Source organism: Mastigocoleus testarum BC008 (assembly GCF_001456025.1).
In the GTDB taxonomy this organism is placed as follows: Bacteria; Cyanobacteriota; Cyanobacteriia; order Cyanobacteriales; family Nostocaceae; genus Mastigocoleus; species Mastigocoleus testarum.
Genome location: NZ_LMTZ01000161.1, coordinates 1 through 54,706, shown reverse-complemented (window position 1 = coordinate 54,706; position 54,706 = coordinate 1). Strand labels below are relative to the sequence as shown.

Annotated in this window: 44 protein-coding genes and 3 pseudogenes; 20 read left to right on the top strand and 27 right to left on the bottom strand. The window is 36.3% G+C overall.

The features are described from left to right. Positions 1–97 precede the first annotated feature (97 nt). The gene (locus BC008_RS43160; protein ID WP_058184759.1) at positions 98–571 is read left to right on the top strand and encodes a YbjN domain-containing protein; all 474 of its coding nucleotides are present in this window, start codon (positions 98–100) and stop codon (positions 569–571) included. A 108-nt stretch (positions 572–679) separates the two neighbouring features. Next, a complete protein-coding gene (locus BC008_RS43155; RefSeq protein WP_058184756.1) occupies positions 680–2,719 on the top strand; it encodes an NACHT domain-containing protein in 2,040 nt (679 codons plus the stop codon). 279 nt (positions 2,720–2,998) lie between these two features. On the opposite strand, the gene BC008_RS43150 is transcribed toward BC008_RS43155, so the two are convergent. Continuing rightward, positions 2,999–4,648: an IS1634 family transposase gene (locus BC008_RS43150; RefSeq protein ID WP_058184754.1), complete on the bottom strand. Its 1,650-nt coding sequence runs from the start codon at positions 4,646–4,648 to the stop codon at positions 2,999–3,001. A 278-nt stretch (positions 4,649–4,926) separates the two neighbouring features. Here BC008_RS43150 and BC008_RS43145 point away from each other — a divergent pair, with 278 nt between their 5' ends. Further along, the gene (locus tag BC008_RS43145) at positions 4,927–7,503 is read left to right on the top strand and encodes a hypothetical protein (protein WP_027845854.1); all 2,577 of its coding nucleotides are present in this window, start codon (positions 4,927–4,929) and stop codon (positions 7,501–7,503) included. Positions 7,504–7,666: 163 nt separating this feature from the next. Continuing rightward, on the top strand, positions 7,667–8,863 hold the full coding sequence (locus BC008_RS43140; protein WP_027845855.1) for a glycosyltransferase: 1,197 nt from the start codon (positions 7,667–7,669) through the stop codon (positions 8,861–8,863). Between the two features lie 614 nt (positions 8,864–9,477). Here the strand turns inward: BC008_RS43140 and BC008_RS43135 are convergent. Both BC008_RS43135 and BC008_RS43130 read right to left on the bottom strand, forming a co-directional pair. Beyond that, entirely contained in the window at positions 9,478–9,690 is a 213-nt protein-coding gene (locus tag BC008_RS43135; RefSeq protein ID WP_058184750.1) for a hypothetical protein, read from the bottom strand. Between the two features lie 144 nt (positions 9,691–9,834). After that, complete coding sequence (locus BC008_RS43130) at positions 9,835–10,041, bottom strand: hypothetical protein (RefSeq protein ID WP_027845856.1); 207 nt, start codon at positions 10,039–10,041, stop codon at positions 9,835–9,837. A 60-nt stretch (positions 10,042–10,101) separates the two neighbouring features. Here BC008_RS43130 and BC008_RS43125 point away from each other — a divergent pair, with 60 nt between their 5' ends. The 3 genes from BC008_RS43125 (at position 10,102) to BC008_RS43115 (ending at position 13,591) form a co-directional block, all read left to right on the top strand. After that, positions 10,102–11,169 (top strand): glycosyltransferase family 4 protein, encoded by a 1,068-nt coding sequence (locus BC008_RS43125; RefSeq protein ID WP_407657107.1) that lies wholly within the window; start codon positions 10,102–10,104, stop codon positions 11,167–11,169. Between the two features lie 456 nt (positions 11,170–11,625). Next, entirely contained in the window at positions 11,626–12,606 is a 981-nt protein-coding gene (locus tag BC008_RS43120; protein WP_027845858.1) for a S66 peptidase family protein, read from the top strand. Between the two features lie 82 nt (positions 12,607–12,688). After that, the gene (locus BC008_RS43115) at positions 12,689–13,591 is read left to right on the top strand and encodes a transposase family protein (RefSeq protein ID WP_058184748.1); all 903 of its coding nucleotides are present in this window, start codon (positions 12,689–12,691) and stop codon (positions 13,589–13,591) included. Between the two features lie 86 nt (positions 13,592–13,677). On the opposite strand, the gene BC008_RS43110 is transcribed toward BC008_RS43115, so the two are convergent. Together BC008_RS43110 and BC008_RS43105 are read right to left on the bottom strand one after the other, a co-directional pair. Next, complete coding sequence (locus tag BC008_RS43110; RefSeq protein ID WP_161938226.1) at positions 13,678–16,341, bottom strand: plasmid replication protein, CyRepA1 family; 2,664 nt, start codon at positions 16,339–16,341, stop codon at positions 13,678–13,680. A 1,152-nt stretch (positions 16,342–17,493) separates the two neighbouring features. Next, a complete protein-coding gene (locus BC008_RS43105; RefSeq protein ID WP_027846464.1) occupies positions 17,494–17,754 on the bottom strand; it encodes a hypothetical protein in 261 nt (86 codons plus the stop codon). A gap of 395 nt (positions 17,755–18,149) precedes the next feature. Here BC008_RS43105 and BC008_RS43100 point away from each other — a divergent pair, with 395 nt between their 5' ends. The 4 genes from BC008_RS43100 (at position 18,150) to BC008_RS43085 (ending at position 21,964) form a co-directional block, all read left to right on the top strand. Then, on the top strand, positions 18,150–18,557 hold the full coding sequence (locus BC008_RS43100) for a hypothetical protein (protein ID WP_027846463.1): 408 nt from the start codon (positions 18,150–18,152) through the stop codon (positions 18,555–18,557). A gap of 34 nt (positions 18,558–18,591) precedes the next feature. Further along, the gene (locus BC008_RS43095) at positions 18,592–18,978 is read left to right on the top strand and encodes a hypothetical protein (protein WP_027846462.1); all 387 of its coding nucleotides are present in this window, start codon (positions 18,592–18,594) and stop codon (positions 18,976–18,978) included. Between the two features lie 80 nt (positions 18,979–19,058). Next, complete coding sequence (locus BC008_RS43090; RefSeq protein ID WP_058184744.1) at positions 19,059–21,056, top strand: hypothetical protein; 1,998 nt, start codon at positions 19,059–19,061, stop codon at positions 21,054–21,056. Between the two features lie 230 nt (positions 21,057–21,286). Next, complete coding sequence (locus tag BC008_RS43085) at positions 21,287–21,964, top strand: ERF family protein (protein ID WP_058184742.1); 678 nt, start codon at positions 21,287–21,289, stop codon at positions 21,962–21,964. A gap of 5 nt (positions 21,965–21,969) precedes the next feature. On the opposite strand, the gene BC008_RS43080 is transcribed toward BC008_RS43085, so the two are convergent. The 4 genes and pseudogenes from BC008_RS43080 to BC008_RS43070 form a co-directional block, all read right to left on the bottom strand. After that, on the bottom strand, positions 21,970–22,710 hold the full coding sequence (locus BC008_RS43080; RefSeq protein ID WP_058184741.1) for a class I SAM-dependent methyltransferase: 741 nt from the start codon (positions 22,708–22,710) through the stop codon (positions 21,970–21,972). Positions 22,711–23,678: 968 nt separating this feature from the next. Beyond that, a complete protein-coding gene (locus tag BC008_RS43075) occupies positions 23,679–24,092 on the bottom strand; it encodes a hypothetical protein (protein WP_058184740.1) in 414 nt (137 codons plus the stop codon). A gap of 314 nt (positions 24,093–24,406) precedes the next feature. After that, positions 24,407–24,499 (bottom strand): annotated as a pseudogene (locus BC008_RS52960) (IS1 family transposase); the annotation flags it as partial. A gap of 216 nt (positions 24,500–24,715) precedes the next feature. Beyond that, on the bottom strand, positions 24,716–25,135 hold the full coding sequence (locus BC008_RS43070) for a hypothetical protein (RefSeq protein WP_027845985.1): 420 nt from the start codon (positions 25,133–25,135) through the stop codon (positions 24,716–24,718). A 268-nt stretch (positions 25,136–25,403) separates the two neighbouring features. On the opposite strand from BC008_RS43070, the gene BC008_RS50985 reads away from it, so the two are divergent. Beyond that, positions 25,404–25,583 carry a hypothetical protein gene (locus tag BC008_RS50985; RefSeq protein WP_201026235.1) on the top strand — a complete coding sequence of 60 codons (180 nt, stop codon included), beginning with the start codon at positions 25,404–25,406 and terminating at the stop codon, positions 25,581–25,583. Between the two features lie 149 nt (positions 25,584–25,732). Here the strand turns inward: BC008_RS50985 and BC008_RS50125 are convergent, their stop codons facing one another. From BC008_RS50125 to BC008_RS43055, 5 genes are all read right to left on the bottom strand, one after another. After that, complete coding sequence (locus tag BC008_RS50125) at positions 25,733–25,885, bottom strand: hypothetical protein (RefSeq protein WP_161938225.1); 153 nt, start codon at positions 25,883–25,885, stop codon at positions 25,733–25,735. Positions 25,886–26,003: 118 nt separating this feature from the next. After that, positions 26,004–29,660 carry a tetratricopeptide repeat protein gene (locus tag BC008_RS43065; protein ID WP_036267841.1) on the bottom strand — a complete coding sequence of 1,219 codons (3,657 nt, stop codon included), beginning with the start codon at positions 29,658–29,660 and terminating at the stop codon, positions 26,004–26,006. 361 nt (positions 29,661–30,021) lie between these two features. Continuing rightward, positions 30,022–30,234 (bottom strand): hypothetical protein, encoded by a 213-nt coding sequence (locus BC008_RS50980; protein WP_036267838.1) that lies wholly within the window; start codon positions 30,232–30,234, stop codon positions 30,022–30,024. A gap of 31 nt (positions 30,235–30,265) precedes the next feature. Then, positions 30,266–30,388 carry a hypothetical protein gene (locus tag BC008_RS52390; protein WP_268768293.1) on the bottom strand — a complete coding sequence of 41 codons (123 nt, stop codon included), beginning with the start codon at positions 30,386–30,388 and terminating at the stop codon, positions 30,266–30,268. A gap of 48 nt (positions 30,389–30,436) precedes the next feature. Further along, complete coding sequence (locus BC008_RS43055) at positions 30,437–33,253, bottom strand: tetratricopeptide repeat protein (RefSeq protein WP_235596021.1); 2,817 nt, start codon at positions 33,251–33,253, stop codon at positions 30,437–30,439. Between the two features lie 193 nt (positions 33,254–33,446). On the opposite strand from BC008_RS43055, the pseudogene BC008_RS52885 reads away from it, so the two are divergent. From BC008_RS52885 to BC008_RS43040, 4 genes and pseudogenes are all read left to right on the top strand, one after another. Next, positions 33,447–33,608, top strand: a pseudogene (locus BC008_RS52885) (hypothetical protein); the annotation flags it as partial. 618 nt (positions 33,609–34,226) lie between these two features. After that, complete coding sequence (locus tag BC008_RS43050; protein ID WP_027843513.1) at positions 34,227–34,586, top strand: hypothetical protein; 360 nt, start codon at positions 34,227–34,229, stop codon at positions 34,584–34,586. 332 nt (positions 34,587–34,918) lie between these two features. Then, entirely contained in the window at positions 34,919–36,202 is a 1,284-nt protein-coding gene (iscB, locus tag BC008_RS43045) for an RNA-guided endonuclease IscB (protein WP_027843512.1), read from the top strand. 91 nt (positions 36,203–36,293) lie between these two features. Continuing rightward, positions 36,294–36,671 (top strand): DUF6876 family protein, encoded by a 378-nt coding sequence (locus tag BC008_RS43040; protein WP_036265564.1) that lies wholly within the window; start codon positions 36,294–36,296, stop codon positions 36,669–36,671. Between the two features lie 39 nt (positions 36,672–36,710). Here BC008_RS43040 and BC008_RS43035 read toward each other — a convergent pair whose 3' ends face one another. Next, the gene (locus BC008_RS43035; RefSeq protein WP_027843510.1) at positions 36,711–36,920 is read right to left on the bottom strand and encodes a plasmid mobilization protein; all 210 of its coding nucleotides are present in this window, start codon (positions 36,918–36,920) and stop codon (positions 36,711–36,713) included. A 207-nt stretch (positions 36,921–37,127) separates the two neighbouring features. Here BC008_RS43035 and BC008_RS43030 point away from each other — a divergent pair, with 207 nt between their 5' ends. Together BC008_RS43030 and BC008_RS47910 are read left to right on the top strand one after the other, a co-directional pair. Further along, positions 37,128–37,421 (top strand): hypothetical protein, encoded by a 294-nt coding sequence (locus BC008_RS43030; protein ID WP_027843509.1) that lies wholly within the window; start codon positions 37,128–37,130, stop codon positions 37,419–37,421. A gap of 85 nt (positions 37,422–37,506) precedes the next feature. After that, positions 37,507–39,765, top strand: a complete 2,259-nt coding sequence (locus BC008_RS47910) for a DUF3560 domain-containing protein (RefSeq protein ID WP_058184738.1) — start codon at positions 37,507–37,509, stop codon at positions 39,763–39,765. Between the two features lie 354 nt (positions 39,766–40,119). Here BC008_RS47910 and BC008_RS43020 read toward each other — a convergent pair whose 3' ends face one another. Together BC008_RS43020 and BC008_RS43015 are read right to left on the bottom strand one after the other, a co-directional pair. Beyond that, a complete protein-coding gene (locus BC008_RS43020; protein WP_027843508.1) occupies positions 40,120–40,521 on the bottom strand; it encodes a hypothetical protein in 402 nt (133 codons plus the stop codon). Positions 40,522–40,529: 8 nt separating this feature from the next. Then, positions 40,530–41,642, bottom strand: a complete 1,113-nt coding sequence (locus BC008_RS43015; RefSeq protein WP_072207820.1) for a ParM/StbA family protein — start codon at positions 41,640–41,642, stop codon at positions 40,530–40,532. 653 nt (positions 41,643–42,295) lie between these two features. On the opposite strand from BC008_RS43015, the gene mobF reads away from it, so the two are divergent. Further along, complete coding sequence (mobF, locus tag BC008_RS43010) at positions 42,296–44,530, top strand: MobF family relaxase (protein ID WP_027843506.1); 2,235 nt, start codon at positions 42,296–42,298, stop codon at positions 44,528–44,530. Between the two features lie 519 nt (positions 44,531–45,049). On the opposite strand, the gene BC008_RS43005 is transcribed toward mobF, so the two are convergent. From BC008_RS43005 to BC008_RS42960, 10 genes are all read right to left on the bottom strand, one after another. Then, positions 45,050–46,249, bottom strand: a complete 1,200-nt coding sequence (locus BC008_RS43005) for an RNA-guided endonuclease InsQ/TnpB family protein (protein WP_027843505.1) — start codon at positions 46,247–46,249, stop codon at positions 45,050–45,052. A 343-nt stretch (positions 46,250–46,592) separates the two neighbouring features. Continuing rightward, positions 46,593–46,973, bottom strand: a complete 381-nt coding sequence (locus BC008_RS43000) for a hypothetical protein (RefSeq protein WP_027843504.1) — start codon at positions 46,971–46,973, stop codon at positions 46,593–46,595. Between the two features lie 108 nt (positions 46,974–47,081). Then, a complete protein-coding gene (locus BC008_RS42995) occupies positions 47,082–47,969 on the bottom strand; it encodes a PD-(D/E)XK nuclease family protein (RefSeq protein WP_058184737.1) in 888 nt (295 codons plus the stop codon). A gap of 62 nt (positions 47,970–48,031) precedes the next feature. Then, positions 48,032–48,232 (bottom strand): hypothetical protein, encoded by a 201-nt coding sequence (locus BC008_RS42990; RefSeq protein ID WP_036265553.1) that lies wholly within the window; start codon positions 48,230–48,232, stop codon positions 48,032–48,034. 403 nt (positions 48,233–48,635) lie between these two features. Then, entirely contained in the window at positions 48,636–49,403 is a 768-nt protein-coding gene (locus BC008_RS42985) for a hypothetical protein (protein ID WP_058184735.1), read from the bottom strand. Between the two features lie 45 nt (positions 49,404–49,448). After that, the gene (locus tag BC008_RS42980) at positions 49,449–49,787 is read right to left on the bottom strand and encodes a hypothetical protein (RefSeq protein ID WP_027843501.1); all 339 of its coding nucleotides are present in this window, start codon (positions 49,785–49,787) and stop codon (positions 49,449–49,451) included. Positions 49,788–49,825: 38 nt separating this feature from the next. Next, complete coding sequence (locus BC008_RS42975) at positions 49,826–51,544, bottom strand: GumC domain-containing protein (RefSeq protein ID WP_027843500.1); 1,719 nt, start codon at positions 51,542–51,544, stop codon at positions 49,826–49,828. A 2-nt stretch (positions 51,545–51,546) separates the two neighbouring features. Then, positions 51,547–51,960 (bottom strand): hypothetical protein, encoded by a 414-nt coding sequence (locus BC008_RS42970; protein ID WP_027843499.1) that lies wholly within the window; start codon positions 51,958–51,960, stop codon positions 51,547–51,549. A 34-nt stretch (positions 51,961–51,994) separates the two neighbouring features. After that, the gene (locus tag BC008_RS42965; RefSeq protein WP_027843498.1) at positions 51,995–53,302 is read right to left on the bottom strand and encodes a hypothetical protein; all 1,308 of its coding nucleotides are present in this window, start codon (positions 53,300–53,302) and stop codon (positions 51,995–51,997) included. Beyond that, a complete protein-coding gene (locus BC008_RS42960; protein WP_058184733.1) occupies positions 53,299–54,081 on the bottom strand; it encodes a type IV secretory system conjugative DNA transfer family protein in 783 nt (260 codons plus the stop codon). The genes BC008_RS42965 and BC008_RS42960 overlap by 4 nt, the downstream gene beginning before the upstream one ends. A 301-nt stretch (positions 54,082–54,382) precedes the next feature. Here BC008_RS42960 and BC008_RS50975 point away from each other — a divergent pair. Beyond that, positions 54,383–54,706, top strand: a pseudogene (locus tag BC008_RS50975) (hypothetical protein); the annotation flags it as partial.

Sequence of the window (54,706 nt, the reverse complement as noted above, 5' to 3'; positions counted from 1 at the left end):
TGATTATTACGTTAGTTCTGGCTCACAGTTAACACTGTCCAAAACCAGACGGCTAGCGTGTTGCAAATTTTCGGAAGAGTCTATTAGGAAAATATTAATGGAAAGTTTATATACATCAGTTATTAACTTCTTCGTACAAGATGATTGGAACTATACAGAAGTAGAAGAAGGTAGAGCTTTTAAAGTAGCAGTAGATTTGGACAATAGTAATTACAACTGCTACATAATTATTAATGAAGAAAAGAGAAATTTTAAATTTTATTCCATATCTCCAGTGAAAGTACCTGAAAATAAATACACCGAAATGGCGGAGTTCTTCACTCGGGCGAATTATGGAATGAATTTAGGTAATTTTGAAATGGATTTTAGAGATGGGGAAATTCGCTATAAAACCAGTATTTATCTGGCAGATAATGAATTAGATTTTCCCATTATCAAAAGAATGGTTTATGCAAATCTATCTACCATAGATGATTATTTTCCTGGAATGATTAGAGTTATTTTCGCCAAAGCTTTGCCAGAAGATGCAATATGTGAAGTGGAGGAATGTGAAAAGGAAACCGCTTCGTAATAATTTGGCGCTACGCGTAATTAGACTTATTTGTCACTTAAAGTACTTTCATCTTTTCTCTTATGTTAGATATCATCAAGAAATAGCTTCTAAATATACTGATATTTTATGCCTTTACCTGGTGGAGCAGCAGATAAAATTGGCAACCGATACGAAGGTCGGTGGACTGTATATTGCATGATTGATGTCATGGATGAGAAAGCTGATTCTATCCGCTTAGAAAAACCGGGTGAGGATTCTTTTGAGTTTTTTGTTCGTAAAAATGGTAACTTAGAGTGCCATCAAGTTAAGTGTCAAAAAAGTGGACGCGGGCGTTGGACGCTGAAAGCCTTGGAAGATGGGAAAGTTCAAGTTTTATCAGATTTTTGGAAGAGTCTTAGTAATCCTGATGTTTACTGTGTATTTGTTTCGACTCAAGATGCGGACGAGTTCCAAGAGTTAGCGAATCGTGCAAGAGATGCGACATCCTGGACAGAATTTGAAGATGATTATCTTAACAACACATTATCAGGTCATTTCGATACACTTCGTCAAAAGTGGGGAAATTGTTCTGATATCGACGCTTTTGAAGCTTTGAAGCGAGTTCGTGTTGAAACAGTAGGTGAAGTTTTTCTGGTTGATACTGTTGATAATCGACTAGCAACTTTAGTGGAGGGCGATCCAAAAACTATCCGGCTCGAACTCGCTGAATTAGTGCTGGAGAGGATTCATTGTGAATTGACGACACATGATATTTGGGATTATTTGCTACGAGAACGAAAGTACCGTCGTCGCGAATGGGGAAAAGATCCTCATGTGTTAGCTGTAGTTGATTCTGTAAACAACTCTTATATTTATTCGTTGTGCGATACTCAAGCTATTGCAGGTGGTATTATTCCTCGAGATGAGGCTCAAATTGCTTTTGAGAAACTAACTGAAGAAAAGCAGAGTATTTTACTGGTAGGTGAAGCAGGAGTTGGTAAAAGTGGTGTCACGCTACAAGTTCTAGAAAAGTTACAAAATCAAGGTTTTCCTATACTTGCTTTTCGCGTCGATCGTCTAGAACCAGCGCTATTACCTAATAATGTAGGTCAGCAGTTAGATTTACCAGCTTCTCCTGCAATTGTTTTAGCTAATATTGCACAAAATCGAGATTGCGTGCTTGTTATTGACCAACTTGATGCTGTGAGTTTAGCATCCGGTCGTAATCCTCAATTTTTTGATTGTATTTGTGAGATTATTAAGCAAGCTCAAGCTCATCCTAATATTCGTTTATTATTAGCTTGCCGCAAGTTTGATTTAGATAATGACGATAGATTAAAGCGTTTTATTGATGAGAAAAGTGGTATTGCTAAAGCGATCGCTATTAATCGTCTTTCTCACTCCACAGTCAGAAATATTGTTGTCAATATAGGTTTAGATACAGCGCAATTAACTAAAAAGCTGCTTGACTTATTATCAATACCCTTGCATTTGAGTTTGTTAGCACAAATAGCAGAAGATTCTACGGTAGAAGATGCTTTAAGCTTTCAAACAGCAAAGGAACTATACGATCGTTTTTGGAAATACAAGCAACGCAAATTACGGGAACGCCTTGGTCCTTCAGTTCGATGGACGCAGGTTATTGATAGTTTATGCGACTATATGAGCAGTCAGCAAAAACAAACTTTATCTGCTCCAGAAAGGGTTGTTGATGACTTTGCGGATGATGCAAACGCGATGGCTTCCGAACATATTTTAATTTGGCAAGACAAGCGTATTTCATTTTGTCACGAAAGTTTTTTTGACTATGCTTTTGCACGTCGCTTTGCGTCTCGTGGTCAGGAATTATTACAGTTTTTACGAAGCAGCGAGCAACATCTTTTTCGTCGCGCTCAAGTTAGACAAATTCTAATCCACCAACGAGAAGAAGATTTCGATTACTACCTTGAAAATCTTCGAGAACTGCTTACTAGTCCAGACATTCGCTTCCATTTAAAAAAGGTAGTATTCGCTTTACTAGCAACATTGAATGACCCCACACAAGAGGAATGGGAGATTATCTCTGAGTTGATGTGTGACGAAATCAATCCTCTTACACAGGAAGTTTGGATTGTATTAAATCCCATCTTCCGCACTCTAACTGTCACAATCGGTAATTACTTAAATAAATCAATAATGGAAGAGTAAAAAAGTACTTTTTACCACTAAAAATTTCTTCAAGCTTATAAATGTCTTGATAAAACTACATCAAATCTATTCTCAATAAGTGGCAATAAGAATCAAAAATATTTTTGGTTGATTTTGATAGATAAATCTCTATGCTATTTTATGTTTTTCACTAATAAACCTGATGCAAAGATATTTGAAAAATAAAATTAGATATGACGATTTAGAACTATTAACGAAGATACGAGAATAGTTCAAAAAAGTAAAAATAATTATTAATTAATAGTATATCTCTTAAAATTATGTAACTAAGCTATAGTAATGATGACAATCTTTAGGTAATAATTTTAGAATAAAATTTCTATCTTGGCTCCAATTAGAGACTTGTTTTTGATTGTTAAAGCTAACAACATGGATTGATTGAAAGCATTGAAATATCCATCTCAAAGTGGGGCGGTCTGTTGATTTACCTAACTGGTTTTTGAGAGTTGATTTTGACTTGRATAAAGCTGCTCGTATTTCTCTTTGAGCAATGGTATATACCAGCAAACATAAACCCATTATCATTGCTAGAGATTCTATTCTTTCAGGGCTTTTTAGAAAAATACTGTCTGCAAAAAACAAAGGGTCTTTGAGAAAACCAAATCCTCGCTCGCATGATTGTTGTGCTTTATATTCACTAATCATAGAATCATTGCTAAGTTCTTTTGATTCTAAAAGATTTGTTGCAATGATAAATCTACCTGCACTACATATTTCCTTTTTGATTTTATCTTCATCTTCTATATAAGTCGCTAGTATTTTATAGCAGCTTTCTTGCTTTTCATTGACTTGCYCTAGSTCCAMTTTAATAACTTCAGTTTTATCAATGCGATGATATTTGAATTTTTTTGATAGTTTGGATAATGCTTTCACAGCATCTGATTCACATGCAAATGTATCTTGTGATAATTGCTTTAATTCTCTTTTAGTCTTTTCTGATACTTTAATAATTTTTTTTGATAACTTGTCTAAATCCGATTTTCTTCTAGCTTTGCTTTGTACTACTAACCATCTCTGCTTTATTTCTCCATAAGTTACTTCTTTTTCAACATATGAATATCCATCTATTCTACTCTCAACAAATTCTGATTCTGGTAAAGTTGATACCAATTCTTTTGCTAATTTAATAGTCAATGGTACTCTACATAACCACCTAATATTAGACATTAGTTTTATATTTRGTTYTGTATATAATGCAGAGTCTGCCACTATTAAACTATCAACTTGTATCTGMTTTTTATAATTAATTGCTATTGAGCCRAAGCGTGAAGAATCTACTTGATTTCCAGATGCTGACTTAAAATATACTGGTATATCTCCATCTCCAGAGCATATCAATTCTATGATGAATTGCTTTAAGTCTGGTCTATGGTCGCGAGAATAACCATAGGTTATATTTATTGGTTGTACTGATTTTACCTGTGTTTTTTCTGGATAATTCTCAGCTTTTTTATCCTCAAATATTACTTCTGGTAAATTTGAATTATATTCCCCATGCACATGTATTGATGATGAGTCTAGATGTGATGAACGCAAAGATACATTAAATTTATTTACTGCATTTAATGAAATTGCCAAAAATACTGCGTCAAGCCCTTTTATAAATAATTTATCCATCACTCTACCCAACTTATCATCATTTAGATATTCTGGTTTTACTGCTTCTCCTATTAAATGTTCACAAGCTATTTGCTCAAAAAACTTCGGGAACATATATAACGGTTTAGACACAAATCCTAATCCGTTTAAAATCATTGCTTTGACAACATGTCCTGCACTGACTTTTTCTCCTGGTTTTGACCCTAATAAATCATTAATTATTTCTACTAATCCAATGGAATCTACGATTCCTGCTACTATCCCTAAATGGTCTATATTTTGTATTTCAACATYTTTTATATCAAACATAAAAACAGAATTTTACAACACAATTCTGTTTAAATTCTCACATTATTATTTCGAGCAAAAATATTTTCTTACTTTTTTTAAGAATCTTTTTAGCCTCATCAAAGACTTCAACTCAAAATACTTTTTGATAGTTCCCAAGTTTAATGAGATAACTTCCCATTAGTCTCATGAATATCTAAGTCTTGTTTAATAAATATGTACTACAAAATCTCATCCCCTTGGTGTGTGACAGTTAGAGTGCGGAAGATGGGTTAAATAATTCTATTCACTGGTTTGAATTGCTAGATGAACTGGGAATAATCAAACAGTGGCTAAGGGATGAAAGGGAGGAACGCATTGACAGAACTGTAAGACTGCTGTCATTTATGCAAAAGCAGGTTCCAGACCGAGTAGCTGAGTTGTTAGAACCTTTTGTTGGTATTTCAGATGCTTGGTCTAAAAGATTTGTATATCTAATCGGGTTTGCAGAATTTGGTACTGGACGACGTTTTTTTGATTTATTTCTACGCTTAATTGATACAGGTATACTTGACGACCAGGTAGATGATAGAAGCACTCACAACAGGGACTTTTGGAGTCACATATATAATTTACCAAAGCAAAATCCGGAGTGGGCTTGTGAAGCAATTGGTTGCTACTTAAATAGACGGCTGAATATTAGCCTCGCAGCCGAACGACCTAACCCTTTTGACAGTAATTCTGATGCTTTTCCCTACAGTGTTTGTTATGAAGAAGCTATAAATGAAAGTGCCAGCAACGCGCCTAAAGCATTTATCGAAAATGTGCTCCCTTTTATGCTTTGGGTTATGGAGTTAACAGCAATAAAGCAAGGTAATCCACCTTGGCAAGATGCAGTTTGGAGATTTCGCATCTATGGCGATGCCTATAAGATTGATAAGTTGTTACTAAATAAAATGGAAGCAGCACTGTCGAATTTAGCTGCTAATAATCCTGAAGATTTTGCTAAGATTTCCGAACAATATCTACGTCATTCCAATTTTGAAACAATACAGTACTTGTTAGTTCGTTCTTATACTGCAAATCCCGAAAGATTTGCAGATGAAGCCATTGATTACCTTTGTGAGCAGCCAGCACGACTCAAAACAGGAGGAGCTTTAGGTATTCACGGAGTAATTTATGATGAATACTATTGGGCTACTTATCAACTGCTAAAAGTAACTACAACCTTTTGTTCAGAAGAGCAGATAATAAAGTTACAAGCAGTGATTCTTGACTACTGCACAGATGTGGAAAAAACTATCATCGGTCTTAGCGATCGAGGTTATCCACAACTGGTTTTATTAAAAGCTATTGTTCCTTCTCGACGCACAGAACTAGCTAATCGTCGATTGCAGGAGTGGGAACGCAAATTTCAAGATTCACACTCACTTGAAAGACTAGAAAACGTTGAGTCATCAGATTTAATGGCTTCTATAGTTGGCTCTCCCATACCTGAAAATGCAGCAGAAAAAATGACGGATGAGCAATGGCTAAACGCTATTGCTTGTTATAACCAAAATGAACCAAATTTTTTGTTTCGAAGGGATGGGGAATTTTTAGGCGGTTCAGGTGAGTTGTCACGCATTCTTGAAAAACAAGTTAAAGCTGAACCAGAGCGTTTCGCTAAATTAGTCTGGGAATTTCCTGATCGTACACACCCGCACTATTTTGATGCAGTTTTATGTGGTATTGCTGAAGTTGGACTAGATGCTGAAACTGCCCTTAGAGTATGTCAGCGTTGTCATCAATTACCCAATCGTCCTTGTGGGCGTCGGATTTGTTGGTTATTTCAAAAATTATCGAAATTAACTTGGTATCAAGAAGCTTTTGATATTGTGATTTGGTATGCGTTAAATGACCCTGACCCAGTAGCAGAATTACAGCGTACCAATCAAAGTCATAATATCCTTTCTAAAGGAATTAATTCAGCACGAGGCAGTGCAGTAAGCGCGATCGCAAAACTTATTTTTGCTGACAAAAATCGTGCCTCCTATTTCCAAGAAGCTTTACAACAAATAGTTAAAGACCCTTGCATTGCTGTGAGGTCATGTGCTGCAAAGGTACTAACAGCGATGTTGAATTACGATCGAAATTTGGCTGTCAGCTTGTTCCAAGAACTTTGTAAAACTGAAGAAGACGCATTATTGGGAACACAAACCGTTGAGTCCTTCTTATACTATGGATCGCAAACTCATTTCGAAGCATTGCTCCCCATTCTCGAACGTATGATAATGTCTGAGTTATCAGAAGTAGTAAAGATCGGAGTTCAACAAGCTTGCTTATTATCTTTATTTATTGAAGAAGCGCGTTGGCTTGCTGAACTTTGCTTGTCTGGGACAGAAACTCATCGGGCAGCTGCTTCTGAAATATTTATAAAATATCTAAGGGAAGCGCGTTTTCGAGAATTTTGCGAAAATGCTTTGATTCAACTTTTTCATGATTCTAATGTAGCAATTCGTTCCCAAGCGGCTAAATGCTTCCTTTTGTTTGAAGAAGAACAACTCGGTGAGTATGTCAGCTTAATTGAAGCATTTGTTGATAGTCCTGCATTTACGAACAACAGTAGAGACTTATTGCGTGCGCTGGAAAAAACAAGTGCAAAACTTCCAGATGTAACCTTTCGAGTGTGCGATCGCTTCCTCCAAAACCTACAATCAGACAATCCTGAAGTTCGTAATCGTACAGTCTTCGCAAACGAAGTAAGTAAACTAATTGTACGATTGTACAGTCAAACTAAAAACGAAAAATTGCGATCGCCCCGCGCGTTGCGATCGCGTTGTCTTGATTTAATTGATAATATGTCTCAAATGGGAGTTTACGGATTAAACGAAGCGCTACAGGGAATTGAAAGATAGCTTGTAAGGTGGGAAAATGTACATAATCCCTCATGAAAACTTCAAATTATAATAATTTGCCTACCCTACACAAACAGATAATAATTCTTCTACCCGATTGCGATTTTGACTGACAAAATATAAAGTAACTAAGATTTACCTTTATATAAGAAGAATTAAAACTATGACACTCAGCCTGTGCATGATTGTCAAAAACGAAGCACAAGCATTACCCAGATGCTTAAAAAGCGTTAAAAATGTTGTTGATGAAGTCATAGTGTTGGACACAGGTTCAACCGATAAAACGCCACAAATCGCCAAAAAATTAGGAGCCAAGATTTATAAATACGAATGGTGTAATGATTTTAGTGCGGCTCGAAATGAAGCTTTAAAATACGTTACCGGCGATTGGGTTTTAATTTTAGATGCAGACGAAACCCTAAATCCAGAGGTTATCCCGTCTTTGCGGGAGGTACTAAAAATGGAAGAGTACTTACTCATAAATCTTCTACGTCAGGAAATAGGTGCAAAGCAATCTCCTTACTCTTTGGTTTCCCGTTTATTTAGGAATCATCCAGGAATTCGTTTTGACCGTCCATATCATGCTTTAGTAGACGATAGCATCACAGAGATTATCGCTCGAGAACCAGAGTGGCAAATTGGACGATTGCCAGGAACTGCCATTTTCCATACAGGATACCAACAAACTGCGATCGCAAAACATAATAAATATGAACGAGCACAAAAAGCCATGGAAGCATTTTTGGCTCAGCATCCTGATGAACCTTATGTTTGCAGCAAATTAGGTGCTTTGTACGTCGAAATTGGAAAATTACCTCAGGGAATTGAATTACTGCGTCGGGGATTATCTGCGAAAGATGCAGACGAACAGGTTTTGTACGAACTCCACTATCATCTGGGAATTGCTTACACCAGAACTGATGATATTAATAAAGCAATTTCCCAATATAACTCAGCAATTAAATTACTCATCGACCCCATGCTCAAGTTGGGAGCATATAATAACTTGGGTAACTTGTTCAAAGAAACAGGGAATTTAACCGGAGCCAAAGCTGCTTATGAAACAGCAGTAAAACTAGATCCCAATTTTGCTACCGGATACTTTAATTTAGGAACAACGCTCAAAGCAATGGGTGCATTAGCAGAAGCAATTAAGGCTTATCGTCGAGCTATTTTGCTGCAACCCGACTACGCGCAAGCATATCAAAACTTGGGGGTTCTACTTCTCAAATCAGGTTATATAAAAGATAGTAAAGTTGCGTTTCAAAATGCTATAACCCTTTACAAACAACAAGACCCCGAAATAGCAAAGGAACTATTTGAAGGTTTAAAAGATTTAGGTGTAGCAATTGAAAATTAAGTAGAACCGTTTGCATGTTCCCCATCAATAACATTATTTAGATGGGGGGTGCATTGAAAAGTTTTCGCTTCGCACTATCAATAAAAATCTTGTAGTGTCAAATCTTTAGTGCTAAATATTTAGTTATGTAAACTTACTTTCCAGTTTCCGATTTTTGCGAAGGGAAACTAGTAGAAAAATTTTAGTTACAAGTGGTAAAAATGACTTGATAAATATAATTTTTCTGTATTTTTTGATTTACTCTAAATATCACTAGATAAATATAATGGGAATTTATGATAAAAAAAATTCTGTATGATTTTTAAATTCCTAAAAAATACACATTTATCCGTATTGGAACAGCCGGAACTTTTATTGGAATTTTAAGCGTTATATTATTTAGTAACAGGGATTACTTCCTTACGTCGCAATGACTGTAATTACGTTGTCCATGTGTAAGTCCTGATTAAATAACAAAATTGAACTTATCTGTAATTAGATATGTGACTAGCAAAGGTCGGTAGAAATAAAAAACCATTTATAAAATCTAATAGCCAGATAATATAATACTTATTACTTATTACTTATTACTTATTACTTATTACTTATTACTTCCGCACAGCGATACTAGTTTTTTATCGACTTAAAGTCATAGGTATTGTATATCCCGAATAATTATCTCTAAAAAAACCATTTAGCGATCGCCCTTCAGGTGATATTGTCAAATTCGCCACACCTTGGGTATTAGCTGCGGTTTGATAGTTAATCAAAACTGATTGACCTTGAATTTGTCCCTGTCCAACTGCTGTGACTCCATAAAATGGGTTAACTTCTTGGAGCGCAACCAAATTACCCCTTTGCTCAATCCGATACGAAAGTCCATTGGGACTATACCAAGTACCAGTTATGTTGATGCTTTGGGTTTGTGGAGATATGTTCCCTTGATTGAAATTTCCCTGCTTTTGCTCTAATTCTTTAAAACGCTTTTCTAACTATTCCTGTCGTTTCTCTAATTCTGCTTGGGATAAGTTATCTAGCTTCTTACCTGCTATACCTTTAGGTTTCTCGCGGAAAACAAACTTGAACCCCCCAGGTAACTGCATTTCACCAACGATGAAACCTGAGTAGACCGTGTAAATAGTCAAAGGTACTACCAGTACGAAGAAAACAGTCCATATAAATTGAGAAGTATTCTTCATGAAAGTTGTTTTGCGATCTATGATTAATTATGATTTTAGATATCTGCTTTCAAAAAAGCTTTGAAATTATTATTTGTCTCTACTCCTGTTGGACCCCTTGGTACTGGACTTGGTGGTGGTGTTGAACTAAGTTTGTATAACATCGCCAAACAATTGATCCGTCAAGGTCATCAACTACAAATTCTCGCCCCACAAGGTTCTACATGGGACGATCTACCAATTGCAGAAATTTCGGGAAACTTACAAGTAATCGCCCAATCCCAAGAACGTAACACCCCCGTAAATATGCCAGAAAATCCTCTTTTGGGGAATATGTGGGAATATGCACGTCAAGTTCAAAGTGAATATGACTTGATTGTGAACTTAGCTTATGATTGGTTACCGTTCTACCTAACGCCGTTTTTCCAAACACCCATCGCTCATTTTGTTAGTATGGGTTCTCTATCTGATGCACTAGATTTTATTATACAGCAAGTAGCTAAGCAATTTCCCGGTACAATTGGTTTTTATACTCCTTCTCAAGCCGCAACTTTTCCCGAATTAACGCCACCCTTGTACCATTTGAGTAGTGGAATTGACTTGTCGTTATATGAATTTTGTCCCCAACCCAAAGAGCAATTAGTTTGGTTGGGTCGTATTTCTCCAGAAAAAGCTTTAGAAGATGCGATCGCAACTGCTCAAAAAACCAATCTTCCGCTTTATATTTTGGGTAAAATGCAGGATGAAGCATACTGGGAAAAAATCCGTCAAGATTATCCAAATGCAAGAGCAGAATATTTGGGTTTTTTACCAACCACAGAAATGCAAAAGGTCGTTAGAGAATGTAAAGCATTATTAATGACACCCCGCTGGGTAGAAGCCTTTGGTAACGTTGCGATCGAAGCTCTTGCTTGTGGAGTACCGGTAATTTCCTATGCTCGCGGTGGTCCTGCAGAAATTATTCGAGATGGTCAAACCGGATTTTTGGTGGAGCCAGATAGCGTCCAAGGCTTAGTAGATGCTGTTTTGTCTTTAGATAAGATAAACCGTTATACTTGTCGTCAACAAGCAGAAACCGAATTTTCTTTAGAAGCATTGGGTTTACGCTTCGAAGAATGGTTCTTAAAGATTTTGGATACAAGAGGTTAAATTTATTAATTTTTTGTATATTAAGTATTTTCTTTTTACTGGTTTGTACTGATTACCACTGACAAAGCGGTAAAAAGAAAATACAAATAGATAATTGATTTTTTTCTAACACTAATTTTATATTATCTCTCCTTGCTTTTTATAACCTTCCCCATCGCGCCAACCTAGTAATGTTTACGGAACTGTAGTTTCAAAAACTGTAGTTTTAAGACCTGTGAAGGTGGCGCGTTAATAAAAATTAATATAGCGCCAAGTAGCTAGATTAGGACATATATGAATCCTAAAACCTATGTATAGTAAATTTTGCTCGCCATAGACGCGGTCTGTTATGTCCTAGGGACACGCTGTACTAACGACTTTTTACTTTTTACTTGCGCGCAGCGCTATATAGCTGACTTTTCAATACCAATACCCAATATCAGATTTAGTACCAGACTTAGTAGTAGCAAATTATCCATGCAAACTCAAATTCTCAAATCAAAATTAGCGACTGTACCATCTCCCCTCAAACCAGGAGATTTACTCCAGGTGATTGCTCCTAGTGGTGCTTTGCGAGAATTTGGGGATTTCCAAAAGGGCGTAGATATTTGGCGTTCGCGCGGTTATCGAGTAGAAATAATTTCTGAAATAGATCGTACTTGGGGATATCTCGCAGGTGAAGACGAACATCGTCGCAACCATTTAGCAGCAGCATGGGAAGATTCAGAATGTCGAGGTATTCTCTGTGCTCGAGGTGGTTTTGGTACTACCCGTCTGCTGGAAAATTGGACTTGGAGTTTTAGCAGCTCAACACAAAAAGATAAAACATTTAAAAACAATAAAAATACAATATCCAAAAACGGGAAGGTATCCAGTGCAAAGTGGTTAATTGGGTTTTCTGATATTACCGCTTTATTATGGAGTCTTTATAAAGAAGGTATTTCTGGCGTTCACGGTCCTGTATTAATTACTTTGGGAAAAGAACCCCAATGGTCAATAGATCGATTATTTGACTGGGTAGAAGGTCGTCCCCTCAAATCATTGTCTGGTAATGGTTGGAATGGAGGTATCGCCCAAGGTAATTTGCTTCCAGCTAATCTTACCGTTGCGACACATCTTTTGGGTACCCCAATGCAACCAAATTTAGAAGGGGTAATTTTAGCAATCGAAGATGTGACCGAAGCACCCTATCGTATCGACCGGATGTTAACCCAATGGCGTATGAGTGGTGCTTTAGCAAAGGTAAGCGGGATAGCTGTTGGTCGTTTTAGCCAATGCGAAGCACCAGCAAAGAGTTCTAGTTTTAGTGTGGAAGAAGTATTGCGCGATCGCCTGGGCGATTTAAATATTCCAATTATCTCCGATTTACCCTTTGGTCATGATGGTTGCAATGCAGTTTTACCTGTAGGAGTACCGGTTGAGTTGAATGCAGATACAGGGGTTTTGAGTTTTGGGTGATGGGTAATTGGTAATAGACCTGTCCGGAATATTAACTTGGTGCCAAAAAAATGGTAGAACGGAGTTTTCACCGTCTACCAAAATGAAAAATCCACTTCATTATATTCAAGAATACCCACAGCGCACAAAACAAATACTGGGAATAAGCAACGAGCAATTTCAAGAATTATTAAACCAGGCTGAAATACATCATAATAAAATTCAGGCTGAGATTGAACGTAAAAAAATACGTATAAATGAGAAAGGAGGAGGTCGTAAACCAAAACTGGAGGTAAAAGAAGAGATATGTTTATGCCTGTTTTATTTGAGGCAAATGCCAACATTTGAAGTTTTAGGATTGCATTTTGGTGTATCTAAAACAGAAGCAAATGATACATTTCATTACTGGCTAAAAATATTACGAAATATTTTGCCTGCTAGTCTTATTGAAGAAGTTGAAAAACATGATAGTGATTATGCTACTGCTATAGAGTTATTGAGAGAATTTCAATTGATTGTAGACAGCATGGAACAGCCAAGAGAACGCCCCTCCAGCCATGAAGAACAGAAAAAGTATTTTTCAGGCAAGAAGAAGCAACACACATTTAAGAATCAATTTATTGTGTTGCCGTATGGCAAAGACATTGTAGATGTAGAGGTAGGTAAAAAGGGACCAAGAAGTGATATTAGTTTGTTTTGTGAGCAGCAAGAAAAGTTTGACTCCGATCAAATGTTTGAAGGAGATAAAGCATATCAGGGAGGAGAGAATATAAAGACTCCTTATAAGAAACCACGTAAGGGAGAATTAAATGCACAACAAAAAGCAGAAAATAAGGAATTTTCTAGTAAACGTATCTTTGTTGAGCACATAATTAGAGTTGTTAAAATATTCCAGATTGCACGGAAAAAATTCCCACTAAATTCTCGAACTTACGAGCAGGTAATTCTTACCATTTGTGGATTAGTTAGGCTACGAATTGGTGCACTAATACTACCATCTTTATAAAAGTTGTAAACATGGGTGAGGTTATGAATTAGTTATCAATATTTTTGTTGATAGTTGCTATCAGTAACTTTCTCTAAATCTGATTATTACGTTAGTTCTGGCTCACAGTTAACACTGTCCAAAACCAGACGGCTAGCGTGTTGCAAATTTTCGGAAGAGTCTATTAATTGTGAGTACCAACCATTATCGTCTTTCTGCACAAGTTGAGGGGTAACTTCTACTTTGTACTTGCGTTCCAAATTGCCTTTTCTTAGAGACAATAATTCTTTCTCTGTTTTTGCTTGTTTTTTTGATAGTATCTCTAATTCGTTATTGTCTGGTGAATATGCATCGGAGATATCATTGTTATATTGTTCATAATTCTCATTCTTGTTGTCTTTGACTGCTTCGTCAACCTTGTCTACTTCTGAAGTATCTGGTAACTTGATATCCCATTCTGACTCGGGAATTATGTTATGTCCCTCTGCTGCTAAACCTTTCTCTACTTCATCTCGGTAATGCCATTTCCCAGCATTAATTATTGCTCCTAATTTTGCCCAAGTTGTTAAACAAATTGGCTCAAAGTTACCATTTACTGTTTCTTCTAATGCTGCATCGATTAGTTTATTTCTATTTGATTTATCCAGTTGCTTACTGCTTACAATTAATCCTTTGTAATTGCTAGATTTATTACCTACAAAACCAATTCCTTTTGCTTTTACCCAAATGTATCTTGGTACTGGTTCACGGTATCTGGAAAGGAATTGTCTTACACTATCTGCCGTGGATACTCCTGAGAATATTCCAAATACTGCATCAAAATGTTTAATATCAATTGATACCCCTGTTTCTAAGGTCGGTGTTGATAGAACTATATCGTAATCTTTCAACACTTCATTGAGATTTGAAGTACATTGATATGCTGGATGTTCTGGGTTTTGTACTGCTTCTGAATCTATTCTAAGTATACGTATCTCAGGTAATTCTTTATTGATTTCTTTCTCAAACTTTTTTATCAGCTTTTCTAAGTTCTTCGATGAATACTTTGATTTATATTTTTGAGCTGATAAACAGAAGAATATTTTCTTCCCTTCTTTGATTAGTTCTACAGCTTTGGCGAATAATCGCTTTGGGTTTTTATCTTGGAAGCTGTAAACATTCCAAGGATTAGTGAATTTGTATTCATTTACTATGATATATTTCTCTACGTCGAAGCCAATTAATCCGCTTATAAAGTCAATTGCGATGTCGTTTAAGTCTGCATCTGCAATGATGATTTTACCACCGGACTTAATTACATGTCTGAGTAGATTCTGAAGGGTTTTGATGATTTTTACTCGCTCTTTCTCACAGGTTTGGCTACTTAGTAAATGCCACAGTAGTTGTTGAATTTCATCAAAGATGATTACTACTCTTCCCCAATGCTCCCATTTGAAGTGAGCTTGAGATTCCTCATGTAGGGAGTCAACACACAAAGCCATCCCTTCTCTATCCCCTAACTCATAATCTTTCAGTTCGGTAATGTAAGGAATATATATTCTTTCTGCTGTCTGCAATGAAAGTTGCACTCGGTGCGATATCAACAAAACCCGCATTTCACCTGACAATTGGTAGGGACGAACATATTCTTTGATCAGTTCTGTCTTACCTGCCCCTTTGGGTGCTTTTATACCGACTAGTTGTGCGCTGTCTGGTGGTGTTAGTTCTGTTGGGTTATTTCTATCGAGCAGATATCTTCTATTTACTGTCTTGTTTGCTTTGTAGGTAAGGCGAACCATTTGCAGCATTTCCCAACACTCAAAACTGAGCCTATCTCCATAGAATTCCCAGAAACACTCGTCGATGTCGTCATATTCAGCACAATTATGGCAGTAATCATCAATACCTTTTCCCTTGTCCCCGTTCCACTTCAAGAATGAGACTTGGCATCCAAATAGTTTTAGTAGATTCGCTGTTTTCTTCTGGGCGTTGTTGACTGACCGGATTGTAGACACCTTGCTGTCTTGGTCAAATGCAAAGATAAATTCACGCCCGTTCTGCGCGAACTTCTCGATCTGGGGAATTAACCGAGGATTACCAATTGGGAAACCCTCCTCATCCCTTAATTGGCGGTATCCTGAGTTAACTCCTGGTAACGCTAGAGCAACAATACCACGACTTAACAATGCTCCTGCTTTTTTCGCGCCCTCGGTTATTACTATTGGTATGTTTGGGTTATTCCAAACCCACACCCAGAATTGTCCATAGCCTAGTTCTTTGTAGTTCTCTGGTAGCTCGACGTTGAAATTCCGTGCTACTTTGACCCAAATGTGGTGAGGTACTTTCAGGGCGAATACCTCTGTGGGCATTTCGCACGGTCCATCGTATTTGATTTTTTTCTGTGGATTCTCGAAATCTACTCGGGGATTGTCACCTTTAAATTGCCCCCAGAGCGAATCTTCCCAGGTCAAAACATCTATTCCAGATACCCAGAATCCACCATCTTCCAGGGAACGATACCGCCTCAAGTATTTGTCAGAAACCCTATAGTCATTGCGCCGCTGTATCTTAGGACTGATTAAAAGCTTGTCATAGACTTCTTCACCAAATAACGATTCAATATTTAAAGAGATTATTCCTGGATCTACTTCCGATCTATTCCATTCCTCCCAATGGTTTGCTTTTATCCATTCTGGAGGGGTGGAAGTTTCCCGTTTTTTAGGTGCAAATGCCTTCAGGTTTTTTAGTGCAAAGGCGATCTGTAATCTTAATATTCTGCGGTAGAAATGCATGTGTGTTGTACTCCATTTTTTTTGTTTGGAGTTATCCACACCGGTTCAACTTGATTGAGTAATAAGTAAGAATTGGAGGCAGGCTTGTCACGCAAGCTGGCGTGCTGAAAGTAAATAATTCAATTTTTATTTACTTCCACTCATTACTTCCTAGATAATTGCATGCAGTTACTAAATTGATTGATGCATACAATTTGACACACCTATTGCTAAGGAAGACGCGCAGCATGCGCCACGAATGATTAGCAATTTGTATCACCAACATTTGTATTTATTGTTGAGATGTTGTTACATTCGAATTGGTTTTTTTGTTGTGTTCCTCTGGGGATACACGTGGCATTTTGCCCATTCCTCATACAGGAATGATTTAGATGTAACAACGTTGTCGAACCAGAGGGATAACTTTCTTCTCAAGTTCTTAGCTTGTAATTATTCAAGATTTTTAAGCTTTTAACAAAGGGTAGAAACCTTGAAGTGGCAGCTTTTCATCATTTTTTTTGACAAAAAAGCACACGGTTATGATACCTTTGTGATAGGATAAGATACAAAGGTGGATATGAGTGACTCACAACAGTTGTGAATCACAGTTTTTTTGTGATTTAGTGATTGTTAGTTACTTTCTAAAATTGTTCTACACTCACCTCCTTTTGTTTGCGTTTTAATTCTCAAGGACTCCAGTTATGGAATCTCCTAGCGGGTCGTATTTTTCTAGAGTGTGATGTCTTCGGGTCTCCAGTCCAAATCGATCGCACTTTTAGATAAAATACCGGCTCTAGGCTTTTAATTATTTTTAATACTGCTAACCTCCTTATTTTAGTTATAGACGTCACCAATCTACCATGAAATTGGTGACGTCTCATCATGACGGGGAATTATTTTAGTTTGTAACAAGAAAATTTTTAAATTCCTTTGCATCATTCTTCTTTTACTCCACTTAATAGTTTCTCTTCACTTATCTGTTTGTATCTGCTATCTAACTATCTTCGTATATACAAAAATCGATAAATGTCGCTAAAGTAAAAATACTCAATAAAAAGTAAGACATAGAATTTTCACCAAAAATCTCATTACATATTGTGTATTGAGGTTTTTAGCACTTACGAGAATTAACAAATAAGAATTTACCAACCGTATTGATATGACTATTATTTTTTACAAACTTTCTTTGTTTTCAGTTTCCTGTTTACTCTTAGCTGCCTCACTTTTTTGATCGCCTCCCCGCGTTTCTCCTAATAATTCAGTACTTTTGTTGATGACTCCTTCTCCTTTTAATTCCTGAAACAAAATAATTTCCAGCAACCTATTAGCACTAATACCTCTTTTTTTAGCTAGCTTGTTTAGTCCATCGATTACCACTTCGTCAATCCGGAATGTCCTCGTTTTTCTTTGTCTCTCCATTTCAAGCAAAAACATCTGTTACCTCTCAATTAAACACGAATGTGCTTTCGATGTACATAAGATTTGCTTGGCATAAATCAATAGTAACACTGAAGATGTGCATTCGATATTATTTTTTCTAATCAAAAATAATACTTTCGATAAGTACCTCTCATTTCAAAAGTGTTGCTATCGATGTGCTTACGAGCTATCTTGGAAATTGTAGACATCAAGCAATTATATTTCTCTCTTGGTTCGCTTATTTCTTAGCCATATACACCTTATATATAGTTGCAACTTTGACTTTGGACAATATCGCAGATATAGAAGAGGAAGTTTTTTAACCATTTCGCAATATTTCAAGCATTGACTACTAGTGAATTTCTCAAATTTGAATAGACAGATAAATATTAACCATTGAGGTTTAAATTATGGAAAGCTTTGATATAGAACTTATCGAAGAATATCGTCATCCTTTATCTCTGCACCACAAAAGTTATGACCTAGCATCAGAATTAGCGGGAATTTCCACTGGTCGTAAAGAATGTTCAGTTGGTCTAAGGGAAGGAGAGGCAAGTTTTTTAGTGCATTACGGTGTAGCTCCATCCTTGATAGAAAATGGCAAAGAAACGAAAGAAGGCTATTTAACTTTACTTTACGAGATAAACAAGATGTTGATTAGAGAAGGGTTTGCCAAACATTTTGAAGGACCACGAGGCAATTACGTTATCAAAGAAATCATAGAAAATCTAAAAACTGCTGAAATGATTGGTGCAAAATTCGTTCCTGGGGATTTGGAAGAGATAGAGAGATTATTAGCAACATTAACCAACAAGTAAGAATTGCACAGATAAACATATTTGAGGTTATTTTATGGGATTAGCTCACTTTGAGATCGATGGAATTTGTGGATTTGGCGATGTACAGAAATTGCAACCAGCGATAGAAATAGCCAAACGCTTTAAGGACTTGGTTTTGAGTCAATTCCCAAATGCCAAGGATTTCATGATGTGTAAAGGAGTTGAATCTGACTACTTACAGTGTTATGTCGGTGATGTTTCGGTCACGCTCTTTACCCATCCTGATGAAAAATACGAAATGTTTCGGTACCACTTCAGCTACTCTGAATTGGAGCGCTTGAAAGGGTGGATGCTTTATGGCGGTTTCTGCTTTGACTTTGACGAACTTACGAATGAGATGAAAGCGATTAAGGAGGGATTGCAACGGCGCGGATTTATTCCTGTGGAAGTCGCTGTATAACTTTACTTTGAGCCAGGGCTTCTAGCTTTGGCTCATAGCATTTTATTCATATTAATTACAAATAAAAAAGGGGAATCAAAATGTTATTAGAATTAAACTTTTCAGCGATAGAGGAAGCAGAAAAAGTAATCCAAGAGATGAAGGATAAGATAGATGCTTGCAGAATGATTGAGGATAGGGCAGTCGAACATCTGGAAGTATCGCGAGAATTGAGTAAAAGCTTAGTGGATAATGGCTTAAAGGAAAAAGGGTTCAGTAGTTATAAGAATACGCTTTCAGAAATTTGGGGACTAGGAAATACACCAATTAGTTTAGACCAAGAATATGAGCAATTAAAATCAAAGTTTTCAATGACAGTTCAAACAAACAAAGAATTGTTGATTGAAAAACAGAAATTAGAATCTAAAATAAAAGAATTAGAAGCATTAACAGATAGCTTAGATAACAGTGAACAAGAATTAAATTTGCATTCTGAAAATCTACAAGTGGAAATAAATGATTTAAGATCGACTGTTGAAAAGTTAACGACAGAGAATAATTTTTACTCCCAAGAGAACGCCTCATTAAAGAAACAGAAATTAGATTGGGTAGTAAATAAAGATGAGAACCAAAGAATAGCACAGCTAAAATCTAAAATTGCAGAGTTAGAAAGTGAGAACCAGAGCCTCGAGTGGCAGAAAGACAAGGCTATTGCAATGGTGGAAGAGAAGGCAGAACAAGCCATACCACAAGCATCTTGGAAGGTAAACGATATTGTTCAAGTTATTGGTACACAAGAAGTAGTCAAAATAATAGGTTACTCTTCAGATAAGAAGTTCGGGCATTTCCTGTGCCAGATGCCGGACGGGGAGAATAAGGAATACTTTACGGGACAACTACGATTTGTCCAAAGTGCTGATGTCGGAGGTGGGGAAGAACAAATCAGCCTCAATTCTCCAACAACACCACAAACAGATCCAGAATTACCATTAGAGTTAGGCGATGTAGGAGTAGTTGAGCCGATAGTACCAGCCCAAGAACGTGCAAATAACTTTAAGACAGGTTTTAACAAAAAGACGACTTGGGAAGATTTCCGATTATTTGCTCTAAAAGATTCAGAAGTGTTGACCGAGATATCTGGGTTTTCTGGTAAAACTGGGAAGAAGGTAAAAGAGGCGTTACCTTCATTGTGTGCAGATTATATATTACGCAGTAAAGGCGACAGAAGTGATTTTGAATGGATCAATTCACCAACATTTGAGAAATTGGTAGAGCAAGAAATATCTCAACTAGAACCACAGAAAATTTTACAGCAAGCAGCAGTTGAATTCTTCGCCAGTCATAACAGTCCCAAGAAATTGCAGCAAGTAAGGTGGGAAACAGTTCGGGAATACGCTCAAGGTTGTCCCCAGAGAATAGATGCACTTATCAAATGTGCAAGCGCTAGTGGTAAAGAAAACTCTAAAACTAAGTTCTGCGACAATCTTGAAAGTTTGCTTGTTGATTACATTGTAAGGACAGGTGAAAGGTCAGATCTAGATTGGGTACCCTTTGCAAATTTAGTATTAATGAAGCTTGGAGAAAGTAATGCAGTCTCCAAAGAAGATGCTTCTCAAGAAACTGCCCTGTCTAAAGTAAATTCTGCATCCATATTACAACCAGACGAAAGAGATCCTGCAACAGAAGTAGTCAACCTGAAAGGTAAAATATCGGATTGTAAGACAGTAGAGCAGTTAGAGGAAATTTCTGGTTGCAACCCCAGCAATATAAAAGATGCGGATGATGCAGGGGTAATTGTTGATATTTACGAAAACCACGTAGAAAAGACTGGAGAATTTGACAAGCTCAACTGGTTGCCCGAATCAATTCGAGATGAGATTTATCAAAGATTAGGGCGTGGATCTCGACCTCTTGATTTTGAGATAGGGGAGAAGGTGAGAGGTGTAGACCTTTATTCTGCATACTGTAGTAAGGCTGGTGTGGTAACTCGTCTTACCCCTGGACTCATCTCGGTAGCCTGGGAAGATGGAAAATTCAACACTCACTATGCAGAAGAATTAGAGATTATTCCAGAATCCTTAGCCTTACAGGTCGCGTAGAATTAAACCCCAGACGTAATAGCTGGGGCTAAGAACTGCTTTTTAAACAACAGAAAGCCATATATTATTGTAACCTTAATCGGAACAACCAGTGTAAAATGCTGCTTCTCTTCATTAAGTGAGATTTGATTTCTCAAGGCAGCATTCAAAATTTATTCTTCCTGCGCCCTACACCCCGCCCCCCTGCTTTCTTCACTCCCTGCACTCTGCACCTAATCCCCTTCAAGACAATGCAACAAATCATACCTGCACTCATCAAGGCTAAGAGAAATTTTAAGAAAATTAGTAAGGATGCTGTTAATCCGTATTTTAAAAGTAAATATGCAACCTTGGATTGTGTTCTCGATGCGACAGAGAGCGCTTTAGCAGAACAAGGGCTGACGATAGTACAGATAGTGGAAGGGTATACGTTGCAGACTTTTCTTTATCATGAGTCAGGGGAGTTCATTCAAAGTAACTACCCACTTCCAGAAACTACTGATTCACAGAAGCTTGGGGCTGCAATTACCTATGCGAGGAGATATGCGATTTGTGCAATGCTTTCCATTACCGCAGATGAGGACGACGACGGAAATCATTCTTCCTCTACTAAATCAACATCTAATAAACCACAAAAGTTAGTACAAAATAAGGTTTCCCAAAATGAACGGGTTAAGAAAATTTGCTCGCTACTCGATTATCCTCTAGAGCTTGCTAGGCAGTGGCTACATCAGAACAACTCCACCAACTTTAACTCGTTGAGTGATGAGGTTGTTGATGGGTTTGTTAGATCTATTTGTTGGCAATGGGGAACGCAAAATGGGTATCCTGTTGAGGAGTTTGGTTGTGTTAATCCTGGGAGTGGTGTTGAGAGAGTTAAGCAATGGCGAGATGAATTGGTTGATTTTGCTTTGCAACACACAGGTTAGTTATATTACTTCAGGCATTCAATACAAACAATAGGTGCATATTCAAGGAAGTCTTGCCAAAATTCTAGATCAAATTCCTGTATTCCTTCAGAAAATACTATTGGTTGATGTAAGTGAATCTCTTCAAAACCAGCAACTTGAAATGCCCATTCATAGGTTTCTTTGCTGAGATAATAGTTATCAAAGCTAACTGTTTTGTTATCACCAGGTATTCTAAATGTTAAAGTAATGGGCGTACCTTCTTGAAGTGTTTCGGAAATACTTTTTGTATACCCATATTTTTCACAGATTCCATAAGATTCAGGGCATTGTTGTAAATTATTATTAATGGTGAGAAAACGACCGCCAGGTTTCAAGTTGGTGTATACAGTCTGACACATTTTCAGTAATTCTTCTTTAGTTCGGGCATAGTTTAGTAGATAGGAAGCAACTACTAGATCAAAACTGCCAATTTTGCCAAGCTCCATTACATCACCAACAATATACTCAATATCTTCTTGTTTTTGGCTTTCTTGTTGTTTTGCCAGTTCAATCATTTTTGCGGAAATGTCCACACCCACTATTTTTTTAGCCCCTTTGTGCAGGAACTTCCTACTGTACAATCCTTCTCCACATGCCAGATCGAGGATTGATTTACCGGTCAAATCCCCTAGCAGATTAAAGTATGTATATTCTTCAATAAGGCGACACGGTAATTCTGTAACTTTCTTATACTGTTCCGCTATAGTGTCATAATAGATTATCATTTTATCCTCCTTGCTTATACCTTAGACATCTCTGAAAAAGAATATAAAAGCCTTGTGTAGTCGGGGGTGATATCTCATTTCTGGAGATGTCTCTTATAGAACTACAATATGTTGTATCTGATATAACTTCCTACTTTAAGTAAATTATTCTAAATACAACAGTGAAAACCTACTTAAAATATGGGAATTTCAGGAAGAAAGAATAGTAATATCTCTGATATGTCCAACTATCTCAGAAGTTAGTGCTGGCATTGATATCCCTGTCATTCACTTCGCTTCAATTTTTTATACAGTGATGGGAAAACTAAGTCTACAAGATTTAGGAAATATTGATAAATTAGCATCAAATAATGCAAAACCAGTTTAAGAAGATAACTAACCTTAAATAAAGTCAAAAATAAAGATAAATAAGGATAAATAAGCAAAAATCTACGATTTTCACTTCTTACTTCTTTCTTCCTCCTCATAAAAGCCTTCTGCCCTCTGCCTATTGCTAACGCAACGCAACGCTAACTGCCTTAAAACGCGTTTCTACTCCTTTCACCAAAAGTTACCAAGACTCAGAAAAGTTTGTAAATCTGTTTTTAGCGGAAAATGGATGTCTGCATGGTACTTTATGAGAGCGACTTACTTCAACTTACATCTTGCACCAACAAAAGTTTATGTAAATGTATTACTCAGTAAAAAGCCAGAACCCTTAACTTAGCGTTAGCAAAGCGTGACGCGATAGCGTCATTATAAAGTCATAAAAATTAGGTAGCGTTATGGCACGTATTTTGAATTTATCTGGGTTAATACTCACAGGTGCAAGATATGAGTCAAAGGCCACTTCTTGAATTTAAATTTAATGGCGGCTATAGTCTTGTTTGTCCTCGTGCCCAGTCACTCCATCTTATCCTTCCCAACAGGTTTTGACCCCATCCGTGATACTAGGAATTGAAGTTGAAAACTTTTCCTCATCTCAGAGGTCAGTCGCAAACGAACCCCAGGTCTATTTCAACTTCTCCTATGTTTTTTACCTTTACTTGTTGTGCACCGGGAGGGAAATAACTATCGATAGCTCCCCGATCAGATGGGACAAAATTTCGATTGGTTAATGGGGTGGGTGAATTGGTAAGTGTTATTGCGTATACTCCTGTCATATCCTTATCATAACCTGCGGTAGTGCTAACCTTAGTATCACCACCTGCAGTGGTGCTGATCTCAATTTGGGGACATGATGCTGGGCCTACGATCTCCTTGCCTGGGGCTATGGTTACGGCATTGGCAGGAAGAACTATGGTTTGTACAAGCGTGATAACTACTGCTACAATTGTCAGCCATTTGCTGACTCTGCTAATGTGCTTGTTTATTTTTTTTCTGTTTGGGTTGTTGATAGTCATGTGATATCTTCCTTGAACTAATTTGATATTTTCGCACTCAAATCATTTCCTTAGGGGTATAGTAATTCTTTCCTATTTACGGTAGGACCGTGTAAGGTCTCAACACAGTGAGATTCTTTTTCGGTAGCAGACATAGCTTGACATAAACTCCTTATGATGTATTTCTGATTCATCATAGTTATAATCAAGATCAACTTATGCACTTGCTGACTTTTCGTAGATCCCCGTTTAGAAGTAATGAATAAATGTAGTCAGATCGGGATAAGTAGAGGATTCAGTTTAATCGGAGGTGTTGTAAAGGTGTTGGTATTGACTTAAATTAAGATTCCAAATTCATATCTATTGATAAATAATCCAATCACAATATCGTACATAAGAGTAGATTTAGAAAAGCAAATTGTTTGTCTTGGCGAGCATTCCCACCCTGCGGGAATAAGGTGTTTCCTAATTAAAGGAAACTCAATTACCCACGAGAAACTCATAAACTCTACCCATACTCCTGAAAAAATGGGCGAACCGGGAGTTGTTACTTATCATTTAAAATTAGTGGCGAGATAGATTAATTGAGTTTAGTTCGCAACGCACAATTTAAATGTTTAGTGTACTAAGTAATTGACACAAGTTTATCCTGAATTTCCAAAATGCAAGTACTTATCTGCTTTTCTCAAAATCCAATCAGCTTGAAATATTTTACCAATACGTTGCTTGCGATTCTGGTCAAGGTATGAAACTGTGCAAGTAAATTTCTTGCCCGAAAAACCAATTGATTTCACCCTAGCTTCCACAAGCCAATTGTTATGGAAATGCAATCGGGTTGGATGGCAAACAATGCAATCGCCCACCTTTAAATTCTTCTTCAATTTATACAGTTTCAAAGCTTGGTGAATCTGTTGATATTGCTCGTTGGTGAGGACTGACTTGACGGCTTGTTTTTGGTCTGGTGATAAACAGTCGAGGAGATATTGCAAGGCTTCGATGTCGTTCAACTCCAAGCAATCCAACAACAATTGTGTGTTTCCTGCTGCTAGCTGTAAATTATCCATAGTCCCCCAAAAAATAAGTGGACTATTTTTAGTTTAGCTAATTTATTTTCATACTCCTCTTAACAATAGTTCTGTAACTAGAGTTAGCCGTACCAATATTTTTGCAATTTACCGAACATGATATTTAACTCTATTTATTGTGTCGGTTTCCATCAATAATTAAGTGATAAAAACCGAATTTACACCACTTTTAATTATCACTAATATGAAAATCAAAGGAACACATTAAACCTGAATTGATTAAACAAAAAGCTAGGAATTAAAAATTATGGCTATTGTACGTTACCCTTGGGCAGAAATGACTTCACTACAACTTCAACTTGACCGTATGTTTGAAGATGTTCAAGCATCAGTACTGAGTAATAATGTATTGTGCCATTCGTCATGGATAGGTGTAGTAGTTCAATTACTGCATAATTTAAAATTACTTACTCTCAAACCGATCTAGTAATCTCAGCAAATTAATAGTATCTACTACATAAACACCATCAATCATATTATTTTGGTTAATTTCTGATAAATTCGCTTGAGTAAAACAAAGAATAGGCTGCACAAATTTGACTTGTTTTAATTCCTTAATAGCCCTTGCTTGTCCTTTCACAGCTTTATTAATGGTGCAATTGCCAAATAACCTGAAAACGCAAAATACTTTACTGCTTCAGTACGACGTTCCCGAGCTAGTTCCCTGCATTGGTGAGAACTTAAAACAATATCAGGAGTTTCCTCTGGTTCTAAACCTCCCCACTTCACACAGAATGTTTTGAATTGAGCTACCGATAAATTTAGTGTAAGAAGATAAACATTTTGCTTTTTTAGTAATAACCAAATATCTTTAAACTAAAGTTGTAATTAGTGAATTCGCTTGTACTTAAATTTTTTTCCAATTACCAGTAGGAATAAAGCTAGCCCAATAATAGGGATGATTGTATTTAGAATGTTTAATAAACTCTAATTGTACTTCTCGTAATGACTCATGTCTACCCTTTCCAGCTTTTAAGTTGTCATAATACTTCACCATTAAATCTTTAGTTCCATCATCAGAAACTTTCCATAAACTTAATAGCTGAGCTTGAGAACCAGCGATTACCAAAGCACGACGCAAACCATAGATACCATCACTGTTTTTAACTTCACCAAGTCCAGTCTCACAAGCTGATAATACTACTAATTTTGTTCCTCTTAAGTCCAAACCTGCAATTTCTAAAGCAGTAAGAACTCCATCTTCTGTATTATTACTTTGTTTATTTTGACGATTATTAAAACCAGCTAAAGCTAAACCAGAGCGTAGTAAGGGATTTTCTAATTCAATTTTTTTTGATTTATTATTATTTTTATTTTCAAGGAAAAAAGCATGGGTAGCTAAATGTAAAATACTGGGTGTTTTTAATTGTTTGATTGTCGTCTCTGTCGCTCTTTTACTCGTTATTAAAATTGTATTGGGAAAGATATTTTGAATAGCTTTACCTTCTAATGAAGTTCCTGGTAATGAGCCATAACTTAGATTTGTTAAGTCTACAGAACGCTGGTTCTTTGAATTACTATTTTTTGCAATCATGATATTTTCATAATTGTTATAGTCAATATCTGCAAATACTACGGGATCAGAAAGTTGTTTTGCTTGGATGTTGAAGCGCAATAAATCTCTTCCGGTAGTAAGATAAGAGAAAGAGTAGCGTTCAACTAAGTATTGATTTTTTTCATCTTTTAAAGCTTCAAAAGGTATTAAGTTTAATTCTCCGTCTGGTGATAATAACAGGTGATTCGCATTTCCTAATAAAGGACGGATGGGAGCCATAATTAATTTATCTAATTCGCGGGAAACTTTCTCACCTTGGTTTTTATAGTAAGATACAGGTGATTTTAGGGCATTGCGAAAATTTTCAACAGATTTGTCAATAGTTTCAACCTTACCCAAATCTACCCATTTCGGTTCACCTACTTGATGTAAAACGACAGCAGCATAACGGGGTTTATCAAATCTTTTGTGGTATTGAGCCTTGGGATTAAATGGTTGATATTGGATGATTTCTACTAGTGCTGCATTTTGAGGGATTTTTGCTTGGATAGGAGCTAGTTCTATTGGTTGAATTTCTTTACGAAACTCTTTACTGATAAAACTAAGTTCGTTTTCTAATTCTTCGTTTTCTAAATTTAATTTTTTTATTTGCTGTTGATAAATTTCAATATTTTGTTTATTTCTTCCTCTATATACTAATTCTGCTAACTGTTTTTTTACATCCAACCATTTATCAAATGACTTTTTAATTTTTGGATTGCCTGCTAAATGAGGACGTAATGTTTGCACTATATCAGTCATAGCATCCAATACTCGTCCTTTATGACGCAGTACTGTAGTCATAGCTAATTTAGCAATGGAGGGGTTTGATTCTTGTAGGGCTAAGGAAATAGCAATATTAGGACTTCCATTAAAGTATTGAGCTAATTTTTGTTTTTCTTGTTCGGAAAAACCTTGATAAATCAATTGTATTTTTTTTTCTTCAATTGCTAATCTACGATTGAGAAAATCAATCGTTTTGGAGATTTTACCTTGTACCCAGTAAAGTTTTGCTAAATTATCAAGACCAGTTGGTGTTTCAGTTAATCTATGATAATCACGCTTTTCACTAATAGCTACGGAGCGCAATAAAACAGATTCTGCCTTAGCGTAATTCCCTTGGGAATAGTAAACTACACCTAAACGATTGAGGGTAATTTCTATTGCATTTCTCATTTCTCCAATAAGAATTCTTAATTCTTCATCTAATTCTTTTTCCTGAATAGCAAGGGAACGTAATAAAACACATTCTGCTTTCTCATATTTTCCTTGTAAGTTGTAAATTAAACCTAAATAGTTGAGAGCAGGTACCATCTGACCCGAAAAATCTTGATTAGATTCTTTCTTGTCAATAGCAATTTTTTTCTCGTAAATAGCAAGGGAACGCAATAAAAGAGATTCTGCTTTGGTATAATTTTTCTGCAACTTGTACAGTATTACTAAATCATTGAGAACATGTGCAACATAAAAATGTTCTGTACCCATTAGTTTCTCTTTAATAGCTAAAGAGCGTAGGTAAAGTGCTTCCGCTTGATTATAATTTCCCTTTTCTCGATAAATTGTTGCTAGTTTCTGCAGAATATCTGCTACGATGTAGTTCTCTTTTCCCATTATTTTCTCAAAAATAGGCAGCGAGCGTGAGTAATGAGATTCTGCTGCAATATTAATCGTAAAAATCTCCTGAGTAAAATCGGGACTCCCGAACAAATTGTAATAAGTTGCTATCCTAAGTAGGGTCATTCCTACATCAGGATGTTCCTGACCCAATGCTTTCTTCCGAATAGCCAAGGAACGTCGGTAAAGTGCTTCTACTTCATCAAAATTCATTTCTGATTCGTAAAAGCCTGCTAAATCATGTAGTATAGATGCCACATCAGGATGTTCTTTGCCTAATACCTTCTCTCGAATAACCAAGGAACGCAGATAAAGTGATGCTACCCTTTTTTTGCCATTCTCATCATTTTTGTAAAGATTGGCTAAACCATGTAAGGTAGTTGCTACATCAGGATGTTCTTTACCCAATAACTCTTCTTGAATAGCAAGGGAACGTTGGTAAAGAGTTTCTGCTCTTTTATAATTATCATCTTTAGGGTAAGTACTATATATGCTGTAAAGTTTTGCTAAATGGTAGAGGTTAGCAGCGACATCAGGATATTCCTCATCCAACATTTTCTCCCGAATAGCCACAGAGCGTTGGTGAAGAGATTTGAATGACTCTAATTCTTTTTCTATTCTTCTGTCATAAAATTTACCAAATATCCCTAATTTGTACTTAAGTTTCAGTAAACCATCGAGAGTTTTTACAACTTTGGGATGTTTTTTACCAAATATTTTCTCCCGAATCGCTAGAGAGCGGAGATAAAAAGCTTCGGAAGCATCATAATTACCTCTTAATCTGTAAATTTCCGCCACGTTATAAAGACTTTCTGCAACATCGGGATGTTTTTTACCCAGTACTTTCTCACGAATCGCTAAAGAACGTAGGTACATACGCTCTGCTCTCGCATAAATACCTCGTCCTTGGTAAAGTTTACCTAAACCATTTAAACTACTGGCTATATGAGGACAAACATCATCATTATTCCTTTCATTAATTTTTAGCGATCGCAAATAAAGAGGTTCTACTTTAAGGTACAGTCCCTGCAATTGATAAAATTCTGCTAAATCATTTAACGTAATTGCAATTTTTAGATGCTCTTTCCCTAATACTTTCTCTTGAATTTCCAAAGCTTTTTCTTGAAAAGATATAGCTTCCCTATAATTACCTTGCTCTCTCAATTTGTTGGCTTTGTCAATTAGTTCCTCAGCTTCTGCTAATTCTGCGGATTTTTCTGCTGACTGTAGCGCTTGTATTTCCCCTACAACTTCTTTTGATACACTTACCACTAATCCTAAAGTTATCATTGCAGTGATTGAGTAAGATAATAATTTCAGGGAGATAGGGAATTTTTGGTTGGAGTTGGGAGACATTAGTTTTCCTACTTCCTTGTTAGGTGAGCAAATACACTGTCTCTTTATCTTGTATTCATTAACATAATTATCGCCTGTGTATTGTTATTGATATTTTTCTAATACTTAATAAAGTTTTTCAAAGCTTTGCATTATTACCCATTGGAAAAACCCACATCCTCCTCCAATTACCAGCAGGAATAAAGTTAGCGAACCTTAGACATTTTTTGTTCCAAAAATAACCTCAAAACTTTATAAATCGATCGTTTTACGTCGAATTAGTGGTTTTCTTGATATATCTATGTTTGAGTGATATGCCGGGACTTTGAAGTCAATCCGTTGTCATGAATGGCTTTGAGGCTTGTTCTTGCTTGCTTTTTGTCTAAGTCCCGTTAGTTTTCTGCCAATCTTCCAGCACACCAATAACAAAACTAGCAGCGGGATGACTCAAGAATTGCTCCAATGCTTTTACGCTGCACACTTTCAATACACTGAGCATACGCGTTGTTAAATTGGGGTTGTTTTCGATTTGTGCCATTACTCCTGTAGCTAGTTTCCCAGAACTAATCCCCACACTGCCATAAATTCTTCCCATTCCTCCTCAGTTTGTGGCGGTTTATCTTTGGTTAGTCCAACCCCCGCGCTAACTTCCTAGCTTCGTCTGGGCCCTCACCAAGTTCTACCAGATGGCGTTCTAAGTTTGGGTCATAGCCTTGGGCTGTGAGTTGGGCATATTCGGTGTCGGTCATGTCGGGTTCACCGGGGTTTTATCCCTATATAGATAAACAAATATACATCTATTCTTTTCTGTTGCGTTTTTGTTTTCTCCGAAGATATTCAAGATTATTTCGGACGTTAATAGTATTGGGATGCTCCGTTCCTAGCCATTTTTTACAAATTTCAAGGGCTCGTTCATAAAGCGGTTGTGCTTCACCATACCTTCCTTGGCGATAGTACAATGCTGCTAAATTATTCAAGCTAGTTGCCACCCAAGGATGCTCATCACCAAACAACCTTTTATAAAGTTCTAATGCTTGTTGCAAAAGCGGTTTTGCTTCTGAATACCGTCCTTGTGAACTATAAAGATTAGCCAGGTTATTCAAGCTGGTAGCCACATTGGAATGATCATCACCCAGTACCCATTTTCCCTTCTCTAGCCCTTCTTCATAAAGCACCTCTGCTTCACTGTATCTTCTTTGCCGATAATACAGAAGTGCTAAATTGTTCAAATTGATCACCACATCGGGATGCTGTTCACCAAGTACCCGCTTTCTTATTTCCAAGGCTTGTTTATAAAGCGGTTCTGCTTTACTGTACCTTCCTTGTGCAGAATACATAAATGCTAAATTGTCCAAACTTACAGCCACATCCGGATGGTCCTCCTCAAATAGCCGTTTTCTCATTTCCAACCCTTCTTCATAAAGCAGTTCTGCTTCACTGTACCTTCCTTGTGCAGAGTACAGTGCTGCTAAATTGTTCAAGCTTAAAGCCACATCCGGATGGTCCCCCTCAAACAACCGTTTTCTCATTTCCAGGGCTTGTTTATACAGCGGTTCGGCTTCACTGTACCTTCCTTGACTATCGTAAATAAATGCTAAATTGTTCAAGCTAGTTGCCACATCCGGATGGTCACCCCCAAACAACCGCTTTGTCATCTCAAAGGCTTGTTCATAAAGCGGCTCTGCCTCACTATACCTTCTTTGCCTTTCGTACAGCAATGCTAAATTGTCCAAGCTAGCTGCCACATCCGGATGGTCCCCCTCAAACAACCGCTTTGCCATCTCCAACCCTTCTTCATAAAGCGGTTCTGCTTCACTATACCTTCCTTGCCGGTAGTACAGAAGTGCTAAATTGTTCAAGCTACTTGCCACATTAGGATGGTCCCTCTCAAACAGCTGCTTTCTCATCTCCAACCCTTTTTCATAAAGCGGTTCTGCTTCACTATACCTTCCTTGTATTTCGTACAAAAATGCTAACCAAGCTAAGCTTGTTGCGTATTTAGGATCATTCTCTCCACAACGTGATTTAATTAATTCCACATATTTCCCATACCAAGGTTCTGCTAAACGATACAAGCCCTGTCCTTGATAAAATTTCCCTAAACCAATAAAAACCCAACCCAAATCTTCGTCACTAATAGCTGATGTCAGATTTTCTGCCACTTCTGTCAGGTGGGGAATAGCATCCTTGACCGAATCAATATGTTTACTGGTAGGAGTTTCAGGAATCTTCTTACCGATGCCTCCGGCTATGCACTTTGTGCTTATCGCAGTCATAACCCCAGCAAAAGAGTGTTTCAACTGTAAAGCTGATTCTAACTGTGCCAACTTCGCCTGTAAAAATTCCCTTACAAGAGGATGTATGCGGTAGGTTTTCTGTGAAGTTAATTGCAGCAGATTAAACTTCAATAAATAACCATCTCGTATGTCTTCCAAATCTTCTTCGTCAGTATCTGGTAAACACTGCTCTACTAACTCCCAGTTAAAGGGGGCTGAAGCAAATAAACTCAATAAGCATCCCAGTTTCTGTGCTTCCTCATCAAGCTCTACCCAGCTTAATTCAAACGCCGCTGCTACCCCTAACGGTGCCGTCATATTCCCGTATTCTTGTTGTAGTAGCGCCCGTGCTGCTAATCGCTTACTTTCTAGTCGAGAAAGCACTTTTGCTAATGTCAGGGTTGGATGGTTATCTAAATATCTTCCCACCAACTCCAATGCTAATGGCAGATATCCCAACCACTTACATAAACCTTGTGCTGCTTCTATTTCAACTTCGATCCGTTCTGATCCCGCTAGCACTTTCAGTAACTCCAATGCTGCTTCTGGTGAAAGCACATCTAGGTCAATTCCACGTATACCCCTTTCTGGACGCTGGCGACTGGTCATCAGCACCTTGAAACGTGATTGTGTTGGTGGTAAGTAAGGAAGAATATTTTCTCTGTAAAAGTTGCCGTACTTTGGCACATCATCAAGCACTATCAGTGCTGCTCCTTCTTTCCAATGTGACCAACAATACTTTACTTGCCCTTCTAGATCCAATTCTAAATAATCTGGAGGATTGACACCCAAATACCTACGCCCAAAATCTATGATTTGAACTCCCAAATCTTTTCCACGCACTTGCAGCCAACATAAACCACCGGGGTAATTATCTTGATATCGCAAAGCATATTGCAGCGCTAACTCTGTTTTACCAATACCACCCATTCCCGCAAGGGCAGTTATCACTATCTGTTGACCATCATTCAGTTCTTGATGAAGATGCTCCAGTTTTTCACGACGACCAACAAACTGCTCTACTCCACTGTAGGGAAGATTCTGAGGTATGCCTGTCTGTACTTGAAAATCCTTCCCTATCAACTTGGCTACATCTTGTAACCTTTGACTACCAGGATTTGCCCGTCGCGCACCATCAATTAAATCTTCTACCCAATTCTCTGCTTCTGCTTTTTTGATTAACTCAAAAACTTTCTGGCTTAAATTCCCTTCTGAAGCGATTACATCTAAATTCTTACTCAATTCAAAGGACAGCATTTGCTCTAATGATGCCTTGTCAGGAAAAGCATCAATCAAAGCTTCTTGCAATTGTTTGCGCTGTTGACCAGATAAATTCATGCTTTACAATACAGAACTCATCTTAGAAGTTGGATCGATTACTACCAACTCTAACATTAGCTAATTTATTGTCATTAATATTTAAACCAATATAATATTTCACCTTACTTCTCTATCAAATTAAAAGAAATTTGTATTCTTCTCCTTCCAAAATGAGAATTGCTGTACAAGGACTGGCGATCGCCACACGAAACCACAATTCAACCTAAGAATTGATCGAGAGCTAAAAGATAAATTTGATGATAAATGCAAAGACGAAGGAGTTACCTTTAATGGTGCGATAGAACATCTTATGCGCAAAGCAATCAAAGATAATCTCTCCCTTAAACCAGAAGAAAATTATCACGACTATTAAATTCACCAGCAAAGCTCATTCTTAAATCGCTATGATTTTCCGTGGGTAAATCATAGCGATTTAATTACTGTCTTGAGCATATACTTATTGGCATGGTGAATATACACCAAATATTGTGTAAATATAGTCAACCGCAGGAAAACATATGACACGGACACACTCCGTGTGTAATCAGAATGAATCCCTCGGGTGCAGTCTAGAGGAAATGCGAATCATAAGCGATAATACTCATCAGCACCTTGAAACGTGAGTTATTTACTATCAAAATTCCTTAAATTATCTCATCGGTAAAATCTGTCTCATCGATAAACTTATCTATCCAATACAGAAACATCTCACTCTGAGAAACTTCTCGTACCTGACAAGCTTTTTTAAAAAGCTCCTTTTTCTCTGACGAAAGCCTTACTACGATCCTATCCTTAAACTTATGTCTATCACCAGGCATATTCTTATTTGATTTGTTTTGCGTCATTACCTGTCAATCAAAATCAGCTTTCGATTATACATTGTGGGCGTCCACAAAATCAACTATCTCATAGCATTAATACTCATTGACACGTGGGTGCCCACATAATACTATATAAATATAGTCAACCAAGGCTAAAGACAAATATGGCAATGAAAAACCTACGCTACCTACGCCTACTAAACAAAACAGCCCTGGAGTATGAGTACGACCTAACTGACCAAATTAATATGAGACTAGAGCCTTTCGGGCCGCATTGCCCAGAAAAAGAGAAAGAAGAAATAGCCGCAGCAGAGGAAGCAGAGTTTTTATTCAAGCACCCAAGGTCAAACGAATGCGAAATTTATTACCTCAACGAAGAATGCGCTGAAACTTTGGAGCCTTACTTAAAAATTCAAGAACAAAGCCCCCTAAGCAAGCTACATATAAAATTCATGCTGAAACAAAAGAAACAACTGCCAAAAGAGCTAGAAGAATTCCTAGAAAGAAATAAGGAAATATATTGCTACTGATTGAACGCTACAGAAAATATCACACAGAAAAACCCGGCGACTAACCGGGTTACATATAAAAACTTTCATCTCCAATTGTCAACGACCCCCGGCTAAAGCCGGAGGCTTCCAGCCTTGAGTTGACCAGACTCAGTAGTTAACAACTACTACGTTTAGGGGGAGTGTTAAAGTTCCTACCTTGCACGGGTACATGATACTAGCCTCAAGCTCTAGAACTAGAAAGTTAAACAGATTTAGATGGGTTAAGTCAGTGCTTTCTAGATACGCCGCCCCTAAACATTGTCGTTCGCGAAGCGCGTCTCAGATCACTTTACCAAAGAGATGCACTAATCATGCAAAATCACGTTTTTGTAGTAGATCAAAGGAGACAGCGATTAGATCCGATACATCCCAAAAGAGCGCGGAGATTATTAGAAAAAGGTAAAGCCGCAGTACTGAGAATGTATCCATTTACCATAATTCTGAAACAAGTAATTACTAATCCAACGGTTCAATCTTGCCAAATAAAAATCGACCCAGGAAGTAAAGTAACTGGCTTTGCTCTAGTCAGAGGTGGCGAAGTTATCTGGGGGATGGAATTAGAACATCGTGGCGAACAAATCAAAGCAAAGTTGTTAGATCGGCGGTCTGTTCGTCGTAATCGCCGCAACAGAAAAACTCGTTACCGTAAACCTCGGTTCTTAAACCGTAAGCGACCTGAGGGTTGGCTGCCACCAAGTTTAGAACATCGGGTAAAAACAATAGAAACTTGGGTTATTCGATTAATGCGCTTTGCCCCTACCGACCAAATCATTGTGGAGCGGGTTAAGTTTGACATGCAAAAAATGCAAAATCCGGATATTTCTAAAGAGGAATATCAACAAGGGACTTTGCACGGCTACGAAGTCAGGGAATATTTACTAGAGAAATGGGACAGAAAATGTACTTACTGCGGCGTAAAGGACGTTCCATTACAGATAGAGCATATTCACCCCAAGTCTAAAGGTGGCAGCAACAGAGTAAGTAATCTGTGTTTGGCGTGCGACAAATGCAACAAGAAAAAAGGTAATAAACCTGTAGAAGACTTCCTAAAGAATAAACCAACGCTCCTTGCAAAAATTAAGGCACAAGCCAAAAAGCCTTTAAAAGATGCGGCGGCTGTTAATGCAACTAGAGACGCAATCATCAAAATGGTCAAATTTTTTGACTGGTTCCACGAAATAAAAACAGGCACTGGTGGACAAACTAAATACAATCGCACTCGATTAAATCTTCCTAAGGAGCATTGGATCGATGCGGCTTGCGTTGGCGATGTTGACAACTTAATTCTTCTAACTAAACAGCCCTTAAAAGTTAGATGTACAGGGCATGGAACACGTCAAATGTGTCGCACTGATAAACACGGATTTCCAAAAAGACATGTCCCCAGGGACAAGTTTGTTAAAGGTTTTCAGACTGGCGACATAGTGAAAGCTGTAGTGACTAAAGGCAAAAAGATTGGTACTTATTTTGGTCGTGTTGCTGTCAGAAAAAGCGGTTCTTTCAATATCTCCAGTAAAGCTGGATTAATTCAAGGAATAAATTACAAATATTGCAACTTGATTCATAGAAGAGATGGTTATTCTTACTCGTTTTGACAATTAACCACGGCAGATAAATCTGCTCGTGGCGTTTTTCCTCCCCGACATGAATGACGGACGGGGTTTCCAAACTACCGGAGGTTTCCTGATGACAAATACAAGCTCCGATAAACAGCAAAGAATCCAATCAGGATTGGCTCAATTTCACGGAACAGAAAATTGGTACAAACATTGGCTAGGCTTACTCTACACCGACGGTATCAAATACTTAGCAGAGGAAGCACAATGTTACTGGTTGATAGATGATATATTCTCTTATCAAACCAAAGACTTTCTCAAAGATATCTACTTACAAGAGTTTCAAGTTTGGCATCTAGAAGTTAAAGATAATGCAGGTACTCTTATCTGTGAGCGCGATACAGACAATGAAGTCCTTACACAAAAAATTCCTTACACAAACTTTCCTCTTGCAGAGATCAAGCTATACCTTTCCCAAAAAGTCTTAATGCTACCTAGCGAGTATTAAGATCCCTCTCCCCAATTTTGGGGAGACAACCAACAAATTTCAATGACCAAGTAATTTCATTTTGTCTTCTAAAACTTTAATTCTCCGGTGCAAGCTTATATTATCGAAAGCTTCTGGCTGAATTCCTTGCTTATCTCTTATCGCTGATAAACAATAATCCGCTAACGTCATTTCCGCATCCGCTGCAGATTTCTTAATTGACTCCAACTCTTCGGGAGAAACACGAATTGATAACCTTGATTCTTTCATACCCACTTCCAGCTTATTAACAGCTAGATCTTAACTCTTGGGTAAACAATTAGCAACACATAAGTTAACCCAATATCATAACTGTCACAACGGGTTAACAGATGGGTTAATGCATGGGTTAACATAAGAATATAAAGACAAAGCAAAAGAGCGCTACTTACCACAGCCACGCTCTTTTACATTTACACAATTCTTACTCTAAAAATTATGTCTAATAATCTTAGCAACAACTTACAACAAATCGCAATCAATTCAGGTTTAGCCTTAGCCTCTCAGAATAACGGCACAGCCTTTAGTCTTCAAATCAATAACGGATATAACATCGATATCGCACAACTAGGTAAAGACAAATACAGCCTAACTTTAACCGAGTTTGCACCAATAGGGAATTGTGCAGAAATAACCGCACATTACAAAAATCTAGAATTTGTAATAAATTGGCTGGTCGAATACTCTGACCAACATAAAGAAAATATCGCTATTCCAGAAACTATCCATTAATCCTCAAACGGCGTTGCTGATTGCAACGCCAAAAAATATTCTCCTCACCTGGCAGAAAACAACCCAAAATTAAGGAATCAATATCATGACAGACTATATCAGTGCAAAGGAAGTAGCTAAACATATTCGCAAAGATTTAAAAACAAAATTCCCTAGTATAAAATTCTCTGTTCGTAGCGAAACTGGAACAATTCGCATAAGTTACACAGACGGCGTACCTGCCGAAGAAATTAAAGAGATCTGTACAAAGTACGATTCTCGCAGAGATTACGACCCGCAGTACTGCGATTATCGCAAAAGTGAACCTGTAGAAATAAACGGGGAAATGCTTACAACTTCGGTTGATTACTTCTTCATTGACCGCAATCTATCATTCAAATACTGCCAAGAAGTTTACAGTTACGTAATCAATAATTATGCAATAAGCTCAAAGGCTGAAGTAAAAGAAACTTCTACAGGAAGTGGATATTTTGATTGTTTAGATTTTAACGAACTGCGATATTTTCAAGAAGTAGCACAAAGATGTAATACATTTAGCCCTGTAGAAGAACAAGAAGAAGAACGAAAGAGACTCGAAAAAGAAGAATACGAGAAATGGTTACAGTCAGAGGAAGGTAAAAGAATCACAAGCGTAGTACAAGGGAATTACACTAGCTGTGATATCAGTGAAGAACCAGACGAAATCGAATTAACCCCTGAGAAAACGATACTGAATCTTCCAATAATGGTAGAGGCGAAATTCCCACGCCTCAACAAACAAGACCACATAGAAGAGTATCAAGAGCAGCTGGATGGGGGAGATTTTGAACGAGAAAGAATCAAGCTTTTAGAAGTTTACGATCTCACTGCAGAAGAATATAAAACTTTCACCGAAAACTTCCTAGCAATTTATACTTTCCTAGAAGAAGTACCCGGACATTCAGAAAAAGACGACAAAGGCTGGTACAGGCTTGGAATTGCTGTTACCTGTAAGGAAACCGGCAATGTAATTGCGATCGATACTCAGGGCTTTAAATACGCTCGCTATGTTGGTTTTTTCGATCATGAAGCTAGAATTCTTGAGTGCATCAACCGCCAAAAACTAGTCACTCTGGAAGAAGCACAAGAAGCGGCTGCTTTAGCTGCTGCAAATATAGAAATTGATTTCATTAACCCAATAAAAATCAAAGTCGATGAATTTTGGGTTACAGCAAAATTCGCTCATTCACGCAAAAATTCAACAGTTGAACAATATATTGAAGAGGTAGAGAAGGGTAATTTCAAGGATACAGATGTATTGGTACAATGCGTATTTGACATGTCTCTTGAAGAATACAACCATTTCCAAAATCATCTACTTGAAAAGCAAGACTTTTTAAAAAATGTCCCTGGATGTTTCTGCAGACGCCCGGACAATACTTGGTACCGCAAAGCGACAATGGTCACCTGCTTAAGCGAGAAAAAAGCAATGATCGTAGACACTCAAGGTCATAATTACGCTTGGTATGTAGGGATACTTAATATTACTGAGTCAGAAGAAATTCCTCAAATAGGGAAGCAAACACCAGGACAAAATGACGCGCCCCTTAAACTACTACCAGCACAAACAATATACACAGGCATACGCGTATCTGTCTATCGCTCTGGTGCAGAAGATTGTACAAACGGCGGTGTAAGTTCCAAATATGAAGAGCTACTAATTATTGGAGAAGGAATCGACCCAGTATGTGAAGAAACCGATCCAGAAAAAGTAGTTGAGTTAAAAAATAGACTCGGACACTACTTTGTAAAACCAATAACCATCGAAAAACATTCGATGATGGGCGGAAATTTCGTTTACTGTTGTGACAGTCGCTTTAGAGAAATTTGTGGATATCCGATCCCCATTCATGACCGAGTAGAATACACAAGTTACGATAAAAAGATTGATACTAAGCGGGAAAGATATCAAGATTTAGCGCAGAAAGCAAGTGAACAAGCAGATGCAGCATACCAAGGAGCAAAACAAATTGCGGATATCATCCCGTTAGGTCAACCAATACTAGTCGATCACCACTCCGAGCGTCGCCACAGAAAAGATATTTCCCGCATAGAGAACGGATTTCGTAAGTCCTGGGAACTAGGAAAGAAAGCAGAATACTACCAAAAGAGATCTGATGGAGTTGGTAAAAGCGGCATATCATCTGATGATCCACATGCTGTTGATAAACTCGAGGATAATTTGCAAGCTCGGATCGACCTTCAAGAAAAGATGAAAGCGACCAACAAGCTAGTTCGCAAAAATGATCATAAAGGATTAGCGCAGATGGGATTTTCAGAACCAGAAATCCAAGAATCCAAGATTTATTTTCACCAGATGAGCTAGGGAGAATCGGATACCCTAATTATGCGCTGCAAAACAACAACCAACAGATACAAAGAATCAAACGCCGGATCGAAGAACTTAAGAAAATATCAGATAAGAAAGACTCAGAAACTGACTACGGTTGGTTTACAGTATTAAATTGTGTCACAGATAACCGAGTACGAATAACCTTTGATGGTAAACCAGAAGAGGATGTCAGAGCGAAATTAAAAACTCTCGGCTTTCGTTGGTCACGACAAAATCTAGCTTGGCAACGCCATTACAATGAATGGGGAATTCATGCCACACAACAATTTATTAAGTGGGCTGAAAACCACAACGAAAGCATATAAAACAGTCTCCTCTCAATAAATCTTAGAAAGGACTGAACCAACCTTCTTTCGGTTCTTCTAAGATATCCAATTCATTTTTAATTTCTTGTTGAATATCCTCAGATACTGATATAACTTTTTCTTGTTGAATGTTCTCAGATACTAATTCCGTTACATCTCCGTTTGATTCACGACCTAGCATCTGTAGTAAATAATCTCGCTGTAAGTTAAGAAGATACAAGCAAGAAAGTATACACTCTCTATCCACTGTACCAAATTTATCTTTGTAAGCGAAAGGTAACCAATAAGCCGATAGAGCCATCATTACCATTTCTTTAGTTTTATATGGAGTCTTTTCTGAATTCAAATATTTAGCTAGAACTAAATCTTTGTTATTTTCTTCACCTTTTATACGTATACGAATTTCACTCTTTTCTATTTTCATAAATCAAATTATCCTTGATTTGTCATATTATATACAGTATTTTGCAAGTAGAGAAATAAACCATATATATCGGTAAAACGTAAGGCTAATTCATCCTTTCTTGGTGGTAAGTCAAAGGCTAAAATAACATCTCTCTCTAGCTCCGCAGCCCAAGAAATCTCAGTAGAAGAAAAATATTTTTTTAATTCTTTACTGAAATACTTTGAAGTTCCACCACCAATAATTATTAAGTCCATGTAACCAGATATATTCACAGATATCCAATCACGAATTTTATTCCAATATTCTTTTCTTGATTGAGCTGTTATTTGTACAAGCCGACTAATTTCTTCGACTCGAAATTCTTCTTTTTTACTTTTCGCCAAACTTTTAAAATGCTTTGGTGCTGGAGAACTACCAGAAAGATGAACAGGTTTAACTAAATTAGTCAAATTTTGCCCAGAAGTTGAATTTTTTATATTTTTTAACATCCAAGTCAGTCCATACTTATCTGAAGAACCACTTGATACTCCCTTCTCAAACACAACAGACGAAATATCACGATATCCCAACATCAAAACAGCAATATTCATGGAGTTAAACTTTACTCCAAGCTTTTTACTACGAGTTAAAACTAAACCTCCACCCTCAGGCTTACACTGGAAAACATTCAAAATTACTTTAAAATGTTGACCGCGAAAATAAAAGTTAGAAAGAGCATCAGCCAAACCAAATTCTAATTTTTTCCTATCTTCCCATTCACCATAAGGCAAAAGTAAAGCTAGAGATAAATTAAGTTGTGCTGACAAATTATGTTTTACAGCTATAGCCCCAACAACAGCCAATACTTTCAGAATTGCTTTCTCATACTTAAGGTCTTCTAAGTTAGAACGAGCATCAAAACATTTCTGCGCCAAAAATCCTACAGCGTAAAATTCTTGCCCTAATTTAACCCAAGCTTCGTTTTCTGGACAAGGATTACCTATTTTACGTGACTCATATAATTCAATAGATTCTTTACTTACCTCAAGTAGGTCTGGTTCCATAAAAAGTATTTCTGGCTCATTAGGAATCTCAGACAAAACATGATACACAACTTTGGTCATTGAAGAACCAGGATCAAGACTAACCAATAAATCCATACAAAATATTTTTACTATAGGAACAAAAAACTTTAACGAGAAAATATTAACAGAATTAACTTAAAGACACGACGTCTGCTTTCCTAAGTGCTTCATCAACAAGGCACTTTTCTTGAAAGAAAATACCAGCCGTCAACTCAATATCTCTCCTAAAAACTAGTAATCCTTCTACCACGGCTGGTATTTTCTTTTTAAGATATCTCCTAAGAACATTGTACTAATTGATAATATTACTCAACTAACGTTTTATTAATACTTTCAAGACTTCCTTGAAAAGCAAAAAATATTTTTAATTTAATTAAGATGATCCTGTATAAGGATTTTAGCAAAATTTTTCTATAAATGTCCCACTATTGTCCCACTCTTAGGACAAAGAAATCATCCTTTAAGAGAAGATAACAAGTTTTTGTGCCACTTATTGCATCTACCTTTCAATAATAATTAAACCATCGAAAAATGTCCCACTTTTGTCCCACTTTTAGGACAAAAATTGATAATTTATAAATTTGATTTTTCCACGGACAGTACGCCAAAAATTTTGCGAATATAAAAAATTTAGATTATGATTTTTTAGTGAGTATTTTTAAAATTATCAACACTAGTAAATTCAAAAATCGATATCAGGAAATCAAGATTAAATTTTTAGTTGTGTGATGCTTACTGCTAAGAATGTTTCTGCAATTAGAGCTTCTGATTACTTTCTTAAAGGACATTCACTCCAAGGCGATTCACGCTGGCATGGCAAAGGCGCTCACATACTAGGATTAAAAGATAAAATCAATAATCAACGACTTTTTAAGAATATTTGCGATGGTATTTCCCCAGATGCAACTAAAAAACTTTCTGCTAGATTTTTAAAATCCACAAACAGACGTGCTGCCACAGATTTTACATTCTCTGCTCCCAAAAGTGTGAGCTTGATGGCTTTAGTTGGTGGAGATGAAAGAATCATCAAAGCTCACCAATTAGCAGTAGAAAAAACTCTCGACTTAATTGAGGAGCGTTATGCATGCGCTAGAGTTACGATCAACGGCGAGCGTCAAATTATCAACACAGGTAACTTAGTGGTTGCAGAATTTGACCACATCGAAAGTCGCGAACAAGATCCACATTTGCACACTCACGCTCTGGTTATGAACATAACCAAATTACCTGATTCTGAGCAATGGTATAGCAACTTCAATGACCAGATTTTCGCTAATAAAAAATTTCTTGGCATGCACTATCAAAATTGCCTCAGCCAAGAAATACAGAAACTCGGTTATTCAGTTGAACCCCTAGAACACGGGCAGTTTGAAATCAGTGGCTTTGACCCACAACATTTAGAATTTTTTTCTAAAAGGCAGCAACAAATACTGACTCGGCTAGGTGACTACTACACCAGGGAGGAGAAAGAGAAAGTTTGGGGATCTACTCGCAAATCTAAGAAAGACGTTCACCAAGAAGATCTAAAAGCCAGGTGGAAAACTGATGCTGATGAACTGAAAATAACTTTCCCAAAATCAAAACCTTCAGATGATATTGCCATTCCATCAACAACCGAACAAGACTTAAAACAAGCTGTTGATGATTGCTCAGAAAGGAGAAATACCTTTACTCAAGAAGACATAGAGAAGAATATTCTTACAAAAACTCCTTCAAAAAATATCTCTCAAGTTCCTAAATTAATTAAATCGAATAACAATTTAATTTGTATATCAGAACAGCATCGTAAATTCACCACACAAACAGGCGTACAGCAAGAGCTTACTGCTATCAAATTAATGCTCTCACGACAAAATAAAGTTAGAAAAATTAATAATAGGAAAGTTGAAAAACATCTTGAACGAAATCACATCACTCAGAACCAAAAACAAGCTTTAGCAAGCACCTTCCAAACAACAGACCAATTCATTGCATGGAAAAATATTCGTGGAAAACGTAAGAGTTCATCACTGCTTGAGTTCAAAAAGATTGCAGCTAAAATCGGATTTCAAGTAACAGCTTTTGCACCTAACTCAAGAGAAAGAAAAGAATTAAGTCAAAATTTAGGTATTAAAGCTAACACAATCAATAGCTTGAAAGGAAATAAATATCAAGAATTTGGTCAGTCTAGGCAGTTCTGGGTTGTAAGCGCTGCTCATTTACTGAGCTCTTCCGATATAATCAGTCTTTTTGAAAATGCCATAGAGCAAAAAGCAAGAGTTTTACTAATTGGAAATAACAAAAAAGTAAGTCAAATATCATTTACTGACAATACTTTTAAGTCTTTACAGTCAGTTGGCTTAAAAACAATAAGTCTCAATCAGCCTTCGAGACTAAATTCACAATCGAAAATTACACCAGATATTACTCAAAACAAAATCCAAGAACTTGAGAAACTTCTAACTATTAATCCCAATACTTCACAAGCGTCAAAAACTACTAATATTGAAAAAGAAAGCCTTATCCATACACAATATAATTCTCAAACTTTTAAATCAACAGATAATGCTCAAAACAAAACCCAAGACTTTGAGGGAATTTCAAATATTGACTTCAATACTGTAATTACCTCAAATACCAGTAAAATTAATGAAGAAAATCTTATTCACACACAATATGATGCAGATTTTCTAAAATCAATTGCAGAAAATATAGAAGAAATTATTAGTACTGCCTTAGAAGATATAGGTGTACTGGACAATAACAACCAAGTATTTGAAACCAATCCATTCACTTTCTACAAACAAGAAGACACATTTTCTATTCAGCGTAATAGTGACAGTATAGAAATATTTAAAAATGGGGAGTTTACCCCAGATACTACTTTAGAAGATTTTGAGAATATCCAAGAATTTACCCTTATTGCTATGGAGCATATCGAAGAATCTCAAAGCGAGAATCTTAACAGGGGTATGAGGCGTTAATGACATCATAAAATATTTTTGAGTAGTCTGGCGCAAATCATTTTTGTGCGCTGCTAATGAGCGAATTTAGTGTTTTTTCGAGTAAATAAGTAGGCAGCGCTGACAAAAATTATTTAGTGAAGTGGAGCGAAGCGAAATGGAACGTGCGACTGACTGCTTTTAGAGTTTTTTTAACTTTTTCATGTATTGAAATAACAATTTATTCTTATTCAAACTATTTGATAATTCAAAATATTGATAAATAAAATCCCAGAATTTAACAATTCTGGGTAGTGGCTTATGTACGTTTTGTATAGTTACTTCCAATTTTACCAACTAAATAGCATTTTTTAATTACAAAAAAAGCGCCTTAAATAAGACGCTTAAGTGCATGAAGTTTATTACCAAAACTGTCAAAAAAAATTATTTTTACTCTTAAATATGTTATTATTATTTAGAATTCATTTTTTGTCAGTTTTACGTCCGTAGTGTACTATATTTATGATATAGTACATTTTTTGCGCTTCAAAATTCTGCATTTCAAGTAGTGATAAATACCTGATTCCTTGGTCTTACCCCAAGTACAGAGTAAGCCCCTAAAAGCTTCTCTGGCTCCTGCCGAGCAATATGCCGCAATAAAATATTGCGCGCTGAGTTTGCATCACGATTAATTTTTATGCCACAACTAGTACAAAAATATTCTCGTTTATAAAGTGGCATTTCCTGTTGACTTCCACAACAAAAACAGGTCTTTGATGTCCCTTTTTCTGATTCTAAATATAAATCTTTTCCTGATAGTTTACATTTGTATTTTAATTGCGTAATAAACTCATACAAACCCCAGTTATTATAAACTGCGCGGTTCAGTTTTTTATTATCAGATTTAGACACCATTTCTCTCTGGGACAAGTCACCTACTATCACAGCACTTTCAGCCAACTTGCAGGCGATTAAATGTGATGCTTTATGTAAACAATCTTTTAGTTTATTCCTCCTTTTGGCTGATACTTTTTGATAGGTTTCACTCAAGAACTTGTACCGTCTTGAGCCTTTCTTACAACGCGATCGCAATGACCGAATTTTATCCAACTGCTTGTTGAACCATCTGTAACCAGTGAACCCTCCTATCTCATAATCTCTACCTGAATCAGTTACTCCCATTGCCAAGGTTTTGATCCCCAGATCGAATGCAACTATACCTCCCTTATTCGATTGTCCTAAAACTTCCTTGTCGTACATAAATGAGCAGTAATATTTCCCGCTGGCATCTCGCGATACTACCACAGACCTATATTCACGAGGTGGCTTCTCTGTTAATATTCCCCTAACTGAATGATATTTTTTGTTCTTGCCTTTCCCACCAGTTGGCAAGATTACCTTATTACCTTTTAATTTGATGTACCTACCCGGATACACCAAACTGAAAAATTTATGCCTGGGTCGAAATCTTGGGAATCCTGGCTTCTCCCCTTTCTTCACCCGACGGAAGAATGCCTGCATCGCCCGATCTAATCGAAAATAAACTTCTGCCAAAAGCATCCCGTAAACATCGTTTAACTCTGGGTCATGCTCCCTGGAAGCTTTTAAACTACGCTTCGCTTCCACAAAGTTCCACTTTTCCCCTGACTTAAGTTTACCTAGCCACCAGTTATATAAGGCGCGAGACTTGCTTTGCATGAACTCTAAGGTTTTTGCATCGTGATCGCTTACCAATATCCTTATTTTTCTGGCAACTAGCATTTAAAACCTCGCTTATTAAAGGTTTATCTAATTCTCAGTTCCATTTATTTAATTTTTCTGTATCTATTTTACACTTGATACAACAAAAATAGTTACTTAAGCTACTAACTATATAGTTGTAATGTCATAAATAAGCTACATCTCTCATACCTTTCTTTTAGATCCTTAATTTGATTCAAGGTGTGATATCCACCTAAACACTATGAAAAGCTAAATAAAGCAAGTGCTATATCTCTTAAGTAGCTTGGATAAAATTAATACAATATCGAATCAAACTCCTGCAAGACACAAAGCGTAATGAATGCTTCTGCTTGATTCAAGCGTCATTCTCAGCTTATTCTTCTCAAAGATCAACTTTTTCTACATTACCAAACGTACCTCTGAGAATTTCCAAATTCCCAAGTTCATCTACTGCGCACGAAACACTACCGTAGTTAAATGCATCTTCTTCTAATTCATCTACAACAAGTTTGAAGCCTTCATTTGAACAGATTCCACCGTCCAAATGCAGATTAATAGTTGGACAAAAATCTCGAGGCTTTTTCCTGCAACCACAAATTAAATCAAAGATATTCGGCTCATACGAGAAGCATTCTGAAACTTCATTGCCTGGATTTCTCACAAATAATGCTTGAGAAGCTATAACCCTTGTCTGCTCAAATCTAAGCAGAGTAAGGGTTTCAACAGTGTGTTGTTTTTCTGTATTGATTTCGATCAGGGTCAAACCAAGATGACATAAGGTTTTCAGCTTTTGCAGTCACAAAATTTGTGAGAAATGCGGGATTGGTACTAAAATTTTTCCCCGAGTAATAACTCTTCCAACCTCTGTACCTTACAAGAGTTCTTTCCATTTCCTAATACCGTCACTTTCTTCTAATTCATACTCACTAGGTAATGCTCCACCAAACAATGGGCAAAGTTTGCACTTGCGAGTATAACAGCTAGTGCAATACTCGTTCTTGATTGGTTCCCATTCCCAGGGATATTTGTAATCAGCAGCAATCTTATCTAAAACTTCTGTATATAATTCCTGGACATCAATTCTAGCTTGGCGACCATACTCCCAGGAAAATTCTTCTACTCCTTCTGGATTAATATAAAAACAAATCAACCTTCCTAGATCCTTGCGATTCAACAGGTAAGCATATATCGCAAGTTGATAGTAGCCAATTACTCTATCGCGACCATTCTTCTTTAATTTGGGAAGCTTGTTAAATTTCCAGTCAACAACATCAACCTTGTCGTCAACCTTATTGAGAAAGTCAATTCTACCAGCCAGCCTAACCTTCAGTTTCTTATACTTAACCGTTGTTTCTACAGAAAATTCAATTTCTTCGGCACTTAAAGGATAATGCTGCTCTTCAATGAAATATTGGTAAAACTGCTTTAAACGTCCCAGACCCAAAAGCAGTAAATCTTTTGGTAGTTTGTAATTTTTTATAACCTGTTGGTATATCAGGAGTAAACGGTCACACCCGATAGTGGCATTATTTTGATATTCAGTTAAAAACCGTTCCACTACTGAATGGGTACAACTTCCGAGTACAAGGTTAATACCACCCTTAATCTTTTTCTGAAAGCAGGCGCTGTCACTGAAAACCTCACTGCGGTAGAAATCTAGCTTGCAGCTGTTGTAGCGCTCCAATGCCGTGGCATTAAGTTGAACTATCTTCGAATAACCTTTGAACGGAGCGTTAACACCAGGAATCAATGAAGACACAGCTTACAGTACAAAAACTATATTTCTATATTACTTTACAGCTTATTTCACATGATTGAACCTTAGGAAGAAGATTTTACTGGTTCAAAATCTTCATCTATTCTTAACCTAGACAAAAAATCTAACTTAAACTTTTCAACATCCTCTAGTTGATCAAATACTTTACCTTTTATATATGGGTTTATGTTATTATCTCGCCAATAAAAATAAACTAATATTCCATATCTCTTATCATTTCTTTGCTCAGGTAAAATTTCAATCATCCTCAATTCAGCCAAATTGATTATTGAATTTCCAATCCTTATAAACTGCATAATTTAAAATTCATTGGAAGCTACTTAGATTGATTATTATTTTTCTTAGTATTAGGAATAACAACTTCAGATTTATTCCAACGTAAGATATAACAAAAATCTTTTGCAGAGGAACAAGCAATAACTTGAGGTAAATTTACACCTACAGTTAGACCAATAAAAACGTAGGTGAAAAAGCTAAAAAGATAAAATAAAATGCCAGAAAAACCTGAACCAACCCAACGACCAATCCAAAATAAAGTTAACTTAAGATTATCAGAGCTATAAAGTTTAATTTGTTTAGATGCAATCTCATTAGCTTTGATATCAATATCTTTTTGAACTTTAATTTGGATAGTACGCTTTTCTTCTTCTATCCTTGATTCAAGGTATTTTCTGAGATTGGCTGCAATGTTTTCAATGATCTGTTCGATTGGGATAGGGAATTTTGAGTCAATTTTTTTCCCACAATCTTAGCAGTAATGATCTCTTCCATGCGTTTCCACTTGTGCTGAAATTCTGGAGTTGCAAAACTCGCAGCCAAATGTTTTAAATATAAACCAGGAGCAGAATCTGCGTCTTCAGAAGCCTTATACTGCATCATCGTTTCAATTATCGCTTTAGAAAGTCCAAAAGAAGATGCGATTTCATCTAGTTCAAGCTCAACGTCAGATGGTGAAGATGAATTAGAAATACCAAAATGATTTGCAATTTCTTCCAGAGATTTATTTTGAACTTTGAATAATTCGCATGCTTCTAAGAAAATATCACATTCTTCCTGGGTATATTCCGACTGTTCAGAGGATAAACCGCAAGCTTCAAAAATTGACAAAGATTCAGCAAGGGAAATATCACCTATACGATTATTAGCAATACTCAATAGTTTATAAACATCATTTTTGGAGTTTTTTTTAGATGATTTTTTAGGCTTTTGAACTTGAGAATCATTAGATATGTTTAATAGTTCAATAATCTCTTTTTCACTTTTATTCTCTCTGATTAATTGCAAGCATCTACGATATAAATCTGCTTGTACTTCTGTATAATCCTGAATCTCATGTAACTTGCATAGTTCAATAATTCTTTTATGTTCTGATTCATTAGAACCAGCAACTTCAATCATTTCTTTAATGTTATACATCTTGCTTGATTCTTTAATATTTTCGACTAAAAACTTGGATTATAATCAACTCTCGCCGATAGTATAATTTCCTTCTTTGATATCTATATCTCCATTTTCACAAACGAAAGTTTCTAGAGTCGCTTTAGAATACAGAGAAATATCTACTTTTTGAGTAGGTGCTCCTTTTAGATCAGAATTATCCAAACCAAATCTATCAATAACATTTTCCAAAATAGTCAAATTCTCTGCATTGAATTTATTGATATTATCTTCTCCATCTACTCCAAAGCGATAGATAGTATTGTTATCAATTCTAATAATTAATCCATCGCGTCTATCGTTATTATCTTCCCCAAAAAGTCTGTGCAATATATTCTCAAATCTGCTATCTCGATCAACCATATCTTCTATAACATGAACCTGAACTACAGAATCAAGAATTACCTACCCATACCCCTGCTTTGTTGCAACTGTTGTTCACTTGCTAAATTCTCATTATGCTCTTGCATAATATTTCTTATGCTGGTAATACCTTCAATATCTTCTTTCGAGGCGTCAGAAGTAAAACTTCCATTAGTAAAAATTTTTATGCTTTCATCTACTGCAAGACTTATAGTAATGGGATTTTCATTAGAAGTGAGATCTATATCAAACTTATAATCGTTGTGCTGATAAGAGTATAGATTATCATCATTAATCTCAATACCATCTTCGTTATATTTAATACGAATCATGCTAGCAACATCCTGTGCTAAAGACATTGCTAAATTATCTTGCTGCTGAGACTGCTCCACTAAATTATCTTGCTGTTGAGGCTGCTCCTGAGCGACTTCATAAACATATTTTTGAGATGCCAATTCTAACTTCTCTATATTTTGTAAATCCTTTTGTGTAGCTTCTTGAGTTACAACACCTTCATCAACTATTGCCTTACCATCAGATTTACGCATCATGGAAATTGAATCTCCTTGAAGACGGAAGTCATAATTCTTAGTACTATAAGCGATTGAATTATCTTCTTGCTTCTTACCAGCGATTTTAAGCATAGTACCAACACTTGCTTCTATTGCTTTCCCTTTAGCTTCTAAGACATTAGAAACGACTGTATTTACAGCTTTCTCTACATTCGTCTCAATAGCTTTTCGTGTATTATCTATCTTATTTGTTACAGCATTAATTCTTTGCTGTACTTGGTTTTTGAAGTTGTCAACTTTTGATTTGACAGCATCAAGTTTTGGCTGAATAAATTGTTTTATTTGATTGAGAATGCCTTGGACAGTTTCTTTTACTTTACGCTCAATATCTCCAACAAAATTTTGTAAAGCTGAGTTTTCAGGATTAATAACAGGGCTAGACTCAACAGTAGACTTGCTATTAATAATATCTTGTGAAGCCTGGACAAGTCTATTAATAACCTCTTGTTGTTTTTGAATTGTCTCTTGGAGATTATTAATAGATTTTAAGGTTTCTTCAGGTTGAACTGTTAATGATTCTCTAGAATTTATTTTTTGTAATTGCTGTTCAAAGGAATTAATCTGGTTATTAATTCTTTGAAAAGAATTAGATATTTCAAGTTCTTTAGAAATAACATTAGGCTCCGTGGATTGTAGCTGAGTTGATTGATTAGATTCCTCAATCATCTCTGGAGATTGAGCTTTTTGGAGATTTTGCTCAATAAGCTCAATAATTTCCACAGTTTGTTCTTGTTGGGTAGATTCTACCTCTACCTGACTTACTTCATCAGATCTCTGAATATTCTCCGCAGACTGAGACTTTTGACTGTCTTGAATCTGACTATCTTGAGATATGCTTTCAGATTGGGTCTGATCAATTAAACTAGATATATTTAATTTATCCCTAGAACGGATTCCATTTGCAACATGATAAACTTCTTTATCATTTGCATCCAAGATACGGACAGAACCTTGTAGTTTGTGAGGAGAATAGAGAGCTGTTTGTAACTTTTCTAAAGATTTAGGAGTAAGTTTATTCTCAAGTGATGAATCGCCAATAATTCCATCAATAACTTTTCTTCTACCAACAAAAACTTTAATATTTTTATCTTTTAAATCACTATCATCAATCCTAGATTTTATGTGATTTAAAATTTTGTTTTCTAGTTTACTATGCTCATTGTTTTTTTCATTAGAGTCAGGCATAATTATTCACCCTTTTCATTTAAATATGTTTTCAAAATAGATTCAATCAAAAAAGATGGATCAACCATTAATTGAGGTAAAATAACACCTCCTAATCTATTGAGTAGGATTTTATTCATAACTTCAATGTAAGCCCATTGGCTATCAATTAAAACGGATATTTTCCTAGAGGTGTTATCAATTTCGGAAATATCATATGTATATAATTTACCGTGTAGTATAAATACACTAGGCTCATCTTTATCCCCATAATAAATTTCAATGGATTCAGGAATATATCCGTCAGGAAAATCAGGTTTTCCCCAAAATTCAGCTGCATTTAAAACATCTATCTTGTGCTCATTAGCAAGAGCAGCAATATCTTTAGGTAACTTGGATATTTGTTTTAGTTCTTTTTGAGAAAATCCTTCAGTCATTTTTTATTCACAAAATAAATTACTAATAAATATTCTACCTTGTAAGTCTCAAAACAGGGCTAGAACTATAGCTTTGTTTCTCATATTCTTCCTCTAAGATATCTTCAATATCTTCATCAATTTCTCCACTAGAATGATTTAAATTCTCTTCGGCAGATAAAGAATTATCAATGATATTTTGTGCATGTTCACACATAATATTCATTTTATTAACATCATCAGCAGATGCTTCTTGTGTAAATTCACTATTCTCAAAGATAACTAATTCACTTTGTTTATTAGTGATAGAAATCTTATCCCCATCATTTTGCAAAAAATGATAATTCTGAGTTTCATAGCTAATAGTAGCGTCATCATTTGTACCATGTTTATTAATGAATTCTTCAATACTATCTTCAATCTCTTTGCCATAGTATTTTGAATCGGGATAATCAATTAAATGCTGTACATATCTTCCTAAAGAATTTACATGCTCTACATCTTCATTAGAAGCTTTTTCAGTAAATTCACCATTTTTAAAAATTATTTCTTCTGTACTTGAATTAAACACATAGATTCCATCTGTTTTTTGCACTAAGCTATAAGACTGAGTATTAAAATATTTCCAATTAAATCTAGTATCTTCTACACCCTTAAGTTCAACAATTTTTTCAATACTAGATTGTATATTCTGCCGTTTCTCTAGCTTTTCTAATATCTTAGAAAAATCTTTTAAATAATTTAAGTCTTCTTCTGATGTGTGTTGAGTTATTTTGCTGTTCTCAAATATTGTTTTCTCTTTATCGTTATTGAAAATAGAAATATTTCCATCATCTTTTATAATCAGATAATTCTCAATTTTATAAGTAATAGTTCCATCATCATTTTTTACACCCTTTAACTCAAGAATTTTATTGATATTTTCTTCTATATCTTCACCATCATATTCTAATTCTTCACAATCATCTAAATTATCAAATATTTCTGTAAAAAATGTTTGTATATTCTTTAAATATTTTGCATCATCATTGGATGCAAATTTGGTTATGTGTCCTCTATCAAAAACTTTCTCCCCATTTGTCTTGTTTATAGCATAAGTTTTATTGCCACTACCGTTGCTCTCTCTAATAAATTTATATTTATCATCTTCATAAATAATAGTTTTCTCATCTTCACTTATTTTACCTTTTACTTCAAGTATTTTATTGATATCTTCTTCTATTTTCTCTCCATCATATGGCAAATAATTTTTATCATTATTACTATTTTTGCGTTTATTTTTAAATAAAGAATCTGCTATAGCTTCGAGTAAGAGAAATAAATCCCTTTGAAGATTTTTTAGTTCATTCTTTTGTTCATTCATAGATTTTCTATAACTTCTAAAGATTTATTAGCAGTTGTATTGTTTGTTTTTTTCTTATTTTTTTGTTTAGAAATAGATTGCTTTGAAGTAGATTGACTAGCTTTTTTCTTGTTACTAGGCGGACGCTTTCCAAAGTTATCAATCTTCTTTAAAGTATCTTGATTAGCTTCTTTTTTAGGTAACAATTCCTCAGCAGCTTTCTCTCTCATAATTAAATCCTCTTCTGTCCGGTCTTGCAGATTTAATTGTTTAATTAATTGTTGCTGAATTTCATACCATTTACTAACACTAGTTTTTTCAGAATCAATATCAACTTTAGGTATTCTTATTTTTTCAAAAAGTGGTAATCCTACAGTTTCTCTATTTCTAAATCCTGGACTAACAATAATTGCTTTACCAGTAGGTAGAGAATTGAACTGGTTTACTTCAAATAAAGTACGAGTACTATTCTGATCTGCTAGAGTTGTGGAACCACCTCCTTGTCCAGAACTACGAGAACGTTGTTTATATTTGATTTCCTCATTTCCTAAAAAATCACTAAAACGTTTTGCTGCCACATCATCTTGAGGGTTGAAAAATGCTTTAGTTGCACACCCACCAAAAATGGCATTTGTAGTCTCCTTTCCATAAGCTTCTTCAAGCTGGGATATATTTTGAAAACCCAGAATTGTAATAAGCCCATCTTCCCTGTTTTGGTTAAGCCAATCAACCAACGCTGGAAGATACAAAGTTGGCAATTCATCAAGGACTAATACCAAAGGTTCAGAACGGAATGGCACTAAGAAAAGCCACAAGCTATGCAAAATAAGCACTATAGCTTTTCAAGCAATTTAATAATTAAAGGATAGTTTAGGAGGTTGTTCTTGATGCAATATCTTCACTTGGGGCCACGAATGGACAGCATGGAGCGATTGATCTGCAGGTTTCCGCTGTGCTAACGCTCCGCTACGCTACGCACCTACGATAAGCGGGGTTATCCATGCCGCAGGCACACTGTAGCGAATGGATGAAACAAGTATGTAAGGACGATGTAAAATTTGTTGTGGGTAGAAAAGCTTACTCGTTCATGAAATACTTTCTTTGATACGAGCAAGCCAACAGATAAATACTACTGTGACACTACGAGTACAAATCCTCAAGAATAAGTTTAATCAAAGTCTGGGATTACCTTTTAAAGAGTTATTACCATCCTCAGCAATCGAGCAAGCACTCGAGGAACTAAAAATAAAATACAAAAAGCGATTATTTGACCCATTCGTAACATTATGGGCATTTTTATCAGGAAAGGCAGAAGTTCGACGGCAGAAGGCAGAAGGACTATGCCGTAGAGCTTCTGGCGACCGGAGGGAGCAAGGGTTTAAGGCCCCCACCAAATTTAAAATTTGGTGGCCTGCAATTGGTAGC

Excerpts from the sequence above, each read along its gene's own strand:
- BC008_RS43160 (WP_058184759.1), top strand. The coding sequence starts at position 98 with ATGGAAAGTTTATATACATCAGTTATTAACTTCTTCGTACAAGATGAT.
- BC008_RS43155 (WP_058184756.1), top strand. The coding sequence starts at position 680 with ATGCCTTTACCTGGTGGAGCAGCAGATAAAATTGGCAACCGATACGAA.
- BC008_RS43140 (WP_027845855.1), top strand. The coding sequence starts at position 7,667 with ATGACACTCAGCCTGTGCATGATTGTCAAAAACGAAGCACAAGCATTA.
- BC008_RS43130 (WP_027845856.1), bottom strand. The coding sequence starts at position 10,041 with ATGAAGAATACTTCTCAATTTATATGGACTGTTTTCTTCGTACTGGTA.
- BC008_RS43120 (WP_027845858.1), top strand. The coding sequence starts at position 11,626 with ATGCAAACTCAAATTCTCAAATCAAAATTAGCGACTGTACCATCTCCC.
- BC008_RS43115 (WP_058184748.1), top strand. The coding sequence starts at position 12,689 with ATGAAAAATCCACTTCATTATATTCAAGAATACCCACAGCGCACAAAA.
- BC008_RS43110 (WP_161938226.1), bottom strand. The coding sequence starts at position 16,341 with ATGCATTTCTACCGCAGAATATTAAGATTACAGATCGCCTTTGCACTA.
- BC008_RS43105 (WP_027846464.1), bottom strand. The coding sequence starts at position 17,754 with ATGTTTTTGCTTGAAATGGAGAGACAAAGAAAAACGAGGACATTCCGG.
- BC008_RS43100 (WP_027846463.1), top strand. The coding sequence starts at position 18,150 with ATGGAAAGCTTTGATATAGAACTTATCGAAGAATATCGTCATCCTTTA.
- BC008_RS43095 (WP_027846462.1), top strand. The coding sequence starts at position 18,592 with ATGGGATTAGCTCACTTTGAGATCGATGGAATTTGTGGATTTGGCGAT.
- BC008_RS43090 (WP_058184744.1), top strand. The coding sequence starts at position 19,059 with ATGTTATTAGAATTAAACTTTTCAGCGATAGAGGAAGCAGAAAAAGTA.
- BC008_RS43085 (WP_058184742.1), top strand. The coding sequence starts at position 21,287 with ATGCAACAAATCATACCTGCACTCATCAAGGCTAAGAGAAATTTTAAG.
- BC008_RS43080 (WP_058184741.1), bottom strand. The coding sequence starts at position 22,710 with ATGATAATCTATTATGACACTATAGCGGAACAGTATAAGAAAGTTACA.
- BC008_RS43075 (WP_058184740.1), bottom strand. The coding sequence starts at position 24,092 with ATGACTATCAACAACCCAAACAGAAAAAAAATAAACAAGCACATTAGC.
- BC008_RS43070 (WP_027845985.1), bottom strand. The coding sequence starts at position 25,135 with ATGGATAATTTACAGCTAGCAGCAGGAAACACACAATTGTTGTTGGAT.
- BC008_RS50985 (WP_201026235.1), top strand. The coding sequence starts at position 25,404 with ATGGCTATTGTACGTTACCCTTGGGCAGAAATGACTTCACTACAACTT.
- BC008_RS43065 (WP_036267841.1), bottom strand. The coding sequence starts at position 29,660 with ATGTCTCCCAACTCCAACCAAAAATTCCCTATCTCCCTGAAATTATTA.
- BC008_RS50980 (WP_036267838.1), bottom strand. The coding sequence starts at position 30,234 with ATGGGAAGAATTTATGGCAGTGTGGGGATTAGTTCTGGGAAACTAGCT.
- BC008_RS52390 (WP_268768293.1), bottom strand. The coding sequence starts at position 30,388 with ATGACCGACACCGAATATGCCCAACTCACAGCCCAAGGCTATGACCCA.
- BC008_RS43055 (WP_235596021.1), bottom strand. The coding sequence starts at position 33,253 with ATGAATTTATCTGGTCAACAGCGCAAACAATTGCAAGAAGCTTTGATT.
- BC008_RS43050 (WP_027843513.1), top strand. The coding sequence starts at position 34,227 with ATGAAAAACCTACGCTACCTACGCCTACTAAACAAAACAGCCCTGGAG.
- iscB (WP_027843512.1), top strand. The coding sequence starts at position 34,919 with ATGCAAAATCACGTTTTTGTAGTAGATCAAAGGAGACAGCGATTAGAT.
- BC008_RS43040 (WP_036265564.1), top strand. The coding sequence starts at position 36,294 with ATGACAAATACAAGCTCCGATAAACAGCAAAGAATCCAATCAGGATTG.
- BC008_RS43035 (WP_027843510.1), bottom strand. The coding sequence starts at position 36,920 with ATGAAAGAATCAAGGTTATCAATTCGTGTTTCTCCCGAAGAGTTGGAG.
- BC008_RS43030 (WP_027843509.1), top strand. The coding sequence starts at position 37,128 with ATGTCTAATAATCTTAGCAACAACTTACAACAAATCGCAATCAATTCA.
- BC008_RS47910 (WP_058184738.1), top strand. The coding sequence starts at position 37,507 with ATGACAGACTATATCAGTGCAAAGGAAGTAGCTAAACATATTCGCAAA.
- BC008_RS43020 (WP_027843508.1), bottom strand. The coding sequence starts at position 40,521 with ATGAAAATAGAAAAGAGTGAAATTCGTATACGTATAAAAGGTGAAGAA.
- BC008_RS43015 (WP_072207820.1), bottom strand. The coding sequence starts at position 41,642 with ATGGATTTATTGGTTAGTCTTGATCCTGGTTCTTCAATGACCAAAGTT.
- mobF (WP_027843506.1), top strand. The coding sequence starts at position 42,296 with ATGCTTACTGCTAAGAATGTTTCTGCAATTAGAGCTTCTGATTACTTT.
- BC008_RS43005 (WP_027843505.1), bottom strand. The coding sequence starts at position 46,249 with ATGCTAGTTGCCAGAAAAATAAGGATATTGGTAAGCGATCACGATGCA.
- BC008_RS42990 (WP_036265553.1), bottom strand. The coding sequence starts at position 48,232 with ATGATTGAAATTTTACCTGAGCAAAGAAATGATAAGAGATATGGAATA.
- BC008_RS42985 (WP_058184735.1), bottom strand. The coding sequence starts at position 49,403 with ATGTATAACATTAAAGAAATGATTGAAGTTGCTGGTTCTAATGAATCA.
- BC008_RS42980 (WP_027843501.1), bottom strand. The coding sequence starts at position 49,787 with ATGGTTGATCGAGATAGCAGATTTGAGAATATATTGCACAGACTTTTT.
- BC008_RS42975 (WP_027843500.1), bottom strand. The coding sequence starts at position 51,544 with ATGCCTGACTCTAATGAAAAAAACAATGAGCATAGTAAACTAGAAAAC.
- BC008_RS42970 (WP_027843499.1), bottom strand. The coding sequence starts at position 51,960 with ATGACTGAAGGATTTTCTCAAAAAGAACTAAAACAAATATCCAAGTTA.
- BC008_RS42965 (WP_027843498.1), bottom strand. The coding sequence starts at position 53,302 with ATGAATGAACAAAAGAATGAACTAAAAAATCTTCAAAGGGATTTATTT.